Source organism: Kribbella sp. NPDC020701, from assembly GCF_055562215.1.
Genome location: NZ_JBVHFT010000011.1, coordinates 110,396 through 164,956, shown reverse-complemented (window position 1 = coordinate 164,956; position 54,561 = coordinate 110,396). Strand labels below are relative to the sequence as shown.

The 54,561-nt window shown below is 68.4% G+C and carries 57 protein-coding genes (2 of these 57 only partly in view); 34 read left to right on the top strand and 23 right to left on the bottom strand.

Going from position 1 to position 54,561, the window contains the following annotated elements; all coding sequences use genetic code 11:
• The 3 genes from ACZ3HV_RS26245 to ACZ3HV_RS26235 form a co-directional block, all read left to right on the top strand.
• A protein-coding gene (locus tag ACZ3HV_RS26245) for a M15 family metallopeptidase (RefSeq protein WP_465687625.1) crosses the window boundary here: on the top strand, positions 1-168 show its final stretch. Its footprint begins 489 nt before the window's first position; the window shows 168 of its 657 coding nt (coding positions 490-657); its start codon lies off the left edge, out of view; it ends in the stop codon at positions 166-168.
• A gap of 18 nt (positions 169-186) precedes the next feature.
• Positions 187-558, top strand: coding sequence for a hypothetical protein (locus tag ACZ3HV_RS26240; RefSeq protein ID WP_465687623.1), 372 nt, complete (start codon positions 187-189; stop codon positions 556-558).
• Positions 559-623: 65 nt separating this feature from the next.
• Positions 624-1,010 (top strand): pilus assembly protein CpaE, encoded by a 387-nt coding sequence (locus ACZ3HV_RS26235; protein WP_465687621.1) that lies wholly within the window; start codon positions 624-626, stop codon positions 1,008-1,010.
• Here ACZ3HV_RS26235 and ACZ3HV_RS26230 read toward each other — a convergent pair.
• Entirely contained in the window at positions 1,007-1,720 is a 714-nt protein-coding gene (locus ACZ3HV_RS26230; protein WP_465687619.1) for a YqeB family protein, read from the bottom strand. The genes ACZ3HV_RS26235 and ACZ3HV_RS26230 overlap by 4 nt on opposite strands.
• 195 nt (positions 1,721-1,915) lie before the next feature.
• Between ACZ3HV_RS26230 and ACZ3HV_RS26225 the strand changes: the two genes are divergently transcribed.
• The 6 genes from ACZ3HV_RS26225 (at position 1,916) to ACZ3HV_RS26200 (ending at position 6,902) form a co-directional block, all read left to right on the top strand.
• Entirely contained in the window at positions 1,916-2,920 is a 1,005-nt protein-coding gene (locus ACZ3HV_RS26225) for an ornithine cyclodeaminase family protein (protein WP_465687617.1), read from the top strand.
• The gene (locus ACZ3HV_RS26220) at positions 2,920-4,404 is read left to right on the top strand and encodes an aromatic amino acid lyase (protein ID WP_465687615.1); all 1,485 of its coding nucleotides are present in this window, start codon (positions 2,920-2,922) and stop codon (positions 4,402-4,404) included. The genes ACZ3HV_RS26225 and ACZ3HV_RS26220 overlap by 1 nt, the downstream gene beginning before the upstream one ends.
• A gap of 198 nt (positions 4,405-4,602) precedes the next feature.
• The gene (locus ACZ3HV_RS26215; RefSeq protein WP_465687613.1) at positions 4,603-5,268 is read left to right on the top strand and encodes a hypothetical protein; all 666 of its coding nucleotides are present in this window, start codon (positions 4,603-4,605) and stop codon (positions 5,266-5,268) included.
• 82 nt (positions 5,269-5,350) lie between these two features.
• Positions 5,351-5,665, top strand: a complete 315-nt coding sequence (locus tag ACZ3HV_RS26210; protein WP_465687611.1) for an ArsR/SmtB family transcription factor — start codon at positions 5,351-5,353, stop codon at positions 5,663-5,665.
• Positions 5,662-6,150: an SRPBCC family protein gene (locus ACZ3HV_RS26205; protein ID WP_465687609.1), complete on the top strand. Its 489-nt coding sequence runs from the start codon at positions 5,662-5,664 to the stop codon at positions 6,148-6,150. Before ACZ3HV_RS26210 ends, ACZ3HV_RS26205 begins: the two co-directional genes overlap by 4 nt.
• Positions 6,147-6,902 carry an SDR family NAD(P)-dependent oxidoreductase gene (locus tag ACZ3HV_RS26200; protein ID WP_465687607.1) on the top strand — a complete coding sequence of 252 codons (756 nt, stop codon included), beginning with the start codon at positions 6,147-6,149 and terminating at the stop codon, positions 6,900-6,902. Before ACZ3HV_RS26205 ends, ACZ3HV_RS26200 begins: the two co-directional genes overlap by 4 nt.
• A gap of 66 nt (positions 6,903-6,968) precedes the next feature.
• Here ACZ3HV_RS26200 and ACZ3HV_RS26195 read toward each other — a convergent pair whose 3' ends face one another.
• From ACZ3HV_RS26195 to ACZ3HV_RS26185, 3 genes are read right to left on the bottom strand one after another with little or no spacing between them, the layout of a single operon-like run.
• Positions 6,969-8,126 carry an NAD(P)/FAD-dependent oxidoreductase gene (locus ACZ3HV_RS26195; RefSeq protein ID WP_465687605.1) on the bottom strand — a complete coding sequence of 386 codons (1,158 nt, stop codon included), beginning with the start codon at positions 8,124-8,126 and terminating at the stop codon, positions 6,969-6,971.
• Positions 8,127-8,151: 25 nt separating this feature from the next.
• Positions 8,152-9,696 (bottom strand): aldehyde dehydrogenase family protein, encoded by a 1,545-nt coding sequence (locus ACZ3HV_RS26190; RefSeq protein WP_465687603.1) that lies wholly within the window; start codon positions 9,694-9,696, stop codon positions 8,152-8,154.
• Positions 9,697-9,728: 32 nt separating this feature from the next.
• Positions 9,729-10,310 carry a hypothetical protein gene (locus tag ACZ3HV_RS26185; RefSeq protein WP_465687601.1) on the bottom strand — a complete coding sequence of 194 codons (582 nt, stop codon included), beginning with the start codon at positions 10,308-10,310 and terminating at the stop codon, positions 9,729-9,731.
• Between the two features lie 88 nt (positions 10,311-10,398).
• Here ACZ3HV_RS26185 and ACZ3HV_RS26180 point away from each other — a divergent pair, with 88 nt between their 5' ends.
• Positions 10,399-10,878 carry a DnaJ family domain-containing protein gene (locus ACZ3HV_RS26180; RefSeq protein WP_465687600.1) on the top strand — a complete coding sequence of 160 codons (480 nt, stop codon included), beginning with the start codon at positions 10,399-10,401 and terminating at the stop codon, positions 10,876-10,878.
• On the opposite strand, the gene ACZ3HV_RS26175 is transcribed toward ACZ3HV_RS26180, so the two are convergent.
• On the bottom strand, positions 10,871-12,973 hold the full coding sequence (locus tag ACZ3HV_RS26175; RefSeq protein WP_465687599.1) for a thiamine pyrophosphate-dependent enzyme: 2,103 nt from the start codon (positions 12,971-12,973) through the stop codon (positions 10,871-10,873). The two genes, ACZ3HV_RS26180 and ACZ3HV_RS26175, sit on opposite strands and share 8 nt — an antisense overlap.
• Before the next feature lie 308 nt (positions 12,974-13,281).
• On the opposite strand from ACZ3HV_RS26175, the gene ACZ3HV_RS26170 reads away from it, so the two are divergent.
• Positions 13,282-13,902, top strand: a complete 621-nt coding sequence (locus tag ACZ3HV_RS26170) for a hypothetical protein (protein ID WP_465687598.1) — start codon at positions 13,282-13,284, stop codon at positions 13,900-13,902.
• Between the two features lie 85 nt (positions 13,903-13,987).
• On the opposite strand, the gene ACZ3HV_RS26165 is transcribed toward ACZ3HV_RS26170, so the two are convergent.
• Positions 13,988-14,854: a hypothetical protein gene (locus tag ACZ3HV_RS26165; RefSeq protein ID WP_465687597.1), complete on the bottom strand. Its 867-nt coding sequence runs from the start codon at positions 14,852-14,854 to the stop codon at positions 13,988-13,990.
• A 98-nt stretch (positions 14,855-14,952) separates the two neighbouring features.
• Entirely contained in the window at positions 14,953-15,756 is an 804-nt protein-coding gene (locus ACZ3HV_RS26160) for a sigma-70 family RNA polymerase sigma factor (RefSeq protein ID WP_465687596.1), read from the bottom strand.
• 193 nt (positions 15,757-15,949) lie between these two features.
• Here ACZ3HV_RS26160 and ACZ3HV_RS26155 point away from each other — a divergent pair, with 193 nt between their 5' ends.
• Entirely contained in the window at positions 15,950-16,675 is a 726-nt protein-coding gene (locus tag ACZ3HV_RS26155) for an NIPSNAP family protein (RefSeq protein WP_465687595.1), read from the top strand.
• 149 nt (positions 16,676-16,824) lie between these two features.
• Positions 16,825-17,766 carry a serine protein kinase RIO gene (locus ACZ3HV_RS26150; protein WP_465687594.1) on the top strand — a complete coding sequence of 314 codons (942 nt, stop codon included), beginning with the start codon at positions 16,825-16,827 and terminating at the stop codon, positions 17,764-17,766.
• Here the strand turns inward: ACZ3HV_RS26150 and ACZ3HV_RS26145 are convergent.
• Both ACZ3HV_RS26145 and ACZ3HV_RS26140 read right to left on the bottom strand, forming a co-directional pair.
• A complete protein-coding gene (locus ACZ3HV_RS26145; protein ID WP_465687593.1) occupies positions 17,750-18,928 on the bottom strand; it encodes a tannase/feruloyl esterase family alpha/beta hydrolase in 1,179 nt (392 codons plus the stop codon). The genes ACZ3HV_RS26150 and ACZ3HV_RS26145 overlap by 17 nt on opposite strands.
• 75 nt (positions 18,929-19,003) lie before the next feature.
• A complete protein-coding gene (locus ACZ3HV_RS26140; protein ID WP_465687592.1) occupies positions 19,004-20,659 on the bottom strand; it encodes an FAD-binding dehydrogenase in 1,656 nt (551 codons plus the stop codon).
• Positions 20,660-20,687: 28 nt separating this feature from the next.
• Between ACZ3HV_RS26140 and ACZ3HV_RS26135 the strand changes: the two genes are divergently transcribed.
• The gene (locus ACZ3HV_RS26135) at positions 20,688-22,598 is read left to right on the top strand and encodes a DUF5107 domain-containing protein (protein ID WP_465687591.1); all 1,911 of its coding nucleotides are present in this window, start codon (positions 20,688-20,690) and stop codon (positions 22,596-22,598) included.
• 192 nt (positions 22,599-22,790) lie between these two features.
• Positions 22,791-23,207 (top strand): DUF3592 domain-containing protein, encoded by a 417-nt coding sequence (locus ACZ3HV_RS26130; RefSeq protein WP_465687590.1) that lies wholly within the window; start codon positions 22,791-22,793, stop codon positions 23,205-23,207.
• A gap of 122 nt (positions 23,208-23,329) precedes the next feature.
• Here ACZ3HV_RS26130 and ACZ3HV_RS26125 read toward each other — a convergent pair whose 3' ends face one another.
• On the bottom strand, positions 23,330-23,947 hold the full coding sequence (locus ACZ3HV_RS26125; protein WP_465687589.1) for a TetR/AcrR family transcriptional regulator: 618 nt from the start codon (positions 23,945-23,947) through the stop codon (positions 23,330-23,332).
• Positions 23,948-24,040: 93 nt separating this feature from the next.
• On the opposite strand from ACZ3HV_RS26125, the gene ACZ3HV_RS26120 reads away from it, so the two are divergent.
• Both ACZ3HV_RS26120 and ACZ3HV_RS26115 read left to right on the top strand, forming a co-directional pair.
• Positions 24,041-25,192: a phosphatidylinositol-specific phospholipase C1-like protein gene (locus tag ACZ3HV_RS26120; RefSeq protein WP_465687588.1), complete on the top strand. Its 1,152-nt coding sequence runs from the start codon at positions 24,041-24,043 to the stop codon at positions 25,190-25,192.
• Positions 25,193-25,199: 7 nt separating this feature from the next.
• Positions 25,200-25,643 carry an OsmC family protein gene (locus ACZ3HV_RS26115; RefSeq protein WP_465687587.1) on the top strand — a complete coding sequence of 148 codons (444 nt, stop codon included), beginning with the start codon at positions 25,200-25,202 and terminating at the stop codon, positions 25,641-25,643.
• 215 nt (positions 25,644-25,858) lie between these two features.
• Here the strand turns inward: ACZ3HV_RS26115 and ACZ3HV_RS26110 are convergent, their stop codons facing one another.
• Complete coding sequence (locus ACZ3HV_RS26110; RefSeq protein ID WP_360366445.1) at positions 25,859-25,981, bottom strand: hypothetical protein; 123 nt, start codon at positions 25,979-25,981, stop codon at positions 25,859-25,861.
• A gap of 61 nt (positions 25,982-26,042) precedes the next feature.
• The gene (locus tag ACZ3HV_RS26105; RefSeq protein WP_465687586.1) at positions 26,043-27,206 is read right to left on the bottom strand and encodes an FUSC family protein; all 1,164 of its coding nucleotides are present in this window, start codon (positions 27,204-27,206) and stop codon (positions 26,043-26,045) included.
• Positions 27,207-27,263: 57 nt separating this feature from the next.
• On the opposite strand from ACZ3HV_RS26105, the gene ACZ3HV_RS26100 reads away from it, so the two are divergent.
• Positions 27,264-27,767: a DUF5709 domain-containing protein gene (locus ACZ3HV_RS26100; protein WP_465687585.1), complete on the top strand. Its 504-nt coding sequence runs from the start codon at positions 27,264-27,266 to the stop codon at positions 27,765-27,767.
• 59 nt (positions 27,768-27,826) lie between these two features.
• Here the strand turns inward: ACZ3HV_RS26100 and ACZ3HV_RS26095 are convergent, their stop codons facing one another.
• Together ACZ3HV_RS26095 and ACZ3HV_RS26090 are read right to left on the bottom strand one after the other, a co-directional pair.
• Positions 27,827-29,152 carry a cytochrome P450 gene (locus tag ACZ3HV_RS26095; RefSeq protein WP_465687584.1) on the bottom strand — a complete coding sequence of 442 codons (1,326 nt, stop codon included), beginning with the start codon at positions 29,150-29,152 and terminating at the stop codon, positions 27,827-27,829.
• Positions 29,153-29,402: 250 nt separating this feature from the next.
• Positions 29,403-32,423, bottom strand: a complete 3,021-nt coding sequence (locus ACZ3HV_RS26090; RefSeq protein WP_465687583.1) for an alpha-mannosidase — start codon at positions 32,421-32,423, stop codon at positions 29,403-29,405.
• 191 nt (positions 32,424-32,614) lie between these two features.
• On the opposite strand from ACZ3HV_RS26090, the gene ACZ3HV_RS26085 reads away from it, so the two are divergent.
• The gene (locus tag ACZ3HV_RS26085; protein ID WP_465687582.1) at positions 32,615-33,652 is read left to right on the top strand and encodes a TAXI family TRAP transporter solute-binding subunit; all 1,038 of its coding nucleotides are present in this window, start codon (positions 32,615-32,617) and stop codon (positions 33,650-33,652) included.
• Positions 33,653-33,805: 153 nt separating this feature from the next.
• Here the strand turns inward: ACZ3HV_RS26085 and ACZ3HV_RS26080 are convergent, their stop codons facing one another.
• Together ACZ3HV_RS26080 and ACZ3HV_RS26075 are read right to left on the bottom strand one after the other, a co-directional pair.
• The gene (locus ACZ3HV_RS26080; protein WP_465687581.1) at positions 33,806-35,146 is read right to left on the bottom strand and encodes a sensor histidine kinase; all 1,341 of its coding nucleotides are present in this window, start codon (positions 35,144-35,146) and stop codon (positions 33,806-33,808) included.
• 36 nt (positions 35,147-35,182) lie between these two features.
• Positions 35,183-35,848, bottom strand: a complete 666-nt coding sequence (locus tag ACZ3HV_RS26075; RefSeq protein ID WP_012918592.1) for a response regulator transcription factor — start codon at positions 35,846-35,848, stop codon at positions 35,183-35,185.
• 315 nt (positions 35,849-36,163) lie between these two features.
• Here ACZ3HV_RS26075 and ACZ3HV_RS26070 point away from each other — a divergent pair, with 315 nt between their 5' ends.
• Entirely contained in the window at positions 36,164-37,993 is a 1,830-nt protein-coding gene (locus ACZ3HV_RS26070) for a TRAP transporter permease (protein WP_465687580.1), read from the top strand.
• Complete coding sequence (locus tag ACZ3HV_RS26065) at positions 37,990-38,967, top strand: TAXI family TRAP transporter solute-binding subunit (RefSeq protein WP_465687579.1); 978 nt, start codon at positions 37,990-37,992, stop codon at positions 38,965-38,967. The genes ACZ3HV_RS26070 and ACZ3HV_RS26065 overlap by 4 nt, the downstream gene beginning before the upstream one ends.
• 175 nt (positions 38,968-39,142) lie before the next feature.
• On the opposite strand, the gene ACZ3HV_RS26060 is transcribed toward ACZ3HV_RS26065, so the two are convergent.
• The 3 genes from ACZ3HV_RS26060 to ACZ3HV_RS26050 form a co-directional block, all read right to left on the bottom strand.
• Positions 39,143-39,790, bottom strand: a complete 648-nt coding sequence (locus ACZ3HV_RS26060; RefSeq protein WP_465687578.1) for a hypothetical protein — start codon at positions 39,788-39,790, stop codon at positions 39,143-39,145.
• Positions 39,791-39,923: 133 nt separating this feature from the next.
• Positions 39,924-40,958 carry an L-glyceraldehyde 3-phosphate reductase gene (gene mgrA / locus ACZ3HV_RS26055; protein WP_465687577.1) on the bottom strand — a complete coding sequence of 345 codons (1,035 nt, stop codon included), beginning with the start codon at positions 40,956-40,958 and terminating at the stop codon, positions 39,924-39,926.
• A 95-nt stretch (positions 40,959-41,053) separates the two neighbouring features.
• A complete protein-coding gene (locus tag ACZ3HV_RS26050; RefSeq protein WP_465687576.1) occupies positions 41,054-41,911 on the bottom strand; it encodes an aminoglycoside phosphotransferase family protein in 858 nt (285 codons plus the stop codon).
• 278 nt (positions 41,912-42,189) lie between these two features.
• Here ACZ3HV_RS26050 and ACZ3HV_RS26045 point away from each other — a divergent pair, with 278 nt between their 5' ends.
• A complete protein-coding gene (locus ACZ3HV_RS26045; protein ID WP_465687575.1) occupies positions 42,190-42,813 on the top strand; it encodes a flavin reductase family protein in 624 nt (207 codons plus the stop codon).
• A 162-nt stretch (positions 42,814-42,975) separates the two neighbouring features.
• On the opposite strand, the gene ACZ3HV_RS26040 is transcribed toward ACZ3HV_RS26045, so the two are convergent.
• Positions 42,976-44,010, bottom strand: a complete 1,035-nt coding sequence (locus tag ACZ3HV_RS26040) for a hypothetical protein (RefSeq protein WP_465687574.1) — start codon at positions 44,008-44,010, stop codon at positions 42,976-42,978.
• A gap of 127 nt (positions 44,011-44,137) precedes the next feature.
• Between ACZ3HV_RS26040 and ACZ3HV_RS26035 the strand changes: the two genes are divergently transcribed.
• Entirely contained in the window at positions 44,138-44,701 is a 564-nt protein-coding gene (locus ACZ3HV_RS26035; RefSeq protein ID WP_465687573.1) for an acyl-CoA thioesterase, read from the top strand.
• Positions 44,698-45,360: a potassium channel family protein gene (locus ACZ3HV_RS26030; RefSeq protein ID WP_465687572.1), complete on the top strand. Its 663-nt coding sequence runs from the start codon at positions 44,698-44,700 to the stop codon at positions 45,358-45,360. Before ACZ3HV_RS26035 ends, ACZ3HV_RS26030 begins: the two co-directional genes overlap by 4 nt.
• On the opposite strand, the gene ACZ3HV_RS26025 is transcribed toward ACZ3HV_RS26030, so the two are convergent.
• A complete protein-coding gene (locus ACZ3HV_RS26025; RefSeq protein WP_465687571.1) occupies positions 45,357-45,962 on the bottom strand; it encodes a TetR/AcrR family transcriptional regulator in 606 nt (201 codons plus the stop codon). The genes ACZ3HV_RS26030 and ACZ3HV_RS26025 overlap by 4 nt on opposite strands.
• A gap of 54 nt (positions 45,963-46,016) precedes the next feature.
• Here ACZ3HV_RS26025 and ACZ3HV_RS26020 point away from each other — a divergent pair, with 54 nt between their 5' ends.
• The 9 genes from ACZ3HV_RS26020 (at position 46,017) to ACZ3HV_RS25980 (ending at position 52,502) form a co-directional block, all read left to right on the top strand.
• On the top strand, positions 46,017-47,081 hold the full coding sequence (locus ACZ3HV_RS26020; protein ID WP_465687570.1) for a DMT family transporter: 1,065 nt from the start codon (positions 46,017-46,019) through the stop codon (positions 47,079-47,081).
• A complete protein-coding gene (locus ACZ3HV_RS26015) occupies positions 46,969-47,382 on the top strand; it encodes a MarR family winged helix-turn-helix transcriptional regulator (RefSeq protein ID WP_360366411.1) in 414 nt (137 codons plus the stop codon). The genes ACZ3HV_RS26020 and ACZ3HV_RS26015 overlap by 113 nt, the downstream gene beginning before the upstream one ends.
• A gap of 1 nt (position 47,383) precedes the next feature.
• Entirely contained in the window at positions 47,384-48,616 is a 1,233-nt protein-coding gene (locus ACZ3HV_RS26010) for a glycoside hydrolase family 3 N-terminal domain-containing protein (RefSeq protein ID WP_465687569.1), read from the top strand.
• Positions 48,613-48,948: a YidH family protein gene (locus ACZ3HV_RS26005; protein ID WP_360366407.1), complete on the top strand. Its 336-nt coding sequence runs from the start codon at positions 48,613-48,615 to the stop codon at positions 48,946-48,948. Before ACZ3HV_RS26010 ends, ACZ3HV_RS26005 begins: the two co-directional genes overlap by 4 nt.
• On the top strand, positions 48,945-49,253 hold the full coding sequence (locus ACZ3HV_RS26000; RefSeq protein ID WP_465687568.1) for a DUF202 domain-containing protein: 309 nt from the start codon (positions 48,945-48,947) through the stop codon (positions 49,251-49,253). The genes ACZ3HV_RS26005 and ACZ3HV_RS26000 overlap by 4 nt, the downstream gene beginning before the upstream one ends.
• 139 nt (positions 49,254-49,392) lie before the next feature.
• Positions 49,393-50,025, top strand: a complete 633-nt coding sequence (locus tag ACZ3HV_RS25995; RefSeq protein WP_465687567.1) for a DUF47 domain-containing protein — start codon at positions 49,393-49,395, stop codon at positions 50,023-50,025.
• A 2-nt stretch (positions 50,026-50,027) separates the two neighbouring features.
• Positions 50,028-51,026, top strand: a complete 999-nt coding sequence (locus ACZ3HV_RS25990) for an inorganic phosphate transporter (RefSeq protein WP_465687566.1) — start codon at positions 50,028-50,030, stop codon at positions 51,024-51,026.
• Between the two features lie 89 nt (positions 51,027-51,115).
• Complete coding sequence (locus tag ACZ3HV_RS25985) at positions 51,116-52,255, top strand: inorganic phosphate transporter (RefSeq protein WP_465687565.1); 1,140 nt, start codon at positions 51,116-51,118, stop codon at positions 52,253-52,255.
• A gap of 13 nt (positions 52,256-52,268) precedes the next feature.
• The gene (locus tag ACZ3HV_RS25980; RefSeq protein WP_465687564.1) at positions 52,269-52,502 is read left to right on the top strand and encodes a hypothetical protein; all 234 of its coding nucleotides are present in this window, start codon (positions 52,269-52,271) and stop codon (positions 52,500-52,502) included.
• 3 nt (positions 52,503-52,505) lie between these two features.
• Here ACZ3HV_RS25980 and ACZ3HV_RS25975 read toward each other — a convergent pair whose 3' ends face one another.
• Positions 52,506-52,988: a hypothetical protein gene (locus tag ACZ3HV_RS25975; protein WP_465687563.1), complete on the bottom strand. Its 483-nt coding sequence runs from the start codon at positions 52,986-52,988 to the stop codon at positions 52,506-52,508.
• Between the two features lie 186 nt (positions 52,989-53,174).
• Positions 53,175-53,933: a lysophospholipid acyltransferase family protein gene (locus ACZ3HV_RS25970; RefSeq protein ID WP_465687562.1), complete on the bottom strand. Its 759-nt coding sequence runs from the start codon at positions 53,931-53,933 to the stop codon at positions 53,175-53,177.
• A 275-nt stretch (positions 53,934-54,208) separates the two neighbouring features.
• On the opposite strand from ACZ3HV_RS25970, the gene thiC reads away from it, so the two are divergent.
• Positions 54,209-54,561, top strand: partial view of a phosphomethylpyrimidine synthase ThiC gene (thiC, locus tag ACZ3HV_RS25965; RefSeq protein WP_465687561.1) — the 5' portion only. Its footprint extends 1,195 nt past the window's final position; 353 of the gene's 1,548 nt are visible here — the first part of the coding sequence; its start codon is at positions 54,209-54,211; its stop codon lies beyond the right edge, outside the window.

Below are 54,561 nucleotides of genomic sequence, written 5' to 3'. Positions count from 1 at the left end.
GCCGTGGACATCGGTCCGACGGCGGCCATGACCTGGCTCAACCAGAACGGCTGGCGGTACGGCGTGTGCCGCCGCTACGACAACGAACCGTGGCACTTCGAGGCGCTCACCGCACCCGGTACGAAGTGCCCGCCGCGTGAACCACACGCGGTCGCCAAGGCCGATTGAATCCAGGGGGAACTCACGATGACCATGACCTACGCGCAGCCCATGCCCCGGCGCTACACCCGTGCCCGGCTCGCCGTCCCGGCGCTCTGGCGGCAGGTGATCCGTGCCAGTGAGAAGGGAGACGAGACGATCGTGCCCGAGCCGGACCGGTCCGCGTACACGCAGCTGGAGATCTACGACGGCTTCCTGGCCGCCTTCGAGCACCGCACCGAGGTGGCCGACGTGCTGCGGACCTCCGTCGACCGGACCATCGCCGTACGCCGGTTGCGCGAGGAGTTCTCGCTCAACCACCTGCAGGCGACCGCTCTGCTCGATCTGCCGCTGACCACGGAGTGCCGCGACCGGATCGCGCACCGTGCGGAGGAGCTGCGGTCTGCGCTGAATCGCTGACCCGCAGCCGTCTCACGGCACGCGCAGAACCTGCGAGGTTTGCGTCGCGTGGGGAGGATGGAAGGGTGATCACGATCGAGCAGGCTGGGCGACTGCGCAAGGCCGGGGTGCTGTGGGCGCCCGCGGCAGGGGATCGTTTCGTCGTACCGGACCGGGAGATGGACGACGACGTGTTCGTGGTGAGCGACATGACCGTCGAGGTGCACGACTACCAGGGCAGCAAGGTGATCGGCTTCAACGGCACCACCGAGTGGGCCCTGGACAGCATCGAGCAACGCGAGGTCATCTGGCTCCCCCGCGAGGAGCAGCTCCGCGCCCTCCTCGGCGAGCACTTCCACAAACTCGAAGCAGTCCCCGGCGGCTACCAGGTAGATCTCACCGACTCCACCCACACCGCCGAAGACGCCGAACAGGCCTATGCCCAGGCGGTCATTCACCTCCTGGGCGCTTAGCCCGTGGTCGGCCGCCAGTACTGCTTCTTTTCCTTGTCTTTCACGGTGTAGCCGAGGTTGGCGAGCTCGTCGCGGAGTTCGCGGAGATCGGCCTTGCCCTTGTCGCCGTCGTCGAAGGCTTTCGAGCGGGACCTGAGGATGGCGTTGGCGGTGGGAGACAGGTCAGGGTCGTCCTGGACCCAGCGACGGAAGCGGGCTGCGTGGGGGTCGCCGGCGTCGGACCACGGGTAGCCGTGGGTGCGGAACGCAGCCGGGATCTCCTTCGTGTCCGACGTCAGCTGGTCGTGCTTCTCCCGCGCCAGCTCCCGTGACGTCGCGTCCTGCAGCACGATCTCCTTGCCGTCCAGGAACGCGACCGACACCTTCTCCCGCGGCACCGTCACCGTCTTCTGGTTCTTCAGGAACTCCACCGACTGATCGGTGACCGTCACCTTGAGCGTGTCGTCGAGCGCCATCCCCGCGAGCAGTACCCCGGCCAGCAGCCCGAGCACGATGCAGATCGCGACCACCCACCAGCCGTCCCAGCCGGAGATCAGCCTCAGCGGTCCCTGGAACGGCACCCAGTCCTTCGAGGCTGCCCAGTCCGCGATCCGCGGCAGGAAGAACCCGAGCACCAGCCCGATCAACGGCAACCCACCGAACAGCAGGACCTTGTCCGTCGTCGAGTGCCCGATCACGGTGCGTCGCGGTGCCTGTGTCGTCGACCCCATGACCTGAACGTAGCGTGGCGGCGCGCAACTTAAGTATCGAACAACAACGACAGAAGAACCCCTCTCTTCGCTCGGGGAAGAGTAGTGCCGAAGGACAGGACGTAGAGGTCTACGCAGACGCCTCCGCCACGCTCAGCCGGTCCAGCCGTCGGGCCGCTCGGACCACCACCTCCTGTCCGTAGGTACGGTCTCAGGGTGATCTGGTTGCGATTTCTGAGCGGACCCGACATCGACGAGCTGGGGCTGACCCGGCTGGAGATCGTGGATGCGGTCGAGGAGGCGGTCCGGGAGCACGGCGAGGGGCGGACCAGCTTCGAGCCGCGGGTGCACCTGATGCCGGACAACGGCGGCATCGGTCACTTCAACGTCTTGCGTGGCCACCTCGACGGCCTGGGTGAGCACGGCATCAGCGGGGTCAAGGTGGTCGGCGACTTCGTCCCGAACTACCAGAAGGGCCTGCCGAGCGAGCTGGCGATGGCGACCCTGTTCGACCCGACCACCGGCGTACCGCTCGCGGTGCTGGACGCGACCATGATCACCGCGGCCCGGACCGGCGCGATGACGACGGTCGGAGCCCGCCACCTGGCCCGGCGGGACAGCACGATCCTCGCCCACGCGGGAGCCCGCGGGACGGCGTGGTGGAACGTCACCATGCTCGACGATCGCTTCGACCTCGACGAGATCCGGGTGACGTCACGACGGCCAGAGTCCCGGGAGAAGTTCGCCGCCGAACTGTCGGCCGAGTTGTCCACGCCGGTGCGGGTGGTGACGACGGCGGAGGAGGCGTTCGACGGTGCCGACGTACTGGTCGAGGCCACCCGGTTGACGTCGCCCGAGCCGTTGTTGCGGACGGCCGTGGTGAAGCCGGGTGCGTTCGTCGTACCGTACGGGACGATCAGCGCGGTCGAGCTCGACCTGCTCGACGTGATGGACAAGGTGGTCGTGGACGACTGGCGGGAAGCCCAGTCCGGGCGATTCGGCTCGCTACGGCGGCACGTGGACACCGGCCGCCTGTCGCCGGAGACCTTGTACGCCGAACTCGGTGAGATCGTCGCGGGACGCAAACCCGGGCGCGAGAATGATGCCGAGCGCAACCTTTTCTGGCATCGCGGACTGTCGTTGCTGGACGTCGCGATCGCGCACCTGATCCTCCGCAAAGCCGAGGCCGCCGACATCGGCACGATGCTCCGCTTCCACTGATGATCAACGAACCGTCGGACCTCGACCCGGCCTCCACCGAGCCCATCACGATCGCTCAACCCCTCCTCGATCATCTGGCCGCGATCCGCGCCGCCGCGCTCCACACCCTCGACTCCGGCCGGCCCGTCTACGGTGTGAACACCGGGATGGGGAACCTGAGCAAAGTCCGCCTCACCGAGGACGAGCAACGCGTCCATCAACGCAATCTCCTGCTGGGGCGAGCGGTAGGCGGACCGCCCTGGCTCCCGCCCGACGAAGCGCGAGCCGTCCTGATCGGCCGCCTGAGGACCTTCCTCACCGGTGACGCAGCAGTCTCGGTCGAACTCATCCTGCAGCTGGTCAGCTACATCAACAGCGGGGTGCGGCCGGCCGTCCCGGCCGAGGGTGCAGGCTCAGCGGGGGAGATCATCCCGCTGGCGCACGCGCTCGGGCCGCTCGTCGGAATCGGCTCGGTGCTCGGCCCGGGCACCGACGGCATCCGGCCCGCAGCAGAGCTCCTGCCCGCAGCCGGGCTCCTGCCCGCAGCCGGGCTCCTGCCCGCCGCGGGGGTCCGGCCGGCAGCGGGGGGCCTGCCCCGCTTCGAGCTCGGGCCCAAGGAGGGCATCGCCTTGCTCGCCGGGATTCCCGGCGCCAGTGGGCGGGCCGCCCTGCACGCCAAGCGGACGCACAGCCTCGCGGATCACCTCAGCTCGGTCGCCTCCGGGGCGATCGCGGTGATCGGCGCCAACCGATCGCCGTACAACCCGGCAGCCGCGCGCAGCGATGACTTCCTGGCGGCCGAGTTCGGCCGGATCCGCGCACTGGCAGGCCCCGAGGACGAGCCGCGGAGCCTCCAAGCGCCCGTGTCCTTCCGGGTCGCGGGACACGTGCATGCGCATCTTCGGCGGACTCTGAACGCCCTGGATGACGCCGTCGAGCGGGCGTTCGCCGGCGTCACCGACTCACCGGCGTACCTGGACGGTGAGTTCATCGGTACGGCCGGCTTTCACGGGATCGACCTGGCCGCGCACTGCGATCACCTGACCGCGGCCCTCGCCCATGCCGCTGAGGTCTCGACCGCCCGGCTGCATCGCCTGCTCGACCCGGCCGTCACCGGCCTGCCCGCTCAGCTGGCCCACGAACCCGGCCCGCAGGCCGGGCTCGTCGCCGTCCACAAGCGCGCCGTCGCCACCACGCACCAGCTCCGCCGCCTGACGTTGCCCACGGCAATCAGTACGGCGGAGACCTCGAACGGCCAGGAGGATGTCCAGACCTTCTCCTGGGAGGCCGTCGGCGTCCTCGCCGAAGCGATCCGGCTAACCCGCGAGACGACCGCCTGCGAACTCCTGGCCGTCCGCCAGGCCTTCGCCCTGTCGAAACGCCCGATCCCCACCGGCCTGAGCGACCTGATGCGGGCGGTCGACGCCGTCGTACCTCCAATCGACGCTGACCGCCCGTTCGGTGAAGACCTGACCCGATTGCTGGAGCTGGTTCTCCAGCACTAGCCAGGGCCACGGGTTGATCGAAAAAGCCAGCGCGACACGCGGAGGTGGGCAAGCCGCAAGTAGCTTGCGCGGGGTCTGTGTCGTTGGCCTGGATACGGGCGCGTGAAATCTGGGCCAAAGCTGCTCCGGCGGGGGCTGCCACCGGTCCAGACCATCGACTAGCCTGACCAAGGTTCGAGGCGGAGTTGGAGGAGATTCTTGAAGCGGTTCGTGGTCCCGCCGACCTGGCCGTCGCCGCCCCGCCGTAGTTGGGTCCCGCCGAAGACCTGGCGTCCGGATCCGTCCTGGCCGCCGCCACCCGAGGACTGGAAGTTCTGGGTCGACGGCAGGGGCAAACCGGTCCGCGGCCCGGTCGGCCTGTACGCCGGCCCCTCCCGCCGGGTCATGTACGCCGGTGCCGCCGCTCTCGTGCTCTTCCTCGGCGTCAACGTCTGGGCGCTGACCGCGATCGGCCTGTTCGGTGGCGACCCCGGTGATTCGAAGGCCGTCCAGGTCGTCGACGACCGTTCGTCGACCCCCTCGGCGACGCCGAGCCCGACTCCCGTCGTGCCGCAACTGACCACCCCGCCGCCGGTGCCGACGACGGCGACGCCGACTCAGAAGCCCACGACGCGGCCGACCCAGCAGCCGACGAAGACCCGGACGACCGTTCGTCAGACCGAAGAGCGACCCGACCCGACGCCGACCAAGACGACCACCACGGCGAAGACCCCGAAGCCACGGCGCCCGAGCACCAGCCCGCCGCCGACCCGCGAAGAGATCCTCCGCCAGTACTGCATCCAGCGCGGCTGGGACCCCGAGTGGTGCGACCCGGACAACTGGCCCGAAGACCCCGCCGACGATCCTCGCAACGAGCAGCCCTGAGTTCCACGAGCGGTTGACAGCAGCAGAGCCCTCGCGCATCCTTAACCGTATGGTTTCAAAACCAAGCGGTTATGAAGATACCTTGAACGGCATCTTCGCCGCGCTGGCCGATCCGACCCGGCGCGCGATCCTCGGTGAGCTGCGGCGCGGTGACGCGACCGTGGCACAGCTGGCGGCGCCGTTCAGCATGTCGCAGCCGGCTGTCTCCAAGCACCTGAAGGTGCTGGAGCAGGCGGGCCTGATCAGCCGGTCCCGGCAGGCGACCGCACGATTCAGCCACCTGGAGGCAGCGCCGCTGCGGGAGGCTGTCGGCTGGTTGATGGACTATCGGTCCTACTGGGCCGAGAGCTTCGACCGTCTCGACGACGTGCTCGACGAGCTGCGGGCCGAGTCATGACCGAGATGCGGGTGATCGCGGAGCCCGGCGTACCGCAGGTCGTCATCATCCGGGAGTTCAACGCTCCGCGGAAGCTGCTGTTCCGCGCGTACACCGAGCCGGAACTGGTGGCGCGCTGGCTCGGACCGGCCGGTCTCGAGTTGGTCGTGAACCAGCTGGACCCACAGCACGGCGGGCGCTGGCGCTGGACGCACTACGACGCCGACGGCAAGGGGTACGCCTTCCACGGGCTTTATCACGGGACGCCGTCGCCGGACCGGATCGTGCAGACGTACGAGTTCGACCAGCAGCCCGGGACCGTCTACCTGAACCTGATCACCTTCGACGAGGCCGACGGCGTCACCACCCTCACACAGAACACGGTGTTCTTCGCCGTCGAGGATCGCGATCTGTACGTCGACGGCGGCATGGAGCGCGGCATCCGCGCGTCGATGCAGCAATTGGACGACCTCGTCACCCAACTGGCCAAGGAGGGCCACCAATGATGCTCACCGGAAAGAACGCGATCGTGTACGGCGCGGCCGGACCGATCGGCTCCGCAGTCGCCAAGGCCTTCGCGGCAGACGGCGCGACGGTGTACCTCGCCGGGCGTACGGCGAAGACGCTCGATGAGGTCGCGGACGAGATCCGCGCCGCCGGCGGGACCGCCGAGACGGCCGTCGTCGACGCCCTCGACGAGCGCTCGGTCGACGACCACGCCGACGCCGTAGCGGCCGCGGCCGGCAGTATCGACATCTCCTTCAACCTGATCGGCCACGAGCAGTCCTTCGGTACGCCGCTCGTCGAGATGTCGGTCGCGGACGTCGCGGCACCGGTGCGGGCGATGCTCCGCACCTTCTACCTGACCTCGCGGGCGGCCGCCCGGCACATGATCAACCAGGGCTCCGGCGTGATCCTGACGTTCGGCGGGTACGGCCAGCCGACTGCGAACCTCGGCGGTTTCCAGGCCGGCTTCGGTGCTGTCGAGGCGCTGCGGCGCAGTCTGGCTCTCGAGCTCGGAACGCACGGCATCCGCGTACTCACGTTGCAGACCGGCGGGATCCCCGAAGCCATTCCGAAGGACTTCCCCGAGAAGGCGGCCCGAGCGATCGCCGAGGACACCGCGCGCCGCACGATGCTGAAACGCGCCGCGACCTTGTCCGACGTCGGCGCCGTCGCCGTCTTCGCCGCCTCCGACCGCGCCGCCTCCATGACCGGCACCGCCCTCAACCTGAGCGCCGGCGCAGTCGTCGACTAGGGCGTGTCTGACGGTCCCGCGCCTACTGCGCGGCACTCGGTACGGCGCGGAACCGTCAGACACGCCCTAAACCACGTTCCACTCGGCGCGCGGACCGTGGCGCTGGAACCGGCGCGCGTCGAGTGGGGTGATGTCGACGAAGGGCTCGCGGTCCAGGTAGAGGTCGCGGATGATCTCGCCGACGGCCGGGCCCTGGAGGAAGCCATGGCCGGAAAACCCTGTGGCATAAAGGAATCGGGACACTCCGGCTGATTCCCCGATCAGTGCGTTGTGGTCCGGCGTCACCTCGTACAACCCCGCCCAGCCGCCGGTCAGGCCGACGTCGAGCAAGGACGGTGCACGGCGTTGCATCGCGGTCGTCAGTCCCGGGAGCCAGGTATCGGTCCGGTTCAGGTGGAAGCCGGGCTGCTCGTCCGGGTCCGACATTCCGACCAGCAGTCCGGGACCTTCGCGGTGGAAGTAGAACGTGCTGCTGAAGTCGATCGTCATCGGGAGGCTCGGCGGTAGACCATCGATCGCCTCGGTCACCACGATCTGCCGGCGGAGTGGTGTCACCGGCAGTTCGACCCCGATCATCGCGGCGAGCTCCGCCGACCACGCGCCCGCCGCGCAGATCACGGTGCCGGTCCGGACGTCGCCCAGGCTGGTCCGGACCGTGGTGATGTTGTTGCCGGCAGCATCGATATCGAGCACCTCGCAGCCGGTGACCAAGGTAGCGCCGAGCCGGCGGGCCGCGGTCGCGTAGCCGAGTACGACGGACTCCGGCGTGCAGTGCCCGTCCGCAGGGGAGAAGCAGGCGCCGACGAGTCCGTCCGGAGCGACGATCGGTGCGAGGCCGATGGCTTCGTCGACGTCGATCATCCGGGTCGGCTGGCCGGCCGCGTTCTGCAGGCGGGTGCTCTCACGGAACAGTTCGAGCTGGTCGGCCGTCTCCAGGAGGAACAGGTAGCCCACGCGATGCAGGTCGATCTCCTGCCCGGGCCGTTCGTCGAACCGCGCGAACGCCTCCAGGCTGCGAGCGCCCAGCGCGATGTTCAGCTCGTCGGAGAAGTTGGCTCGCACGCCGCCGGCCGCCTTGGAGGTGGACCCGGAGCCGAGTTGGTTCTTCTCCAACAGCAGGATCCGTTGCACCCCGGCTTCGGCGAGGTGGAAGGCGACACTGGTGCCCATCACACCGCCACCGACAATCACAACGTCGGCGGAGTGGGGAAGGTGAGTCGTCATCGGCGCGCGGTGGCGGTCCGGCCGGTCAGGGCAGTTGGTAGCCGAGGTCGGCCTCGACCGTCTCCGTATCCATCTGTGCCTTCTGCAGCTTGCCCGAGTAGTCCCAGTTCATCGACTGCCAGCGGGTGAACTGGTCGAGCACCCAGACCCCGCTCTGCCGGGACCCGTTGCCCGACTTGCCGTTGCCGCCGAACGGCAGGTGTGCCTCGGCCCCGGAGGTCGAGTTGTTCACACTCACCATCCCGGCCGAGATCCCCTGCGCGAACCGGAACGCCTTGTTCGGGTCGGTGGTGTAGATCGAGCTGGACAGGCCGTAGCCCGACTTGTTGCCCAGCGCAATCGCTTCGTCCAGCGTCGTGTACGTCGTGACGCTCACCACCGGACCGAACGTCTCGTTCAGGAACAGCTCGTCGTCCGGCCGCACCCCGGCCACGATCAGCGGGTGGTAGAACAACCCCGCCGCCGGATCCCCGACGAACCCGGTCCGCGGGTTGTCCGCGGTGACCCGCCCGGTCCTCCCGATCACCCGGTGATGAGCCGCGATCCAGCCGAGCGACTTCTCGAACCCGGCCGCGAACTTCTCGTCCAGCAACGGACCGAACAACACGTCCTGCGCCGGATCGCCCATCGCCGCGTCCGCGACCGCCCGTCCGAACCGGTCGAGGAACTCGTCGTACACCGACGTGTGGACGATCGCCGTACCGAGTGAGGTGCACCGCTGTCCCGCCGTACCGAAGCCGGAGAAGAGGGCGCCTTCGACGGCCAGGTCGAGGTCGGCGTCCTCGGTGATCACCATCGGGTTCTTGCCGCCGAGCTCCAGGCACGGGGTCTGCAGGTGCCGGCCGCAGAGCTCGCCGATCCGGGTGCCGACCGCACTCGACCCGGTGAAGCCGACCTTGTTGATCAGCCCGGCCTGCAGGGCCTGCTCGAGTCCGGTGAACGTGTCCGGGCCATCGGCGTACACGACGTTGAAGACCCCGGCGGGTACGCCGGAATGCGCGAAGATCTCGTAGAACGCGTCGGAGACGACCGCCGAGTACTCGGCCGGTTTCCAGACGACCGTGTTGCCGCACAGGAGCGCGGGCACGATGTACCAGGACGGTACGGCGACCGGGAAGTTGCCGGCCGTGATCACGGCGACCGTGCCGACCGGGCGGCGGAACGTGAACAGCTGCTTGTCTGGCATCTCGGACGGGACCGTCTGCCCGTACAGCCGGCGGCCCTCGCCGACGAAGAAGTCGCAGGTGTCGATGATCTCCTGCACCTCACCGCGCGCCTCCGCGATCGGCTTGCCGATCTCGCGGGTGACGAGCGCTGCCAGCCGTTCCTTGTTGGCGGTCATCAGCCGGCCGACGTTCGCGATCACCTGCCCACGCTGCGGCGCCGGTGTCGCGGCCCGCGCACCCTGCGCTGCTCGGGCCGCCTCGGCCGCGCGGACGAACACCTCGGGTCCCGCGCTGCCGACCGTCCCCACGACATCGCTCAGCTGAGCCGGGTTGGTCGACGGGGTACGGCGTACCGCGTCCGCCACTCGCTCGCCACCGACAACGGACAGCACCTCAACGGCCATGCGGCATCCCTTCCTCGTCGTGGGGCTCCACCTTAAGCACGCGGCGGCACCTTGCGATCGGGATAGAGATCCGGGATCGGGATCGGCATCCGCCACAGGCGAGACTGCGGGTGGATCATGCCGTGCCGGATGGCGACGTACCGGAGCAGGCGGAGCGGGCCGGCGATCAGGATGAAGGCCAGCGGGAGCTCGACCAGGAGCGCGCTGAGCAGGGCCTGGGTGAGGTCGCCGCCGCGTTGACTGGTCATCACGTCGAACCAGGCGTCACAGATCAGCAGCACACCGGAGGCGAACGCGGTCGGGAAGACGAGCTGTTTGCGCTTCCAGCCCGCCATCGCGGTCAGCGCCAGCATGGTGAGCAGCAGGATGTCGAAGCCGACCCACGTCGCGACCCAGTTCCTGGCGACGTAGTGGCTGGGCAGCGTGTTCGCCAGGTACACGGTCCACGGGATCAGGGCAGCCACGCAGACCACGATCAGCGCGGTCCGCCACTTGCGGATCCGCTCGATCGTTCGCCTGGACGGTAGCCCGGCCGGGCGGGGCGCCAGCCGCAGGATCAGGTCCTGCCGCTCGGCCGCCGTCATCGCCGCGATCTCTTCGTCGGTCAGAGGCACCCCTCCAGTATGTCTTGTGAATGCAATCACAAGCCGGTAGGCTGGGATCAGCAGAGCAACTGTCGATGAAGACAGATGAGGTGTCGCCATGACCAAGCGCAGACCGCCCGGCATGAGCACCCAGGAATGGGTCGAGGCGCAGATCAAGCGGGCCCAGAACGCGGGCGAGTTCGACGATCTGCCCGGTGCCGGCAAGCCACTCAAGCTGGCCAATCAGCATGACCCCGACTGGTGGGTCAAGGATTTCATCCGCCGCGAGGACGTCGAGACCGAGGCGCTGCTGCCACCCGCCATGCAGTTGCGCAAGGAGAAGCAGCAGGTCCACGAGAAGGTTCGGGGGATGCGGCGGGAGTCCGAGGTCCGCGAGTACCTGGCCGATCTGAACCAGCGGATCCGGATCAGCATCCGCGACACCACTGGCCCGGTCGTGCCGACCGGCCCGGTGGACGAGAACGTGGTCATCGCCCAGTGGCGGATGGATCGGCCCGCGCCGGAACCTCGTCAGCGGCCCGCGGAGGAAGAGCGGCCGCCGGCGAAGAAGTCCCTCTGGCAGCGTTTGTTCAGCTGAGCAGTTCGCGGGCTGCGGCCTCGACGGTCTGTTCGCTGAGCAGAACGTGATGTGCGGCCGCACCGAGCGGCACGTAGGAGTCGTGGCTCGTCACCCGGGCCAGCCGACCGGTGTAGCCGTGGTCGATCAGGGTGGCCAGGATGCCTTCGGAGACACCGCCGGTACGCCGGGTCTCGTCGACGACCAGCACCCGGCCGGTACTGGTTGCCTCGCGCAACAGATCGTCGATCGGCAGCGGAGCCAGCCAGCGCAGGTCGAGGACCCGGATGCCGGGAACCCGTGCGGCCACCCGCAGGCTCATCGGCAGGCCGTTGCCGAACGTCACGATGGTGAGGTCCGTCCCGTCGCCGTACGTCCGGCCGCGCCCGATCGGCACCGGTTGGTCCGGGTACGACGCCAGCCACTGGTCGTCGCCGTCGTCGTACAGATCCCGCCGGTGGTAGAGCGCGATCGGCTCGAGGAACACGCTGACCGTGCCGGCGGAGCGCGCGGCCGCCGCGCACGCGTGCAGCATCGCGGCCGCGTCGTCGGGACGCGATGGTGACGCGATCACGAGACCCGGGATGTCCCGGAGGACGCCGATCGCGTCGTCGTTGTGGAAGTGGCCACCGAAACCCTTCTGGTAGCCGTACCCGGCGATCCGCAGGACCATCGGGTTCGCGTACTGCTCCTGGGAGAAGAACTTCAGCGACGCCGCTTCACCGCGGAGTTGATCCTCGGCGTTGTGCAGGTACGCCAGGTACTGGATCTCCGGGATCGGCAGGAGTCCAGAGACTCCCGCGCCCAGGCCCAGTCCCAGAATCGACTGCTCGTCGAGCAACGTGTCGAACACGCGGGCGGGTCCGAAGGCCTTCTGCAGCCCGCGGGTCACGCCGTAGACGCCGCCTTTGCGGCCGACGTCCTCGCCGAAGACCATCGCCTCCGGGTAGGCCGCGAGTACGTCACTCAGAGCTCGATTGATCGACTGGCACAGGGTCAGACGTTCGGCGCTCGGCGTGCGCTCAGGCAGCGCTTCGGCAACGGTCGTGGGATCGGGGTAGCGGAGCGGCGCGGCGACGGCTTCGGCCGAGGACAGCTGCGGCAGGCCCGCGACCTCGGCCGCGATCCGCATCGCCTCGGAACGCTTGTCCTCGTACAGCTCGATGATGTCGTCCGCACTGAATCCGGCGCCGAGCAGCAATCGCGCCGTACCGAGCAGTGGGTCGAGCTCCTCGTCCGCGGCCAGCTCGGCCGGACTCCGGTACGCCGCCTCGACGTCGGAGCCGGCGTGGCCGAGCAGGCGGACGGTGCGCAGGCGCAGGAAGGCCGGGCGATGGTTGCGACGGACGAAAGTGGCCGCCTCGGTCGCGATCGACAGGGCCGAGGCGAGATCGGTGCCGTCGGCATCGAAGTACCGCAGGCCGGGCCGCTGCCCGTACGCCTGCCGGATCCAGCCGTCCGGAGTGCGCACGCTGATCCCGATGCCGTTGTCCTCGCAGACCAGAAGCAGCGGCATCGGCAGCCCCTGGTACGACGCGTGCAGGGCGGCGTTGATCGCGCCGGTCGCGGTCGAGTGGTTCGCCGACGCGTCGCCGAAGCTGGTCACCACGATGGCGTCCGCCGGCCACGGCGAGGGTACGCCGAGCTTCGCCGAGCGGGAGATCGAGAACGCGACGCCCATCGCCCGCGGCAGGTGCGACGCGATCGTCGACGTCTGCGGGATGATCGCCAGGTCGTGCCGGCCGAACACCTTGTGCCGGCCGCCGGCGATCGGCTCGCTGGTCGCGGCGGCGACGCCGAGCAGGATGTCGCGCAGCCCCTCCTTCGAGCCGCACTGGTCGGCGCGGGTGAGGTAGAAGGCACCGGAGCGATAGTGCAGCAGCGCGGGGTCGGTCGGTTCGAGGGCCGCGGCGACCGCGGCGTTCCCCTCGTGGCCGGCGGATCCGATCGTGTAGAAGCCCTTGCCCTCCGACTGCATCCAGCGAGCCGCGAGATCCGCGTGCCGGCTCCCGAGCTGAGCGTCGTACAGCCTCCGCAGCAGCTCCGTGGGCTGATCCCACGGTGTCGGCTTGAGGGCGCGCACCCGCCCGGCGAACTGCTCGTCGACGCTGCTCACCACAGGGGCTCCAAGGTCCTCATCTCATCCATGATCGGTGAAGAACGCCGTAAGCACAGCTTCGCCCACGGATTGAACGGCCGCGTTGCGCCCGGATCGAATGCCGGATGCTGTCCGACGAGATCGCCTACCCGCTCGATCACCCGGTGGAGTCGGCGCCGACCCCCGCGTGAGGTGGGTTGGGGCCGATGACCTTGGGGAACGGTGACGAGGGGTAGTTCGTTCTTCGGGGGTAGGGGGTGCTGTGAGGTGTTCGTGGCGACGGTGAGTGAGTTGCGGTGATGCGTTCTTCCCCGATGGTCCGGCGGATGGCGATCGCGGCTGGCCTCGGGGTGGGAACCACCGGGGTGCTGGCGGGCGTACTGCTCCTGGGTCCGCTCGCCGCGTCGATCCTGCTGGCCGTGGTGTTCGCGCTGGTCTGGCCGCTCGCCGCGGTGATCCGGTATGTGACTGACGAAGCGCCGTACGAATCGGCATGGACGGTCGCGGCAACGGCGGCGGCCGCTGTGCTGTGCCTGCCGGGGCTGGTGCGGTTGCTCGCGTGGGGTGCGCTCGGGCTGGCCGTGGCGCTGGTCTTCGCGGCGTTGTTCGTGCTGATCGACCTGGTCATGCCCGAGCGGCGGCCGCGGCGGTCGCGGCACCATCGGAAGCTCGCGCGGCTGAGCGACGCGCAGTTCGTCGAGGACGAGCAGCTGATCGCCTCACTGCAGTGCCCACTCAGCATCGAGGAGCTCTGCGGCGTCTGGTCCGAGACCGCCACTCAGCTCGCGCAGGGCGCGGGACCCCGTGATCGCCAAGCGGTCGCCGAAGTACGCCGAATCTGCCTGGACGAATTCGAACGCCGCAACCCCGACGGCTTCCACCGCTGGCTCGACGCCGGAGCCCCCGCCAACCCAAGCACCTACCTCCTGCCGACGCCGGACGAGTGAGCCCGGCCGTCCGCGAAGCTCAGGCCGCCTTCGTGGCCTTCTTCGCGGTGGGCTTCTGGTGTCGACCAGCTTCTGCACCCGCTGGTCAGAGCCGGTTGTAGCGTTTCCGCGCCTCGCGACTTTCCTTCTGGGCGTCGCGAGCGGCCCTGCGAGCGTCGTCGAGCTCCGCGCCGAGACGTCGTACCAGCTCTTGGGCGGCGGTCAGGGCGTCGCGGGCGTCGTCGAGCTGGTTGTCGAGGTCCTCGACCGTCGCCTCGGCCTCCTGCGCGGCCGTGACCGCGTCCTCGAAGGCCTGCTTGGCCTTCGCCTTCTCGGCGGCCTCCCGCTCCTCCTCTTCGCGCTCCGCCGCCTCGCGCTTCTTGCGTGCAGCCGCCGACTCCTCGTCGGCCTCCGTCTGCTGGGCCTTGCGCCGGTCCCGGGCGGCCTGGCGGCGTTCGTCGGTGAGCGGGGTGACGTTGGACGGTTCGCCGTTCTCGTCGACGACGCCGAAGCCGACGTGCCGCAGCGCGCTGCTCAACCGGCCCTCGCGTACGGCGTCACCCGCGGCCGGGTCGACCAGCGCGGCGTCGAGGGTCTCCCGCAGCTTCTGACCGACGTCGGCGCTGACCTTCTGGCCCTCCTCGCCGGCCAGCTTGGTGGCCTCCTTGGACAGCTTGTCCAGCAGTTGGTGGCGTCTCGGTGTCAGCTCGCGCAGCCGGTCACCGTCGAGATCGGCGGTCGCCTGGCGGAACTCGTCGCCGAGCGCGAGCAGGTCGTCCAGGTCGTCGGGCCGCGCGCGGGCCACCAGGTTCGTCACCCAGGCGGCGACGGTCGGCTTGCGCATCGCCTTCAGCCGCGTCGATCCGACCTGGTCGCCGTCCGCCTTCAGCTGTTTGGCCAGCTCGTTGCGAGTAGCAATGAAGTCGGCAGTCGGCGCCGCATACAGCGCATCCGCCGCCTCTTCGAAGTCCACGAAGGCGACGCTACCGTACCGATGAACGGGTAGTACTGGCCTTCAGCCCGTCCGACGACCCTCTCCTCCCGCTCGGGGCAGCCGAGCCGGGCCGACCACTACCCGTTCTTCGGTACGCCGTCCAGGGCGGCGAGGTCGGTGCGGAGGCGGTCGAGGATGCCGCGGAGCAGGCGGGAGACCTGCATCTGGCTGACCCCCAGCTCCTGGCCGATCTCTTCCTGGGTGAAGCCGTTGCGGAACCGGAGCTCGAGGATCCGCTTGTCCCGGTCGCCGAGGCTCGCGACCGCCGGCGTCAGGGTGTGCACGTTCTCGACCAGGTCATAGCCGTCCTCGTCGTCGGCGACCGTGTCGAGCAGGCTGGTCCCACCCTCGACCGAGCCGGGCGCGTCCAGGGACAGCGTGGTGAAACAGCCGCGCACCGAGCTGGCCTCGGCGACCTCAGCCGCATCGGTACCCAGCGCCGCCGCAGTCTCCGCGTCGGTGGGAACGTGGCCGAGGCGCTGGATCAGCTCAGGCTCGGCGGCAGCGATACTGCCCTGGACCTCCTGGACCCGGCGCGGTGGCCGCACGGTCCACGCACAGTCGCGAAAGTACCGTTTCAGCTCGCCTCGGATCGTCGGTACGGCGTACGACAGGAAGGCCGTGGACGCGTCGACCCGGTAGCCGTTGGCGGCTTTGACCAGGCCGAGATAGGCGACCTGTTCGAGGTCGTCCGAATCCACACCTTTGCTGCGGTAGCGGGATGCGATCGATCGGGCGACCGGGGCGTTCAGGATGACGACCTCGTCCAGGAGTTCCTGGTGGCGTGGATCCGGGGTTCCATCGGCCTCGAGCAGAAGTTCATGGGTTGAATCAGCAATGCGCTGTTTGGAGTCGTTGGCGCTGACAGCTGCGATCGTCACGGGAGGAACCTCGTCGTGTCGTCGTGCAGGTCGGTGGCATCACGGCTGAACCACTTGTCTCCACCAGATCAAACTCAGCCGCCGCTTTCAAGTACCCAGCTGTTACAGGTGTTTGAAACGTGTGCGTCGGCGGTGCGAGAGTTGCTCTGAACACTGACAGCTTCTGTCAGGGATAGCTGCTTCACTACGATCCATGGACGAGTGCTGCGCGGTAGTCGACCTGCGCCAATACACGCTGCATCCCGGGCAGCGCGACACCCTGATCGATGTCTTCGACGAACACTTCGTCGAAGGACAGGAAGCGGCCGGCATGCACATCGTCGGCCAGTTCCGCGATCTCGACGACCCGGACCGCTTCGTCTGGCTCCGCGGCTTCGCCGACCTGCCGGCCAGGGCCGCCGCGCTGAACGCGTTCTACTACGGCCCGATCTGGCGCGAGCATGCCGCGACCGCCAACAAGACGATGATCGACTCCGACAACGCACTCTTGCTCAAGCCCTTGAACCTCGGCGCCGGCTATCCCGGCTTGGACTCACCCCGCCCAGCGCGAGGTACGACGGAAGTCCCGGACTCGATCGTGGCCGGAGCCGTGTACCACCGCGGCTCGCCCGATGACGGGTTCGTCGAATTCTTCACCGATCACGTCGTCCCGGCGTTGGCCGGCGCCGGGGCCGAGCCGGTCGCGGTCTTCGAGACTTTGGTTGCCGAGAACAACTTTCCGGCGTTGCCGCTGCGGGACGAGGTCGTGCTGGTGTGGTTCGCTCGCTTCGCCGACGACGCGGCGTACGACGACCATCGCCGGCGGCTCGCGGCCTCGGCGGTGTGGCAGCGGCAGGTGCTGCCCGAACTCGTCTGCCGGACGGTCGCGCCGGCCCAGGAGTTGCGCCTCCGGCCGACCGGGCGTTCTCAGCTGCGATAAATACGTTGCGCGCTCCGAGAGGGGCGTGCATGCTGGTTCGACCGAGTAGCGGCGAGCGCTGCCTGGACCTAAGGAGGGCTGACGGATGGCCATCACTGTGCTGCGGCATGTCCGCGTCAGTCTCACCTCACTGTTCAGGAGCACTCCAGATGTCTTCAGACGTCTTCCGCAGTACCGAGCACGACTTCACTGATCAGAACCTCTCAGACCTCGACTCCCGCTGGGCGGACTTCACCAGCGACGAGTCCCAACCAGATCCGGCCGATGCCTTCGTCTTCCGCTTCACCGAAGTCGACGAGCACCTGGGACCGGATCAGCGGTGGTCCACCTGGCTGGACGTCGAGCGCGGTTCTCGCGGCCCGGAACCACGACCCGATTGGGTTGTGACGGAACAGGCTGCGATCGACACCGAGCTCGGCGTCCTCAAAACCGGCAAGGAAGCCGACGTCTTCCTGGTCGAGCGGGCCGTCGAAGCCATCGGTGACAACCCGGCGCGTTCCTCGCTGCTCGCCGCGAAGCGGTACCGCACCGAGGAACACCGGTCCTTCCATCGCAGTACGTCGTACGTCGAAGGGCGCCGTACCCGCAACAGCCGCGACACCCGGGCGATGGCGAAGAAGACCTCACACGGTCGCAGCGTCGCCGCCGGGCAGTGGGCCGGCGCCGAGTGGGGTGCGTTGTGCGCCCTGTGGAAGGCCGGCGTCCCGGTGCCGTACCCGGTCCAGGTGGACGGTACCGAGTTGCTGATGGAGTTCATCGACGACGGTGAGGGCGGCGCCGCGCCACGGCTCGCCCAGGTCCGCCCGTCGAAGGAGTTGCTCGGTCAGTACTTCGAGCAGGTGCGGCACGGGATGCGCGAGTTGGCCAGGGCGGGGTTGGCCCATGGCGACCTGTCGCCGTACAACGTCCTCGCCCAGGGGGATCGGATCGTGATGATCGACCTGCCGCAGGTGGTCGACATCGTCGGCAATCCGAAGGGCATGGACTTCCTCCTGCGGGACTGCCACAACATGGCGACCTGGTTCACCAACCGCGGGCTCGAGATCGACGAACAGGAACTGTTCGCCGACCTGCTCACGATGGTGTTCTGATCGCTTCCCGCAACAAGGGAACCAGCGGAGTCAGCCGGTCGGGGTAGGTGTCGACGAGACCGTCGACGTGGTTGCCTGCCTCGACCCGCTGGTACGTGTGCAGCCCGGTGCTCCGAGCCATTTCGGCGTACACGTCGGAGTCCTGGGTGATCGGGAGCAGGCTGTCGTAGGTCCCGTGAATCGTGACGAGCGGCTTGCCGATCTTCCCGGTCAACGCGATCCGCTTGACCGCCTTGTGTGCTTCGGGCCGGTGCGCGTAGTCGTAGTCGGCCTCGGTGCCGGTGTACGTCGGGTCGAGCTCGGCGGCGTAGATCCGTTGGGTCAGCTTCCAATAGATCGCGTAGTGGTAGTCCCAGAGGAAGTCCGACCGCGGATCGAACCCGGCGCCGGTGATCAGCTCGGGAGAATGTTGCTCGTAGCCCCTGATCGCCGGCGGGAGGAACGTGAACAGATTGGGTCCGTTCACGGTCCACAGCGTCCCTTCGAGGTCGACGCCCCGGGTGTAGAGCTCGGGGTGGTTCTCGAGCTGCCAACGGACCAGATAGCCGCCGTTCGAGATCCCCGCGGCAACCACGTCGCGGGCCGGGCGGCCGTAGTACTGCGCGATCGTGGCCCGCGCGGCCCGGGCCAGCTGCGTCGTACGGACGTTCCACTCGACGATCGCGTCGCCGGGACGCAGCCCGTCGGTGTAGAACTCCGCGCCTGTGTTGCCCTTGTCGGTGCCGGCGTACGCATAACCCAGGGAGAGCACGTAGTCCGAGATCGCCTTGTCGTTCGCGTACTGCGCTCGCACACCAGGCGACCCGGAGACGACCAGTCCGCCGTTCCACCGCCGCGGCAGCCGGATCACGAACTGGGAGTCGTGGTTCCAGCCGTGGTTGGTGTTCAGGTGCGAGTTGTCCGGGAAGTAGCCGTCGATCTGGATCCCCGGCACTCCGGACGGCGACGGCAGACCCGCCTGGGTGAGCCCCGCGTAGTCGGCGGGGTTGGTATGACCGGAGGCTACGGTCCCGGCCGTGGTCAGATCGTCCAGGTGCGCGAGTTCTTGGTACTCGGCACCCGGCACGCGGATCAGTCGATGAGCGTCGGCCGGCACGGTCACACCCGTGAGCAGCAGGACGGCGGAGAACAGCGTGGAAGACAGGGCGAGGAGGCGGCGCATGGCGTCACGCTAGGAGTCGCCTCCTTCGCCAGACAGAGGGTCGGACCACACAACCCGCTGCGTTCGGATGGTGTCTTAGGACACCGCCTTCGCGGCCGCGCGGCCCGCCGTACGTCCGGTGAAGAGGCAGCCGCCGACGAAGGTGCCTTCCAGGGAACGGTAGCCGTGGATGCCGCCGCCGCCGAAGCCGGCGACCTCGCCGGCCGCGTAGACCCCGGGCAGCGGCGTACCGTCGGCGCGCAGCACGCGGGAGTCCAGGTCGGTCTGCAGACCGCCGAGGGACTTGCGGGTGAGGATGTTCAGCCGTACGGCGATCAGCGGGCCGGCCTTGGGATCGAGGATGCGGTGTGGTGACGCGACCCGGATCAGCTTGTCGCCGCGGTAGTTCCGGGCGCCGCGCAGCGCAGTGATCTGCAGGTCCTTGGTGAACGTGTTGGTCAGCTCGCGGTCGCGGGCGACGATCTGGCGCTCCAGGTCGTCCAGGTCGATCAGCTTGTCGCCGGTCAGGTCGTTCATCGCGCGGACCAGGTCGGGCAGGTTGCCGCGGACGATGAAGTCGGCGCCCTTGTCCATGAACGCCTGCACCGGCGCTGTCGCCCCGCCCCGCGCGCGGCCGAGCACACCCTTGATGTCCTTGCCGGTCAGGTCCGGGTTCTGCTCCGAGCCCGAGAGGGCGAATTCCTTCTCGATGATCTTCTGGGTGAGCACGAACCAGGTGTAGTCGTACCCGGTCCGCATGATGTGCTCGAGCGTGCCGAGGGTGTCGAACCCGGGGAACAGCGGCACGGGCAGTCGCTTGCCGGTGGCATCGAACCAGAGCGAGGACGGGCCGGGGAGGATCCGGATGCCGTGCATCGGCCAGATCGGGTCCCAGTTCTGGATGCCCTCGGTGTAGTGCCACATCCGGTCGCGGTTCACGTACCGGCCGCCGGCCTGCTCGGTGATCGCGAGCATCCGGCCGTCCACGTGCGCCGGGACGCCGGAGATCATCCGCTTCGGCGGCTCACCCATCCGCTTCGGCCACTGCGCGCGTACGAGGTCGTGGTTGCCGCCGATGCCGCCGGACGTGACGATCACGGCCTGTGCGGTCAGGCTGAAGTCACCGACCTCGACGCGTGAACTCGACACCCCGCGGGCGACGGTGCTCGGCTCCAGCACCTTGCCCGCCACGCCGTCGACCACTCCGCCGGTGAGGGTCAGCTCGTCGACGCGATGCCGGAAGCGGAATTCGACCAAGCCCTTCGCGACCGCCTCGCGAACGCGCCGCTCGAACGGCGCCACCAGACCTGGCCCGGTGCCCCACGTGATGTGGAAGCGCGGGACCGAGTTGCCGTGACCGTCGGCGTTGTACCCACCGCGCTCGGCCCAGCCGACCACGGGGAAGAACCGCACGCCCTGGCCATGCAGCCACGGACGCTTCTCACCGGCGGCGAAGTCGACGTACGCCTCGGCCCATTGCCGGGCCCACTTGTCCTCGTCGTCCAGCCGGTCGAACCCGGCCGAGCCGAGCCAGTCCTGCATCGCGAGGTCGCGTGAGTCCTTGATCCCCATCCGGCGCTGCTCGGGGGAGTTGACGAACATCAGTCCACCGAACGACCAGAACGCCTGGCCGCCCAGTGACGCCTCGGGTTCCTGGTCGAGCAGCAGTACCTTCCGGCCGGCGTCGGCCAGCTCGGCGGTCGCGGCCAGCCCGGCCAGCCCCGCCCCGACCACGATCACATCGGCGTCCATGGTGTCCATATATAGCGCAATTGAAAGGATGGCGGTTGTGACGATTCTTTCCGCGCATCAGTTCGTCCTGCCCGCCGCCTCCCTCGGACCGGAGAATCCGCTCGCTCCGCTGCACAGCCACCAAGAGCTCAAGTCCGTCGAGAACCTCGCCGACCTCCCTGAGGACCTGCGCGACAACATCCAGTACGGGCGTCTGCACAGCACACTGCCGTGCCTCAACCAGGACGGCTACGACCGCTCGCTGGTCGACACCGCCTTCCCCGCGCTCGTCCTGGAGAACGATCACCTGCGTGCGACCGTAGTGCCCAGCCTGGGCGGACGGCTCTACTCGCTCGTCCACAAGAGCAGCGGACAGGAACTCCTCTACCGCAATCCCGTCTTCCAGCCGGCGAACCTTGCTCTGCGCAACGCCTGGTTCGCCGGCGGCGTCGAGTGGAACGTCGGCAGCACCGGCCACTGGACCGGCACCTGCGCTCCCATGCACGCCGCCCGTGTCGAAGGCCCGGACGGTACGCCGGTGCTCCGGCTCTGGGAGCTCGAACGGACCCGGAACCTCGTCACCCAGCTCGACTTCTGGCTGCCGGACTCCTCGGAGTTCCTGTACGTCGGGGTGCGGCTGCAGAACCTGTCCGACACCGAGGTCCCGGCGTACTGGTGGTCGAACATCGCGGTCGAGCAGTCGCCGGAGACGCGGGTGCTGGTGCCGGCGGACCAGGCCTGGCGGTTCGGGTACGCCGGTGCGGACCGCCCGGACGCGACCGGCCGATGGCTCGACCTGATCGGCGTACCCGACTTCGACGGCATCGACCTGACCTACCCGATGCGGCATCCGCGGGCGGTCGACTTCTTCTTCGAACCGAAGGCCGACGAGCGGCCGTGGATCGCGTCGGTGGATGCGTCCGGTCACGGGTTGGCGCAGGCGTCGACCGAGCGGTTGCGCGGGCGGAAGCTCTTCGTCTGGGGTGAGGGCGACGGCGGTCGGCGCTGGCAGGACTGGCTGGCGCCGGGCCTCGAGGGCGGTGGGTACGCCGAGATCCAGGCCGGGTTGGCGCGGACCCAGCTGGAGCACTTGAAGTTGCCCGCAGCAACCTCCTGGCATTGGCTGGAAGCCTACGGCCGGATGTCGGTGGATCCCGCTCTTGCGCACTCGGAAGACTGGCAAACGGCCCGTCATGCAGGGGCTTCGGCACTCCGTCCGCTGCTCGATGACCTGGCAGCGCGGGAGCAGGAGTGGCTCGCGGTCGTCGATGCCGCACCGGTCGAGCAGTTGGCGGTCGGGTCCGGGTGGGGTGCGTTGGAGCTGGCACGGACCGGGTGGACGATCTCACCCGGTACGCCGTTCGCCGACGACACGATGACCTCGCGGGAACGCGCATGGTTGCCACTGCTGGACGGGCGGTTGCCCGCGGTTGACGGCGTACCCGATGGGACGTTGGTGGCGTGGCGGGAGTTGCTGGAGAGAGCCGAGGACAACTGGCTGGTCTGGTATCACCGGGGTGTCGCGCGGCACTATGCCGGCGAGGTGGAGAGCGCGGCCGACGCGTGGCGGCGGTCCGGCGACAATCCGTGGGCGCTGCGCAACCTCGGGCTGGTGACCGGCGACCTGTCGTACTACGAACGCGCGGTCGAACTCCGGCCCGACCTCGTGCCGCTGGTCGCGGAGGGTGTCACCGCTGCCCTCGACACGGACGTCGCGCGAGCCGAGCGCATGCTCGACCACGCTCCGGACGACCCGCGGATCCGGCTGCTGCGCGTCCGCCACGCACTGCAGACCGGCAACCCCCAGACCGCCCACGAGCTACTCGCCGAAGGCATCCAGCTCGCGACTGTCCGCGAGGGTGCGAATCCGCTCACGGACTACTGGCGTGCCGCCGAGGAGGCCCTCGGAACCAACCGTCCGGTGCCCTCGCAGTACCAGTTCGGCATGGGCGGAAACTGACCGCGCCCCCTCCCACCACGCTCCGTCTGCCCCGACCACAGCCGCCACTGTCTGCTCTGTCAAAGATCTTTGTACTGACCTGGAACCGACTGGTCGCCGGCGGCGTCTCACCGGTGTGCGGCAAGGGCCGCGCAAGGCAGTTCGACTACGACGACCGCGCTGCTCGCGGGCGGCGCGTCGGGGGTGAGTGCCATGTTGACGATCGTTGTGCTCGGTGGGTTCGGCCTGGTGCTGCTGGTCACGGCATGCATCGCTGCAGACGTGATCGGCGGCCTGCGCCGGAACGAAACCCCGTCGGGTACGGAGGAGAAGACCGCGGGGCAGGTGATCCGGGTCCGTGGCCCGGTCCGCGGTCAGCTGGACGGCGGGATCCCGGCCGAATACACCGAGGTCACCGTCGAGTACTGCACCCGCCGGGGTGAGGGACCGTTCGAGGTGTCCCGGAAGTTCCCGACCGGGAGCCGGATGACCTACGCCAAGGGTGACCGGGTCATCGTCAGCTACGACGTACGGACGCCCCGCCGGGCCCGCATCGCCGGCCGGGTCAGCCACTGGCCCCAGCTGGGGCCACGGTCCGGACAGTCCGCGGATCCAGTTCCACAGCCATGAAGAGCTGACCGCGACAGCGGTCGGCAACCGGAGTGATCCGCAATCCCTCGCCTTCGAGGCGGGGGCCTTTCAGTTTTGGATTCCTTCCCCGCCCCACCACCCCGGTCTTTCCGCACCTGCCGTCAGGACGGCAGGTGCGGGGCCAGCAGGTTGTACAGCACCGGACGTCCCTGCGACAGAACGAACTCCGCTTCTGCGGCCGGCAGCCGATCGGCCAGATGCGCCAGGGATTCACCCATCGCGATGCTCAGCGTGACCGCCAGGCGAAACTCTCGGGTGTCGTCCGCGCCGAAGCGAACCGCCAGCAGCTCCGCGAACTCACCGGCATGCTGGTCGTCGTACTCACCAGGCTGGGTTTCCAGGTCCGGGTCACCCAGCCCGCTCAGCACCACCGCGCGGAAGCCCGGATCGGTGCGATGCATCTCCCGGAACGTGTCGAGCGTGACGTCGACAGCACCACGCCAGCTGGTCACCGTCGCCAGCCGTTCGCGGACCGCCTCGGTGTAGCGCGCCTGGTTCCGGCGTTCGATCGCCTGGATCAGGCTTCGCTTGTCCGGGAAGTACCGGTACACGCTGCCGACCGCGATCTCGGCCCGCTTGGCGATCCCGCTCGTCGACGCGGCGTCGTACCCGCGCTCGACCACCTCGGCGCAGGCCGCGTCCAGGATCCGCTCGACCTGCCGGCTCGCGCGGTCCTGGGTGGGCGTCCGGCGGAGCGGATAGGCCCCCGATGTCACCATGTCGCTCATTGTCCATCCTGTAGGGGGACAACGTTGGCACCTTACTGTGACAGATTGCCGTCAATCGTTGTCCACAGGAGGGGAACTCTTCGCATGCGCATCAGCAGAACGATGGTCGCCGGCCTGGCCTCCGCCGCGATCGCCGCCTCCGGTCTCGCCGGTACCGCGCTCAGCGGCCGGCACGACCCACAGGGCGCGGGAGCGGGCCTGCGACTTAACCAGCTCCAGGTGGTCGGATCACACAACTCCTACCACCGCGAGCTGAGCCCGAACGAGCAGAAGGTCCAGCAGCAGCAGAACCCCGGCTCGGTCGACCTCTGGTACTCGCACGCCCCGATCACCCAGCAGCTGGAGGACCAGAACGTCCGGTCCCTCGAGCTCGACCTGTTCCCGGACCCGCAGGGCGGGCTGTACACGTACCCGTTGATCCGGAAGCTGACCGGCCAAGGACCGCTGACCGACCCGGCGATGGCCCAGCCCGGGATCAAGGTCATGCACGTCCCCGACTTCGACTACAACACCAACTGCGACACCTTCGTGCTGTGCCTGCAGCAGGTGAAGACCTGGTCCGACGCGCACCCCAACCACGTGCCGATCGCGATCAACCTCGAGCTGAAGCAGTCCGACCCGAACGTGGTCGCCGCCGGTGGTGTGAAGGCGCCACCATGGAACGCGGTGAACCTGGACTCTGTCGACACCGAGATCCGCTCGGTGTTCACCGAGAAGGAGCTCCTCACGCCGGACGACGTACGCAAGCCGGGCCTGACGCTCGAGCAGTCGGTGCTGACCAAGGGCTGGCCGAAGCTGAGCAGCGCCCACGGCCAGGTGATGTTCTACTTCGACAACGGCGGTCCTGGTGAGATCCGCGACCTCTACACCGCCGGCAAGCCGAACCTGGAAGGCCGGGCGGTCTTCACGCGCGGTCCGGAGGGCGCGGCCGACGCCGCTGTCACCGAGGTGAACGACCCGCGTGGTGCGAATCAGGCCGAGATCCAGCGCCTGGTGAAGAAGGGCTACCTGGTCCGGACCAGGTCGGACGAGCCGATGGCGACGATCCGGGACAAGGACTACAGCCGGCTCGGGATCGCGCTGGCCAGTGGTGCGCAGTGGGTGACCACCGACTTCCCGGTCGCCGGGATGGCCGCCCGCTACGACAGTGACTTCGTCGCCAAGCTGCCCGGGCACACTCCCGTACGATCGAATCCCGTCACCGCAACCGCGAGGACGGCTGTCTCGGAAGGATGAGCTGAGCATGTCGGAGCACGTGGTCGATGTCAGTTGGAGCCGTGGTGAGCACGAGTTCGGCTACGACACGTACAACCGCGACCACGAGTGGCGCTTCGACGGCGGGATCACCGTGCCCGGGTCGGCGAACCCGAAGTACCTCGGCAACCCGGGCCCGGTCGATCCGGAGGAGGCGTTCGTGGCGGCGCTGTCGTCCTGCCATATGCTCACGTTCCTGGCGATCGCGGCCCGCAAGCGACTGGTCGTCGACGCGTACGACGACCACGCGGTCGGGGTGATGGCGCCGAACGAGGCGGGTCGGCTCGCGATCACGCAGGTGACGCTGAACCCGAAGATCGTCTGGGGCGGTCCGGAGCCGGACGCCGAGGTGCTGGAGCGGATGCACCACCTGGCCCACCAGGAGTGCTTCATCGCCAACTCGGTCACCACCGAGATCACCGTGGCCAGCTAGACAAACCACCCGCCGGTCCGGCCTGAGCCTCGCGCAAGCGGCGTCAGGACAGCCGGCGGGTGGTTTGCGGTGCACCTCTGTGGTGATGCACCAGACGGATCCGGCGGCGCCTCGCACTGGGCGCCTCTGCGTTGGTGCGACCTCCGTGCGGTCTAGCTCGGTGGGCAAGACCGTCCGGGTGCGCCGCCTGGATCCGTTCGTCCGGTTCGCGCCACTTACTGCTCGGCGGCGGCGTCGCTCCGGTCGTCTGTGGTCACGGTCGTGTCGATCGCCAGCAGATCCTCGAGCCGGCGAACCTGCTCGGTGGCCATCGAGGTCATCAGTCGGTGGATCGTCATGCCAGTGAGACGCACGCGGTCCCGGGGTATGACGGGAATCCGGAACATCTTTTGATGTGACCTACTTCTCATCCAGCCCGTCGGGGCGGAGCGGGACCAGGTCGCGGGCTTCGTCGTACGTCGTCCCGGTCAGCTCGAGCAGGTCGACCACGGTGGAGCGAATCTGGCCGAGGACCACGATCGCCGACAGGCCGGCGGGCAGCGGCATCTTCGCCGTACGGCGGCCGAGTTCGCCCAGCACGCGGTGGGCGGCGACATCGGCGGCCGGTTCGAACAGCGACTCGCCGATCAGCCGGGTGCCGTCGGCGAGGCGGTCGAGCAGCAGCGGGTACTCGTCGGGCATCGCCTCGTCACGCCAGACGGACACCGCGCAGCGTCGTACCAGGACGCGGATGTTCCGGATCGCGCGGTCCAGCGGTACGACGAGGTCGGCGATCTCCTGGACCCGGCCGCGGTGCCGGCGCCGGAACGGCGACAGCCGGACGACCGCGACCCCCTCGTTGGCGGCGCTCCGCAGGTCGTCCAGCAATGACTCGCTGGCGCGGGCCCGGCGCAGCGCGTCGGTGACTGCCACCTCGTCCCAGGCCCGGAGGCCGTCGGCGGTCTCGACCAGAATCTCGGCCAGCTCGGTCAGGACCCCGTTGGCCTGTTGCCGGGGACGGCGGATCGCCGTGACCGGGGCGATCGTGGCGGCGGCCAGCGCGACCAGGCCGCCCAGGACCGCGTCCAGCCAGCGGCTGAAGCCGGCGCCCGGGTTCGGCAGCAGGGTGGTGACGATCGCGGCCTGGACGCCTGCCTGCGTGGACATCAGCGTGCCGGCGCCGAGGAGGACGGCGATGCTCATCGCGAGCGCGATCACGAAGATGATCTGCGCGACCCCGGTGCCGAAGACGCGGACGAACAGGTCGCCGACGCCGACCCCGACGGCGACGCCGACCATCACCTCGACGACCCGGCTCAGCCGCTGGCCGAAGCTGAAGCCGAGGCACACCATCGCCGCGACCGGCGCGAAGAACGGTGTCTTGTGGCCGACGACGTACCGGGCCAAGGCCCACGCCACCCCGGCCGCGATGGCGCATTGGGCGATGAAGAAGACCCGGCTCTGCCAGCGTTCCACCCGGCGACGGATCGAGGCGCGCGAACGGCGGGCTGCCTGCGGCGCGATGTCGTCGCGCAGCTCCCGCAGTTGGTCCAACGTCAACCTGACCGGATCCACGCGCCCCATTCTGCGGTACGAGCACTGCGGCTTGCTTCGCCCGCTCCCGGGCGTCAGGGTTGGGGCATGACGGAGAACAACCGCGAGGACTACGGCAGCTACAGCGTCGACGACGAGGACCAGCTGCAGGCCGAGGACACCCTGAACGACCGTGGGGTGGAGGACCTGCTCGACGAGGGGTACTCGCCGCCGGAGAAGTGGTCCGCGGGCGAAGGATTCGGTACGACGGCCGAGGAGGCGCTGGAGGGCGAGACGCTGGACCAGCGGATCGCCCAGGAGGAGCCGGACGTCGACCCGTACGCCGAGGACGGCGAGGACGTCGGCGGTCCCGAGATCGGGGTCGAGCGCTCCGGCCGCCTGGTCGCACCCGACGAGGGCGCCCACAGCGACGACGACCAGGAACTGGTCGCCGAAGACGTCGGCTTCGACGGGGCCGCGGCGTCCGCCGAGGAAGCCGCCGTCCATGTCGTCGACGACGAGGAGAACTTCGAACTCGAGGACGACGACGAGGAAGACCTCGAGTCCTACGAGAACGTCGACCTGGGCGACGTCGGCGACCCCGAAGACTAGGAAGTGGGGAGGATCCCGGCCCGTATCGGGCGCAGGATCCTCCCCGCACTACTTGAGAATCAACGGCGGGTGACGACCACTTCGGAGCCTCGGCGGGGGACCAGGGTGACGTTCTTGGCTTGAGCCGGCTCGGGCTTGGGGTTCGGGGCGGTGAAGTTGTAGGCGGCGAGCGCGGCACGGAGGATCTCCGTGCCTTCCATCAGTGAGAAGCCGGCCCCGATGCACCGCCGCGCCCCGCCGCCGAACGGCATCCACGTGCCGGGCGCAGGCGGATCGTCCGAGAGGAACCGCTGCGGGCGGAACTCCTTCGGCTGCGGGAAGTGCTCGGCGTCCCGGTGGACCAGTCCGATCGCGGCCATGATCGTCGTACCCCGTGGCAGCCGGTAGCCGGCGATGTCCGTGGTCTCGGTGACTCGCCGGCCGACCTGGTACACGACCGGGTGCAGTCGCATGGCCTCCTTGAGGATCGCCTCCAGCTCGTCGTCGGCACCGGCATCCGAAGCCCGCTGACCGAAAGCCAGATCCTCCGGACTTCGGGCCAGCTCATGGAACGTCCAGGCCAGTGCGGTCGCGGTTGTCTCGTGCCCGGCCAGTAGCAGCGTGACCAGCTGGTCCCGCAGCTCCTCGTCCGTCCAGTTGCCGGCAGCAAGCAACCGCGAGAGTACGTCGGTGCGTCCGGCAAGATCCCCGCGGCGCTTGGCGATCTCGTCGTACAGGATCTCGTCGACCTGCTGCTGGGTTTCCAGGTACGTGCGCCACGGCCGGATCCGGAGCAGCGCCGGGTAGAACCCGCCGAGCATGATCACCGGCGACACCGAGACGATCTTGTCCATCAGCGGCCGTAGCAGGGCCAGCCGGTCGGAGTCCGTCACGCCGAAGATGACCTGAAGGATGATCTCGAGGGTCAGGTTCCGCATCCGCTGGTGCACTTTGAACGGCGTGCCGGTCGTCCAGGTCTCGACTTCCGTGCGGGCGAGTTCGTGCACCATCTCGGCGTACCCACGCAGGGCCTGGCCGGAGAAGGCCGGCATCAGCTGCCGGCGCATCCGGACGTGGTCCTCGTCATCGAGGAGCAGCAGGGAGTGCGAGCCCATGATCGGCTCGAGCACGGTGTTGCCCTCGCCCGCGTGCATCACCGACGGCGGGCTGCCGAACACCTCGCGGATGTGGTCCGGCCGGCTCAGTACGACGCACACGCGGCTGGACGGAACCAGTCGGATCGTGAACACATCGCCGTACTTCTCCCGCATCCGTGGGAAGAACGTCCGGCGGTGACTGGCGAACAGGACGGTCTGGGCCAGCGTGGGCAAGCGGGGACCTGGCGGGAGCGTGCGCGCCGTCTGCCGGTCGAGCGTCCGGGCACCGAGCAAGGGTGTCGAGGCCATACCTTCACGCTACGTCAGACGTGTGAACACCGGGCGTCGTCCGCGACAAGCGCCGCCACCCGCCAGCCAGCCAGAAGCCGGGGACAAGAACCGGGGGCCGGGGACAAGAACCGGGGGCTGCGGACAGGAAGCGGGGGCCGGGGGCGTGGACAGGAAGTGGGGGTGGGGACAGGAACCGGGGGCCTGGGACAGGTTATTGCCTGTCTCAGGCCCCCGGTGGGGGTTCACGCCCCCGGCTTGTGGCCGGTGGTCAGGAGCGCTTGAAGCGGAGGGTGAGGATCTGGAACGGGCGGAGCTCGAAGGAGACGCCGCCTTCCGTCAGCTCGCGGTCCGCCAGGTGGCGCTCGAGCAGGTCGACCTCGGTCACCGACGCCGCGCCGAACGACGGCGTGACGGTCGCGCGGGAGCGGCCGCCGGAGGACTCGTACAGCCGGACGACGACGTCGCCGGACTGGTCGTCGGCCAGCTTCAGCGCCTCGACGATCACGTTGTCGTTGTCAACGGCAACGAGCGGCTCGGCACCCTCGGCTCCGGTCACGACCCGCTCGGGCAGGTTGATCCGGTAGCCCTCCTCGATCGCGTCCGGGATCCCGGCGCCGACCACCAGCGCGTGGTTCACGGTGTGCACGCCCTGGTCGGTCTGCGGGTCGGGGAACCGCGGCGCCCGGATCAGCGAGGTCCGGATCGTGGTCGTGGTCCCGCCGTCCTCACGGGCGGTCCGGTTGATGTCGTGGCCGTACGTCGAGTCGTTCACGACGGCAACGCCGTACCCGGCCTCGCCCACGTGCACCCAGCGGTGCGCCGCGATCTCGAACTTCGCCGCGTCCCACGAGGTGTTCTGGTGGGTCGGCCGGAAGATGTGCCCGAACTGGGTCTCCGACGCTGACCGGTCGGCGTGCACGTCGACCGGGTACGCCGCCTTGAGGAACTTCTCCGCCTCGTGCCAGTCGATCGTGGTCTCGATGTCGACCCGCTTCGCGCCCGGACGCAGCCGCAGCGTCTGGGTCACCGACGACCGGCCGAACGACCGCGTCACGACCACGGTCGCGACACCCTCGACGGTGCTGAAGTCGACGCTGTCGACCTCGGTGACGTCCCGGACGTTGTTCTTGTAGAACGAGTCGACGTCCCACGCGTCCCAGTTGTTCGGGGTGTCCACGTGCAGCTGCAGAAGGTTGCCTGCGGCACCTGGTGCGATCACCTCACGCTGGGCCTCGACGTCGTACAGCGACGTGATCAGACCGCGCTCGTCGATGGTGACCCGGATCAGCCCGTTGTCCAGTACGCCGTTCTCGACCGACACGGACTGGCCTTCGCCGGCCGCGATACCGGCGCCGAGTCCGGCGACACCGTTGCGCCCGTGCGGTGCGGCGTTGAACACGATCTGCGCGTCACCGGAGCCGGCCAGCGCCTGCTGCGCCGTCGCGATGATCGCCTCCAACTCGGAAGCCAACCGAGCGTACGTCTCCTCGGCCTCGCGGTGCACCCACGAGATCGACGAGCCGGGCAGGATGTCGTGGAACTGGTTCAGCAGCACGGCCTTCCAGATCCGGTCCAGGTCCTCGTAGGGGTAGGCGTCCAGCTTGCCCGCGACCACGGCCGCGGCCGACCACAGCTCGGCCTCGCGGAGCAGGTGCTCGCTGCGCCGGTTGCCCTGCTTGGTCTTGGCCTGCGAGGTGTAGGTCGCCCGGTGGATCTCCAGGTAGAGCTCACCGGACCAGACCGGCGCGTGGCCGGCGTACTCGTCCTCGGCGGCGCTGAAGAACTCGGTCGGGGACTCGATCGTCACCCGCGGCGAGGACTCCAGGTTCGCCACCCGGCGAGCGGTCGCGACGAACTCACGGGTGGGGCCGCCACCGCCGTCGCCGTACCCGAACGGGACGAGCGAGCGGGTCGCTGCGCCGTTCTCGGCGAAGTTGCGCTGGGCGTGCGCGAGCTCACGACCCGACAGGTCGGAGTTGTAGGTGTCGATCGGCGGGAAGTGGGTGAACACCCGGGTGCCGTCGAGGCCCTCCCACCAGAAGGTGTGGTGCGGGAAGCGGTTCTCCTTGTTCCAGGAGATCTTCTGGGTCAGGAACCACTTCGACCCGGACAGCTTCACCAGCTGCGGCAGCGCCGCGGTGTAGCCGAACGAGTCCGGCAGCCAGACCTCCTGGGTGTCGATCCCGTACTCGTCCAGGAAGAACTTCTTGCCGTGCACGAACTGCCGGGCCAGCGCCTCGCCACCGGGCAGGTTGGTGTCGGACTCGACCCACATGCCGCCCACCGGAACGATGGTGCCGTCGGCAACGGCCTTCTTCAGCCGCTCCCAGACCGCCGGGTAGTTGTCCTTCACCCAGGCGTGCTGCTGGGCCTGCGAGAACGCGAAGACGAGCTCCGGGTACTCCTCGGCCAGAGTGGCGACGTTGGAGACCGTCCGGGCCACCTTGCGCCGGGTCTCGCGCAGCGGCCAGAGCCAGGCCGAGTCGATGTGCGCGTGCCCGACCGCGGACAGCTGGTGCGCGCTGGCGTGCGCCGGCCGGCTCAGTACGTCGGTCAGCTGTGCGCGGGCGTCCGCGGCGGTGCCGGCCACGTTCTCGTAGTCCAGTGCGTCCAGCGCGCGACTCAGCGCCCGCAGGATCTCCCGGCGGCGCGGCTCCTGCAGGGACAGCTGCTCCTGCAGGCCGTTGAGGGCCTCCAGGTCGAGGATCAGGTCCCAGACCTCGGCGTTGAACACGGCCACGTCGGCGCGGGTCAGCCGGTAGATCGGCGTGCCGCCCGGCTCGGGCTTGCTGCCGACGTCGGTCGGCGCGAACGCGTTCGACCCGAGCACCTCGGGGTTCGCGGCCGCCTCGACGTAGAACTCGATCCGGTCGCCGGCGTGGGCCGGCGTACCGTCGGGGCCGAGGATCGACAGCGGGGCATAGGTCTGGCGCGGGTGCAGACCCTTCAGCGGTACGCCGGAGGTCGTGTGGACCAGGCCCTCCGCGGAGAACCCGGGGCCGCCGCTGAAGCCGAGGTCGATGACCGCCTCGATCTCGCTGCCGCTCCACTCGGCCGGCACCTGGCCGCTGAACTTGAACCACGCGGTACCCCAGGCTGCTCCCCAGGGCAGACCGATCGCGGCCGGCTCGTAGGTCTGGGCGAGCGCCTCGGCGGGGGACACGGGCTCACCAGGGGCGTGCCACACCTCGATGTCCAGCGGAACCGCCGCGCCGTAGATCGCGGGGCGGATCCGTTCCCGCAGGGCGCGCTGAAGCCGCTCCTCGATGAGTTGACGGTCGTCGTGCACGAAATCATCCTCCGGGGAAGGGGTCCTCACGCGGCCCACGCAGGCCGCACGGATGACAACGCTGTCACACCTACCCCTGACACGTCCAGACATAGTTTCATCGCGGTCGTCGCCGTACCTGCGGGTAGCGGTTCGGTTGCGGCCGGGGACGCGGCTACCCCGGAGGCCCCGTTGTTGTCTAGGTTGTCTGCATGGATCGCCCCCGCCTGCTGACCCCTGCCCGGCCGACTGGGATGACCCGACGCAGTGTGCTCGGCCTAGGTGCCGCCGCTGCCTCGGCTCTGATGGTGCCCGGCTGCTCCCGCGGCCGGGCCGACGAGCCGGCTCCGGCCGGACCGGCCACGTTCGCGACCGGTAACGCCGGTGGTGTCTACGCGGTCTTCGGCAGTGCGCTGAGCGGACTGGTCAGCGAGGTCACCGGCATGGAGCTCAAGCCGGTGCTCACCAACGGTTCGATCGACAACCTGATGAAGGTGGCCAGCGGCAAGGCCGACCTCGGCTTCGCTACGTCGGACACCGCGCTGGCGGCGTACGAGGGGAGTGGGCAGTTCGACACCGGCCGGCTGAAGTTCTCCGCGCTGGCCCGGGTGTACGACAACTATGTCCACGTCGTCGTACCGATGGCCTCGAATGCGTCGAAACTCGAGGACCTGAACCAGAAGGACCCGAAGAAGCCGCCCCTGGTCGTCAGCGTCGGCCCGACCACCTCCGGCACCAGGGTCGTCGCGGATCTCATCCTGGACGCGGCGGGCGTCACGGTGACGAAGAAGTACCTGACGCTGGAAGACGCGGTCAAGCAGTTGGCGGACAAGGCCAACGGCAAGAACCCGAAGGGGATCGACGCGCTGATCTGGAGTGGTGGTGTACCGACCGACCCGATCAAGGAACTGCAGAAGAGCATCGGGTTCCGGCTGCTCGACATCGGCCCGGTGGCCGAGACGATCGCGCTCAAGCGGTTCGGCGGCTATGTGGTGTCGTCGATCCCGCCCTCGCAGTACGGGCTGGCCACTTCGGTGGCGACGCTGGCGATCCCGAACTACCTGGTGACCAAGCCGACCCTGTCCGACTCGTGGGCCTGGTGGACGGTCAACACGTTGTTCCGCCGGCAGAACGACCTCGTCAAGAACCACCCCGAGGCCGGCGCCCTGGACCCGCGCTCAGCGATCGCGACGATGCCGATCCCGCTGCACGCCGCCGCCGAACGCTGGTACCGCAACAACCACATCTGAGCCGTACACATTGCCGCGCCTCCGGCGCGGGGGTCGTGGGGCCTCGACTCCCGGCCTTCCCTCGTCGCTTCAGTCGCTTCGCTCCCTACGCTCCTCAGTCCAGGCCGGGAGGCCCCACGACGGCGCGCCGGACTTTTGCCTGGAGCCGCACGCTCAGGCGTCGTAGTCGTCGATCAGGGGGACGCGGACCTCGATCACCAGGCCGCCGCCGATCGGCGGGCGGGCGACCACGCGGCCGCCGACCCGGGCCGCCTCGGAGCGGACGATCGCCAGCCCCAGGCCGGTGCCCGGCATCTCCCGGTGGTGTGCGCTGCGCCAGAACCGCTCGCCGACCTTCTTCAGGTCGCGCGATCCGAGCCCGAGCCCGTGGTCGCGGACCGACATGACGACCTCGGTGCCGTCCCGGGTCACCGAGACCTCGACCGGCGGAGCGCCGTACTTGGACGCGTTGTCGAGCAGTACGTCGAGGATGTCGTCCACCTCGAGCTCGGGCGCGACCCCGCCCGGCACCATCTCGCCGGTGATCAGTTCCAGGTCGTCGGCGGCGTACACGGCCTTCCAGCCGACCAGCCGCTCCTTCACCGCCTGCGCGAGGTCCAGCGGCTCTTCGTTGCCCTCGACATCGGCTCCCGGGCGGTCCGAGCCGGCCAGCCGGGACAGCCGCTGGACGATCCGGCCGAGCCGGTCGATGTCGCTGAGCGCGAACCGTGCGGTCGGCGACAGCCGGGACAGACCCTCGATGTGGATCCGGGCCGAGGTCAGTGGCGTCCGCAGCTGGTGCGACGCGTCCGCGACGAACTCCCGCTCACGCTGGCGGGCCTGGTGCAGGCTGAGCGCCATCGAGTTGAAGCTGTCACCGAGCCGGCGCAGCTCCGGGGCACGCCCGTCGGTCGACACCCGGGTGTCGAGTGCGCCGCGGGTGATCTGGTGGGTCGCGTTGTCCAGGTCCTTCAGCGGCCGCAGCACCCAGCGGGTGATCGGCCGGACGATACCGATGATGATCGCGCCGATGCTGATCAGCAGGCCGCCGAGCAGCAGCAGCAGACCGCTCTGCACCGTGTCGCGGGACTTCTCGGTCGGCACCCGCAGTACGGCGGCACCGAGCACGCTGCCGTTGTTGACGACCGGGCGGGACACGATCATCTCGCCGGAACGCCACGGCCACAGGGCCGGCGGCTCGGCCGGCAACCGACCGGCCAGTGTGCTGTGCAGTGCGGCCTCGATGTCCGGTTCCTTCACGTTCACACCGGACACGGAGGTCGCGACCACCCGGGAGTCGACGTCGACCACGAAGACCGGGGTGTTGTAGAGCTCCTGGTACCGAACGGTCAGCTCACGAAGGTTGGCGATGTCGCCGGTCTGCAGCGGAGACTCCGCCATCGCGGCGAACCAGTCCGCGTCGTTGCTGCGGGACAGGAAGAGGGTGCGCGACGCACTCGTGGCGATGTAGTTGGCCAGCGGTACGACGGCCACGATGGCGAGCGCGATCACCATCGGAACGAGGGACTGCAGCAGGCGACGGCGCAAGGGTCAGTCCGAACCCAGGCGGTAGCCGACACCGCGGATCGTCTGCACCAGCTCCGGTCGGCCGAGTTTGGCGCGCAGGCTGGCCACGTGCACGTCCATGGTGCGCGAGGAGGCCTCGAACACGGACTGCCAGGCATACAGCGCGACCTGTTCGCGGGGGACCACCCGGCCGTGATGAGCGGCCAGCACAGCTAGCACGTCGAACTCCTTGCGGGTGAGGCTGATGGGCTTGTCCGCGACCTGCACGGTCCGGGCCTCGATGTCCACGGTCAGGTCGCCGACAGTCACCCGGGGGCGGGGCTGCAAGAGGCCGGTACGACGAAGTACAGCATCGATGCGGGCCAGTAGCTCGGAAATCGCGAACGGTTTCACCACATAGTCGTCCGCACCGCTGCGCAACCCGCGCACCCGGTCGGCCGCCTCGCCCCGCGCGGTCACCGCGATCACCGGGACGTCGGAGACCGTCCTGATCTGCCGGCACACGTTGATACCGTCCCCGTCCGGCAGACCGAGGTCCAGCAGGACCAGGTCGCCGGGGTCCGCCGCGAGGGCGTCCGCGGCAGTCCGGACATGCGTGACCATCAAGCCGTAGCGCCGCAACGCGGGTATCAGGGCATTCGCGATATCGAGATCGTCTTCGACCAACAGAATCCTGACCGCGCCACTCATGCGGTGATCGTAGGCCAGGAGGCGCTCATATGTGTCAGATCTTGGTAAAGACGTAATCACGTGACTCCACCCAGTGTTCGGCAACATTAGCCTTCCGGACACAGGAGGGAACCGATCGATGACTGTCGGTATCGGCACGGGGCCGGCTTGACCGCGCCCTCCGACGAAGAGCTCGCCGAGTACGAACAAGAACGACCGGCTCGGCGGCTTCGGCCTGTCCTGGACCTGGGGATCTCGGTCTGGTGCGCAATCATCAGCATCGGCGTGCTCGCGCAGGTGTTCTTCCCATTACCACAGGGCACGCAGTTTTACTTGGTGATCTTTCTCGCAGCGGTTCTGCCGATCACGCTGCTGTGTTACCGCGGTTGGAGGGTTCCGGCGTTCCTGAATCCGTTGCGTCGGAGGGCTGGTGACGACCCCGGGACCACCGACTGGATCCTGGCCGTCGTCGCGTTCGCGGTCTGTATCTACCCGCTCTTTGACTTCGACGCCTATCTCGAACGGCGGCAGGCGCCGACCACGTTGGACCTGGTGGCGGGTGCTCTGCTGCTGATCCTGTTGCTCGAGGCATGCCGTCGTACCACTGGCTGGGTGCTGCCGGTGTTCAGCCTGCTGTTTATCGCGTACGCGTACTACGGCGGCTATCTGCCCTACACATGGTCGCTGGCGCACCAGGGCTTCAACTTCGACGCGATCATCGCCCAGTTCACCATGGGTACGGCGGGGTTCTACGGGACGCCGTTGAGTGTCGCGGCCGGCTACATCGTGCTGTTCACGATCTACGGCGCGGTGCTCGACTACTCCGGCGCCGGCAAGTTCTTCATCGACCTGTCGTTCGCCGCCTTCAAGCGCAGCCGTACGGCGCCCGGCCGCACGGTGACCCTGGCCGGCTTCCTGCTCGGCAGCGTGTCGGGTTCGGGTACGGCGACCGCCGTCTCGCTCGGCACGGTCTCGTGGCCGATCCTGCGCCGGGCCGGCTACCCGGCCGAACCGGCAGGCGGAATGCTCGCCGCGTCCGGCATCGGCGCGATCCTGTCACCACCCACGCTCGGCGCGGCCGCGTTCATCATCGCGGAGTTCCTGCAGGTCTCCTACCTGACGGTCCTCGGGTACGCCGTGATCCCGACGATCCTGTATTACCTGGGCATCCTGCTCGCGATCGAGATCGACGCCCGCCGGCACGGGACCACGTCGGCCGAGACCTTTGATCAGTCCGCGTGGCGGTTGCTGCTGCGGTTCGGGTACCACTTCCTCTCGCTGTTCGTGATCATCGGCTTCATGGCGGTCGACGTACCGCCGTTCAAGGCCGTGGTCTACGCGGTGATCATCCAGTTCGCGCTGTCGTTCCTGGACCGCGAGCACCGGCTCACCGCCGAGCGGCTGTTCAAAGCGCTTGCCCAGGGCACCCGTTCGGTGCTGCCGGTGGCCGCGACCTGTGCGACCGCCGGCGTGATCGTCGCAGTCACCACGCAGACCGGTCTCGGGCTGAACCTCGCCGAGATCATCGTCGGGGCGGCCCGCGGACTGACCGACAACCACACCGTCGTCCTGATCCTGACCGTGGTGCTGTCGGGGTTCGCCGTCCTGATTCTCGGACTCGCGGTGCCGGTGACCGCGTCCTTCATCATCGCCGCGGTGATCATCGCGCCGGCGCTGGTGCAGCTCGGGGTGACGCAGCCCGAGGCGTACATGTTCATCTTCTACTACGCCGTACTCTCCGAGGTCTCGCCGCCGACCGCGCTGGCCGCGGTGGCGACGGCCGCGATCACCGGCGGCAAGGTGATGCCGACGATGTGGCAGGCGTGGAAGTACACGCTGCCGGCGTTCCTGGTGCCGTTCGCGTTCGTGCTCACCGACAACGGCGCACACCTGCTCGGTCAGGGATCGTTCGTCGGCATGGTGTGGACGCTGCTGGTGTCGATGCTGGCCGTCGCCGCGCTGGCCGTGGTGACCGGTGGCTGGATCTTCGTGGCGGCCAGTTGGATCGAGCGTGCGGTCTGCGTGCCGGCCTCGCTGCTGCTGCTCTACCTCGCGCCCGTAACCATCACGGCCGGAATCTGTTTGCTACTTGTTGCCGTCGCCATCAACCTGGTCCGGCGGCAACGCCAGGCCGCCGCCCCGAAGGAAGGACCCGTCACTTCATGAGACTCCGTCGCCTCCCCACCGCCGCGGTGGCGCTCGCCGCCGTGGTCTCGCTCGTCGCCTGTGGTGGCCAGCGCGAACCCGCTGGAACCGGTACGGCGGAAGGTGGCCGGCTGACCATTGCCACCGGCAACACCACCGGCGTGTACTACCAGCTCGGCGGTGCGTTGGCCTCGGTGATCTCGCAGAAGGTCTCCGGCTACCGGGCGACCGCAAGCGAGACGGGTGCCTCGGTGCAGAACGTGCAGGGTCTGGTGGCGGGGAACTACGACATCGCCTTCTCCCTCGGTGACACCGCGGCCGACGCGGTCAAGGGCGTGAACAGTTTCAAGGTGCCGCAGGACGTGGTCGCGCTGACCCGGCTGTACAACAACTACACGCAGGTCGCCGTCCGTACGTCGGCCGGGATCAACTCGATCGCCGACCTGAAGGGCAAGCGGGTCTCCACCGGCTCGCCGAACTCCGGCACCGAGGTGATCGCCCGCCGGCTGCTCGAGGCGGCCGGTCTGGACCCGATGCGCGACGTCACTGCCCAGCGGCTCGGGCTGCCGGAGTCGGTGGACGCGATGAAGTCCGGCTCGATCGACGCGCTGGTCTGGTCCGGCGGACTGCCGACCGGTGGCATCACCGACCTGACCACCAGCCTGGGCAAGAACGTGAAGCTCTTGCCGATCGTGGATCTGCTGCCGAAAATGCAGGAGAAGTACGGCACGATCTACACCCAGGCGCCGATCCCGGCAGCGACGTACAAGCAGCCGGCCGACGTGGCGACGATCATCGTGCCGAACGTGCTGCTGGTCCGCAAGAACATGAAGGACGAGCTGGCCGAGCAGTTGACCAAGGTCATCTACGACAACAAGGACGCACTCGTCGCGGTCAACGCGGCGGCCAAGGGCATCACCGTGGAGAACGCCGGCAAGACGGATCCGGTGCCGTTGCACCCCGGCGCGAAGAAGGCGATCGACGGACTGAAGTGACACACTGACCGTCCTCCCCCGCACACCAGGCGCAGCGGGGGAGGACGCACAGGGACCCACCTCCGCACACCAGGCGCAGCGGGGGCGGGACCCAGCCGGCCCCACAACCAGGCGCAGTGAGTGCCGGCAGACCGGGCCGGCCCATCGGAGGCATCCGAAGGGCCGGCCCGGTCACCTACTTCTGGTCGTCCTCCATCGGGGTGCCGTAGAGGTAGTGCGAGAGTGCGGAGTCGCGCTTCGGGTGGGCGTGGTACCTGGTCGGTACGACGCGGCCCTCGGCGCTGTCCCACGCGTTGTCGGCCATCCGCCACATGCGGTGCACCATCCGGCCGGCCATCCCGGTGTGCGGCGAGACTGGATGTGCGCGGGTCGGCGCGATCTCCTCCGCCTCGAGCAGCTGTTCGGTCAGCGTGTTCACGTCCGAGCCGTCGAGTTGCTCGGAGATCCGCCGGCTGTACTCCGTCTCCATCGTCTCGTGCCGCATCAGGAGCCGGTCGATCTGCTGCCAGAGCTCGTCGTGATGCAGGTGCAGGAACCGGCTGTCGCCGTACTGGCGTCCCTTCAGGAACCGCAACGAGCGTTCCAGTTCCTTCGCGTTGTCGACGTACTTGGTGACCAGGTCGTCGCCGTCGGGCAGGCGTCGTACGTGCGGGAGGAGGACATCCTCGGCGGCGGCCAGGTGCTGGGCCGCGATCGCGTAGAACCAGTCGGTCTGGTGCCTGCGCTCAGGATGTGCGGCGGCCGGGTGGTGAGCCGGCTCGGCCAGCTCCCGGATCCGGGCATGTTCGTACGTCAGGGCCATTTCGAGCGTCGAAGCGGTCATGACAACCACCTCCTGGAGGGTCTCCTTCCAGCCTGTGCCCATCGCCGGAGGACTGCAACCACCCGACCCCGCTCCGTGACCCAAACACAACAACTGCCCCGCAGCCAGGGCTGCGGGGCAGTTGTGTTCGAGGTCAGCTGTCCGAGCTCTTCTTCCAGAGGTTGATACCGGCCTCGACGGCGTCGGCGTCGATGGCTTCGAGCTCGTCGGCGGAGAACTTCAGGTTGCGGACGGCGGCCAGGTTGTCCTCGAGCTGGGCGACGCTGGAGGCGCCGATCAGGGCGCTGGTGACCCGGTCGTCGCGCAGGGTCCAGGCGAGCGCGAGCTGGGCGACGGACTGGCCGCGCTCCTTGGCGATCTCATTCAGCGCGCGGACGTGCTTCAGCGTGTCCTCGGTCAGCGAGTCCGGGTTCAGCGACTTGCCCTGCGCCGCGCGGGAGTCCGCGGGCACGCCGTCCAGGTAGCGGTCCGTGAGGACACCCTGCGCGAGCGGCGAGAACGCGATCACGCCGACGCCCAGCTCACCGACGGCCTCCAGCAGATCCTCCTCGATCCAGCGGTTCAGCATCGAGTACGACGGCTGGTGGATCAACAGCGGCGTCCCCAGCTCCTGCAGGATCCGCGCCGCCTCCCGGGTCCGATCCGCCGAGTACGACGAGATTCCGGCGTACAGCGCCTTCCCCGAGCGCACCGCGGTGTCGAGCGCGCCCATCGTCTCCTCGAGCGGTGTGTCCGGGTCGAAGCGGTGCGAGTAGAAGATGTCGACGTATTCGACACCCATCCGGCTCAGCGACTGGTCCAGCGACGCGAGCAGGTACTTGCGCGAGCCGCCGCCCTGACCGTAGGGACCCGGCCACATGTCGTAGCCGGCCTTGGTCGAGAGGATCAGCTCGTCGCGGTACTGCTTGAAGTCGCGGGCGAAGTGCGTCCCGAAGTTCGTCTCGGCCGAGCCGTACGGCGGGCCGTAGTTGTTCGCCAGGTCGAAGTGCGTGACGCCGAGGTCGAACGCCCGCCGCAGGATGTCGCGCTGCGTGGTGAACGGCTTGTCGTCGCCGAAGTTGTGCCACAGCCCCAGCGAGATCGCGGGCAGCTGCAGCCCGCTCCGTCCCGTCCGCCGATAAGCCATCTGGTCGTCATACCGGCCCTCAGCCGCCACATAATCAGTCACGGAACCCCAGTCTGCCCCATGTCGCGACAAGTACGAAACCCCTTGTTTTCAAGCAGAAATCCGAGCACTGACTCCTAGAACCCGGCCTTCTTGATCTAGGTCAGGCCCGACCAGGCCTCGGGTGGGTCGGCGGCCAAGAACCGGAGGATGCCGAGGAGCCGGCTGGCAAGTGGAGCAGTCCAGTGCCGTTGCCCCGGCCAGGGCTCGGCTGTGAGCTTGCCGAGGCCCCATTCGAGGTGCAACCACAATGCCCCCGCGGCGAGCTGGTCCTCTCGTACGTCGCCCTGCGTGTGGCGGACGTACTCGGGGAGGATCGCCGCGACCTGGTCCAGCGGGAGCTTGGCGAAGTCGACCTCGCGCGGGGCGTAGGCGGCGTCGCCCCAGTCGATCAGGGCGGCCAGTTCACCGTCCGGGCCGGCCAGAAGGTTGTGAGCGGCAACATCTCCGTGAATCAGCACCCTCGGCTCGTCCCGGTCGAACCGGCCGGCCAGCCGGGTGAACCAGTCGCTGAGCCATTTCGCCGTACCGAGGTCGACGTACCCACGTTCCGCCAGATCGTCGACGGTTCGCCACGGATCACCCCAGCCGTCCTGCGGTAGGTCGTAGGTTCCCTCAGCCTGATGCAAGCGCGCGAGTTGCTTCGCCAAGCCTGCCGGTACGCCGGTCGGCTCGGTGCCGTGAACTCGCTCCATCACGACGTACGGCGCGTCGATCAGGGTGCGGCTCCCGTCGTACTCAACGATGGCCGGCGTCAGCACGCCCGCCGACCGCGCCACCGGAATGACCGTGGTCTCCTTCCGCAGATCCGCCTCGAATCCCGGCCGCGCCACCCGCACAAACAAGCCCTCGCCAACCACAAACCCCCGATTGGCAACCCCACCCACGACCTCCCGCACCAGCCCAGCCGCCACCCCATGCCGCCCAGCGACCACCCACCTGCCCCAACACCACATCCACCCCCTGCCCCACAGCCCCGTGCGCCACCTGCTCCGCAGCCCTGTCCGCCACCTGCTCCGTGAGCCGATCCGCCTGCTCCGTGAGCCGATCCGCCTGCTCAGTGAGCCGATCCGCCTGCTCAGTGAGCCGATCCGCCTGCTCAGTGAGCCGATCCGCCGTCTGCTCCGTGGGCCTGTCGTGCTCCAACCTGTGCCTCCATCGTTCTGGACGATCCGCCTGCTCGATCCTGATGCCGGGGTGCGGTGCCGTCTACAAGATTTGATGTACTGCGGACGTGCGTGTCGACGTGGATCCAGACGTAGTGAGCCGGCGAGAGTTCTACGCCTTGCTGAACTCCGTGGTCGTGCCACGGCCGATCGCCTGGGTGTCGAGCCGATCAGCCGACGGCGTACTGAACCTCGCACCACATTCGTTCTTCACGGTGTCATGCGTCCAGCCACCGATGGTGCAGTTCACCTCGGTCGGCCGAAAGGACAGCCTGAACAACGTCGAGGCCACCGGCGAGTTCGTCGTGAACTTCGCCGCGGAGCCCCTGTACGAACAGGTGAACGCCTCGGCCACGAACTTCCCACCGGAAATCTCCGAGTTCGAGGCAATCGGCGTACACCCCGAGCCCTCCCGAACCATCGCCGTACCCAGGGTCGCGGAGTCCCCGGTCGCCATCGAATGCACCCTCCACACCACCCTCGAACTAGGCGACTCCACCGTCGTCATCGGCCGAGTCCGCCACCTAGCCCTGGACCCATCAGTCATGGACGGCGACCACCCCGAAATCCAGCTCCTCCGCCCCCTGGCCCGCCTAGGCAAAGACGAGTGGTCCACCATCGGCGAAGTCCGCTCCATCACCAGAATCCGCCACTCCAACTGGCCCGACCACTTCACCCCACCAGCGCCCTGACCCCCGCATTATCCGGCCACCGCCCGCAGACCAGTCCCTTCAGGTTTGAGCGTCGTGCTGCCGATTGTGGGCATCTCCTGCGAACACCCTGCCCACCGACGAGCTAGTTGCCGAGAGCCCCTTCCCGCCGGTCAGCACCTGCCCGCGCCACGAGATCGTGGGCTAGCGCGGGGGTGGTGGGGGTTCTTGGGTGGCTAGGAGTTTGGTAAGGGACTCGAGTTCAGGGGAGAGGCGCAGTGGGGTGTGGTCGAGGGAGGCGGTGGTGGCTGGGTGCCAGGTGTATTGGGTGGAGATGGGGTTGGGCTCGGCGGCGGGGGTGGTGCAGGCGCCGGTGGTGAGGGTGGTTGCGGGGTGGGTTGGGGTAGTGGGGAGGGCTAGGTGGACTTCGGGGGATAGGGGGCTGGGGTCGTGGGTGTGGGAGCGGGCGGTGAGGTTGAGGAGGAGGCCCAGGGCTGGGATGAGGGAGAGGTTCTGGATTACGTGGATGAGGAGGATGTCTCGGGTGGGGAAGGAGACCAGGAGGCCGTGGGGTGGGGTTTCCAGCTGGAGGGACTCGCGGAGGACGGTGTCCAGGACCAGGGCTCGCGAGGCGGTGAACGAGGTGCCGGTGACGAGGGCTAGGCGAATGTCGTCGTGTTCGACGTACTCGACGTGGTCGGTGAGGCGGCGGAGGTTGGTCAGGCCGAAGTGTTCGGCGGTGGACCAGGTCAGGCCGAAGTCTGGTGGGTTGAGGTACATAGTGACGACGTCCTCGTTGACGGTGGCGGGGACTGACACCAGGCCGGGGACGAAGTCGGGGCGGTCTGCTGTCCAGTTGTCGGGGAGTGCGTGGCGGGGGACGAGGCGCTGGATCAGCTGTCGCTCGGGGTCGGTGGGTGGATCGGGCGGACCGTGGCGGAGTTGCTGCAGGATTTGCGTGAAGTGGTGTTTGATCAGGGCGGGCCAGTCGTGTTCGTCGTACCTCGAGAGGGTTCGGGCGAGGTTGCTCAGGCCGAGGATTGGGCTGGAGGGTGTCGGGGTGACCGGGACGAGGGCTGCGCCGCCTTTGTAGGTGACCTCGAGGCCGAGCTCGGCGGTGGTGGTCAGGCAGAGGCGGACGAGCCGGGCGGATTGGGTGCGGGTGAGGGGAGTCAGGGCCGGGTCGGGCCGGTCGGAGTGGTTGCCGTGGGCATGTTCGGTGAAGCTGTCGATGGTCATCGGGGCCACCTCCTCGCCAGAGAAAGTACGAGGCTCGGCACCCCGCGAGACCCGCGATTTCGTCCCTGTGGATAACTGGGCCGGGATAGTCTGCGCTGGCCCGGGTTGGTGAGTTGGAGGAGTCTGTATGTCCAGCAGTCCGTTGTCGCGGCCGACTTCTGAGACGCGGCTGTCGTTGTCGCATATCACTGCGCAGAGCGAGGCCAATCTGCTGGGGACTGTGCATGGTGGCGTGATCATGACGTTGGTGGACTCGGTTGCTGGGGTGGTGGCGGCGCGGCACTCGGGTGGGGCGGCGGTGACGGCGTCGATGGACGAGATGGTCTTTCTGGTGCCGGTGCGGGTTGGGGATGTCGTGCACTTCAGCAGCCAGGTGAACTGGACCGGTCGGAGTTCGATGGAGGTCGGCGTACGGATCACTGCCGATCGGTGGGACTCGGTCGGGCCGCAGGTTCATGTGGCGTCGGCGTATCTGGTGTTCGTCGCGGTGGATGCGGATGGCAAGCCTCGGGAGGTGCCGCAGGTCGTTCCGCAGACGGATGAGGAACGGCGGCGCTTGCGGGAGGCCGAGATCCGCAGGAGCCACCGGCTCGCCCGGCGCGCGGCGATCATCGCCTCCCGCGAGGAAGCAGCACGCGAGGACGCGGCACGCGAGGAAGCAGCACGCGGCGGTGGGGAGGACAGTCCGTGAGTGTGGTGGGGAGTGCGCGGCGGCATCCTTCGGCGGTGTTGCTGGTGGTGCAGTTGCTGGGCGTGTTGGTCTACCCGGCGATGGAAGGGTCCCGGGGCGGGCGGGTTGCGTTCGAGATTCTCGGGATCGTCGTGCTCGTGCTGGCCGTCTTCTCCGTGCGGGCTACGCCGGGACTCACCTGGGTCAGCATCTGCCTCGGCATTCCAGCAGTGGCACTGTCCCTGGTCGACGCGTTCAACCCGACGGAACCGGTCGTCGCCATCTCCGGCGCGCTCCACGCCGCGTTTTACTTCTACGCGGCATACAGCCTGCTCCGCTACATGCTGTCCGACCACGACGTCAGTGCAGACGAGCTCTACGCCACCGGCGCGACTTTCACGTTGGTGGCTTGGGGTTTCGCCTACGTGTACGTGTTCGTGCAGGTCCTGGTCCCCGGCAGCTTCACTGCGGCTGTTGACCCAGGCAACGATCGCACCTGGATGGAGTTGCTGTTCCTCAGCTTCACCACCCTGTCCAGTACCGGCCTGAGCGACATCATCCCCATCACGTCATGGGGCAGGTCGGTGGTCATGCTGGAGCAGCTGGCAGGTCTTGGGTACGTCGCCATGGTCGTGTCCCGCCTGGTCGGCCTGACCATCATGCGGCGCGGCAACTCCTAGACCCGCGGCCACCCGGCCAGTAGATCGGCGGCGGCCCGCGCGGCCACCTCGGGCGCTCGCTCCATCGCAGCGACGCGATAGCTGACCAGCGCGCCTTCGTGCAGCAAGAGCAACCGGTCGGCGAGCTCGTCCGGGTCGGCGAGGCCGGCCAGCGTGGCCTGTGCCTTGAACTCCGACCGCATCCACTGCTTCTGCCCCACGATCACCGGCATCGCCGGATGGTCCGGCGCAGCCAACTCGACGCTCGCGTTGATGAACCCGCACCCGTTCCGCGACCCGGCCAACCAGTCCGTCAGCGCAGCGAACAGCGCGAGGATCACCTGTTCCGGCGTCTCCGGCCGTCGCGCGGCCAGTTGCTCGTCGAGGAACGCGTGCCACTCCCGGTTCCGCCGCTCTAGATACGCCGCGATCAGCCGGTCCTTCGACCCGAACCGGTCGTACAGCGTCTTCTTCGTCACGCCGGCCTCATGCGCGATCGTGTCCACACCGACGGCCCGGATCCCCTGCTCGTAGAACAGCGTCGAGGCCGCCGTGAGGATGCGCTCGCCGGCCGGCGTCAGCGGGGTCGCGGCGGATACTCCGCGATCGACAAGCAGTCTCATCTGCTGATCCAGCATACTGACAGTATACCGACCGGTGTGGTTACTGTCGTGGCTATGACCACTCAGCAGGCAAGAGCCGTGGCAGCCGGAGCCGGGTTCGTCGTGTTCTGGAGCTGTGGATTCATCGGCGCCCGGTGGGGAACGCAGTACACGTCCGCCTTCGACCTGCTCGCCTGGCGCTTCCTCCTCGCCGGCGTACTCGCGGCAGTCGTCCTACTGATCAGACGGCCGACGATCTCCCGCAGGGACCTGGTGACTCAGGTGTGGATGGCGTTCCTCACCCAGTTCGTCTACCTGGGCCTCATCTTCACCGGCATCGACCACGGCATCACGGCCGGAGTCACGGCACTCATCGGCTCGCTCCAACCCCTCCTGATCGCCACAGTGGCCGGACCGCTGCTCGGAGAACGCGTCGGCCAACGCCAATGGATCGGACTGGTTCTGGGTGTCGCCGGAGTCGGCCTGGTCGTCGCCGACGACCTCAACGCTGGTTATGGCTCGGCACTGCTCTTCCTGGTACCTCTCGGCGGTCTACTCGGCCTAGTGATCGGCACTTGCCTGGACCGGCGCCGAAAGCCCAGCACCAACTCCCTTGACGCATTGGCGGTGCAGAGCATCGTCTCGGCCGTTCTGTTCACCGCACTGGCCGCGTCTACACACCAGTTCACTGTTCCGGAGGAGCCAGCCTTCTATGGCGCAGTCGTCTGGCTGGTGCTCCTGGCAACCGGCGGTGGCTGGGGTCTTTACTTGGTCAACCTCAAGCTTTCCGGCGCAACCCGGATCAGCTCACTGCTGTACCTCGTACCGCCGACCACGATGGTCTTCGCCTACCTGATGTTCGACGAGACCATCGGGGCGCTGGCGGTGATCGGCATGCTCGTCTGTGCCATCGCCGTACTCCTGATCCGGATCCGCGAACAAGTACGCTGCGGGGATGGCGGAACCCCGGTGGCTGGACCAGAGAGAAGCACAGGCCTGGCGCGCGTTCATCGCGGCACAGCGAGTAGTGAACAGCAGGATCGAGCAGCAACTGCAGCGCGACGCCGGAATCCCGCACACGTACTACGAAATCCTGGTCCGGCTCTCCGAAGCATCGGACGGCCGGCTCCGGATGAGTGAGCTCGCAGTGGCCACCCTGGGTTCACGCAGCCGGTTGTCGCACGCAGTGAACCGGCTCGAGCAGAACGGCTGGGTACGGCGGGAGGGTATCGAGTCAGACCGGCGTGGTCAGGTCGCGATCCTCACCGACCTGGGCCGGAAGAAGCTCGTGGAGACGGCGCCCGGTCACGTCGAGGAAGTACGGAAGTCGATCTTCGACGCACTCACCGAAGAACAGGTCGAGAACCTGTACGACGTCTGCGCGACGCTGGCCCGGCACTCCGGTGACACGGTCGACCGCGCCGCCTGGGAGCGTCGCTGAGATGAGTCGTCCGGTCGCATTGGTCGCGTTGACAGCACTTGTCCTCGCAGGCTGCAGCGACAGCCAGTCCCCGCCGGCCGCCGGCCCCAGCACAGTGCCGTCATCCTCTGTACCACTGCCGACGACCCAGCCACCCACGACCGAGCAGCCGAGCGCCACCCCGACCAACACGCCGACGCCGACAGCCACACCGGCAAGCTGCATCGACCAGAAGCTCAAGACCCTCACCCTCCGGGAGCAAGCCGCCCAGCTGATCATGACCGGCATCAGCGCCAACGGCATGACCTCGGCCCAGCGTCCCATCGTGCAGCAGGAGAAGCCCGGTGGCGTCCTCCTGCTCGGCACCGGCGGCAGCCTGTCCCACACGCGTACGGCGATGGCCGCGGCAAGCACCGCGGCCACGGTGAAGGGCGTCCGTCCGCTGGTCGCCGCGGACCAGGAAGGCGGTCAGATCCAGCGGCTGAAAGGCCCTGGGTTCGACCGCATCCCCGCTGCGACCGTGCAAGGCACCTGGTCCGCCGACAAGCTGACCGCCCGCGCGAAGCAGTGGGGCGGCCAGCTCAAGCAGGCCAACGTCAACGTGAACCTGGCGCCCGTCGCTGACGTCGTACCGAGCTCTCTGAAGTCTCAGAACGCGCCGATCGGCAGTCTGGACCGTGAGTACGGCAACACGCCGGAAGAGGTCGGCCCGTCGGTGCAGGCGTTCGTCGAGGGAATGAAGCAGGCCGGTGTGATGACCTCGGTCAAGCACTTCCCCGGACTCGGCCGGGTGCGTGGCAACACGGACTTCTCCTCCGGTGTGGTGGACACCGTCACCGTTCGCGGGGACGCCGACCTGCAGCCGTTCGCCGACGGGATCAAAGCGGGCGTCACCATGGTGATGATCTCCACCGTCACCTACACCAAGATCGACCCCAACAACCGTGCGGTGTTCTCGCCGACCGTCATCCAAGGCATGGTCCGGGGTGATCTGGGCTGGAGCGGCGTGGTGATCACCGACGACGTCGGGGCCGCCGCCGAGGTCGCCTCGGTGCCGGCGGGACAGCGGGCGACCCGGTTCGTCGCGGCGGGCGGCGACATCGTGATCAACGCCAAGGCCGCGCTGACCGCCACCATGGTGAACGCACTGGTCGTCAAAGCCCAGCAGGACAAGGCCTTCGCCGCGAAGCTGACGAGTAGCGTCAGGCGCGTGCTGACTCTGAAGCAGGACCACGGCCTGGTGAGCTGCGGATGACGGTAGAGCAGGAGCCCGACTATCGCTTCACCCTGGCGAACGAGCGGACCTATCTGGCCTATCTGCGGACCTCGCTGGCCTGCTACGCGGGCGGACTGTCCGCGGTGCAGTTCCTCGATCTCGGTCCGGACCGCTGGCCGGCCCGGATCATCGGTGTGGTCCTGGTCACCGTCGGCATCATCACTACTGCCGGCGCCTTCCGCCGCTGGCAGCAGAACCTGATCGCAATGCGCCGCGGCAGCCCGCTCCCGGTGACCCGCTTGCCCTTGATGCTCGGGGCAACGATCGCTGTCGTGGGTCTGATCGGCTTGCTCTTCTCACTGTGGCGATGAGCACACCGGATCCCGGGCTGCAGCCCGAGCGGACCTTGCTCGCCTGGCGCCGTACCGCGCTAGGCCTGATTGCCAACGGCATCCTCCTGATCGCATCCGGACACGGTTCGTCGGACGTCCGCACCGGCCTCGGCATCGTCGTACTGACGCTCGCCCTGGCCTGCTGGGCCGCAGTGAGCGCGGTGTACCGCCGTACGAACGGCTCGAAAGTCCAGGCGCTCGGCCACGAGCGGGTGCTCCGGGTCGCGGCCGGTCTGGTGCTGATCGTCGGCCTCTTCGACCTTTACGCCGTGATCACCCGGTGAAACCGATCGGTAACTCACTGTCCGTGTCGCCGCGAGCCAGTTCACTCCGACGCGCTACGTTGACAACGCGGATGCAACGTCAACCGCGTGTTCCCCCTAGCATGTTCACGGTTTGTCCCTCGTTCATCCGGAGCTTGAAGTGCCGTTACGTCTGCGTCCGAACGACCCGACGTTCTACGACCTTTTCACCGAGTCCGCCAACCACCTCGTGGACGGATCGAAGATCCTGGCCGAGCTGCTCGGCAGTACGGCCGGAACCGGACTCTCCTCGAGTCACCAGATCGCCGCCGAGATGAAGGACGCTGAACACGCGGCCGACGAGACCACCCACTCGATCATCCGCCGCGTCAACTCCACCTTCGTTACCCCGTTCGACCGCGAGGACATCTACCGGCTGGCCTCCGATCTGGACGACGTGATGGATTTCATGGAGGAAGCGGTCGACACCGTCCACCTCTTCAACCTGGAGAAGCTGCCGGAGGAAGTCGCCGAGCAGATCGAGGTGCTCCAGCGGATGGCGCAACTGACCGCCGAGACAATGCCCCGGCTGCGCACGATGAAGGACCTGGCCGAGTACTGGATCGAGATCAACCGGCTGGAGAACACCGGCGATGCGGTGCACCGCCGGATCGTCGCCAAGCTCTTCAGCGGCGAGTACGAAGCGCTGACCGTGATGAAGCTCAAGACCGTGGTCGACCTGCTGGAGGCCGCGATCGACGCCTTCGAGCACGTCGCCAACACGGTCGAGCAGATCGCCGTCAAGGAGAGCTGAGCGTGGAGCTCGCGCTCGTCATCGCCCTGATCGTCATCGCGCTCGGGTTCGACTACACCAACGGCTTCCACGACGCCGCCAACGCGATCGCGACCTCGGTCTCCACCCGCGCGCTCACGCCGCGAGTGGCGCTGGCGATGGCGGCGGTGTTCAACTTCCTCGGCGCGTTCCTCGGCACCGAGGTAGCCGAGACGGTCGGCAAGGGCATCATCAGTACGCCGTCCGGCACTCACGGCCTGGTGATCGTCATCTCGGCGCTGATCGGCGCGATCACCTGGAACCTGGTCACCTGGTACTTCGGCCTGCCGAGCTCCTCGTCGCACGCGCTGATCGGGGGACTGGTCGGCGCCGGCATCGCCTCGAGCAGTGTGGTGCTGTGGTCCGGCATCCTCGACAAGGTCGTCATCCCGATGGTGCTGTCGCCCGCGATCGGTTTCGCCGGCGCCTTCGTGCTGATGACCGGGATCCTCTGGCTGTTCCGGCACAGCAACCCCGGCAAGACGACGCGCGGCTTCCGGATGTCGCAGTCGCTGTCAGCCGCCGCGATGGCGCTCGGCCACGGTCTGCAGGACGCGCAGAAGACGATGGGCGTGATCTTCCTCGCCCTGCTCACCGTTGGCTATGTGAACGCGGGCGACGGTATCCCGCTGTGGGTGAAGCTCTCCGCCGCGACCGCGATCTCGCTCGGCACCTACTCCGGTGGCTGGCGGATCATGCGGACGCTGGGCCGCCGGATCATCCACCTGGACCCAGCCCGCGGGTTCGCTTCGGAGTCCATCGCGGCCGGAGTCCTGTACGTGATGGCGATCGGCCTGCATGCGCCGGTCTCCACCACCCACACGATCACGTCGGCGGTGATGGGTGCCGGTGCGACCAAGCGGCTGTCGGCGGTCCGCTGGGGCGTTGCCAGAGGCATCGTCACCGCGTGGGTCCTGACCATCCCCGCCGCCGGACTGGTGGCCGCGCTCGTTTACGGCCTTGCGCACCTGATCCTGGAGTAGGTTCGTAGCGAGAAGTTCATTTCGAATTCACCCACTAGGCCTACCGTCGTTCGACGGGCTCGTCTGTCCGTCTAGGGGGAGTGATTGCGATGGACCTCTCGTTTCTCGTCGTCGTGGTGATCATCACTGCGTTGGTGTTCGACTTCACCAACGGTTTCCACGACACCGCCAACGCGATGGCGACGTCGATCGCTACCGGCGCCCTCAGACCCAAGGTCGCTGTCGCCCTGTCCGCGGTGCTGAACCTGGCCGGCGCGTTCCTGTCCACCGCAGTGGCCAAGACGATTTCCAGCGGCCTCGTCGATGACTCGTTGGTGACGGTGCCGATCATCTTCGGCGGCTTGGTCGGCGCGATCCTCTGGAACCTGGTGACCTGGTACTTCGGCCTGCCGAGCTCATCGTCGCACGCACTGTTCGGCGGCCTGATCGGCGCCACCTGGATCGCGGCCGGCACTAGCGCGGTGAACTTCGGCACGGTGGTGCAGAAGATCATCATCCCCGCGGTCGCCGCGCCGATCATCGCCGGCATCGTCGCGCTGCTGGGCACCTTCCTGGCCTACAAGATCACCCAGCGGGCCCGGAAGAAGTCGGTCAACGACGGGTTCCGGACCGGTCAGATCGCGTCCGCGTCGCTCGTCTCGCTCGCCCACGGCACCGGTGACGCACAGAAGACGATGGGCGTCATCACGCTGGTCCTGATCACGTCAGGCAGCCTCGCGCAGGGTTCGGCCCCGCCGACCTGGGTGATTTTCGCGGCCGGCCTCGCGATCGCCCTCGGCACCTACTTCGGTGGCTGGCGGATCATCCGGACGATGGGCAAGGGCCTGACCGAGATCGAGTCGCCGCAGGGCTTCACCGCCGAGACCAGTTCGGCCACGGTCCTGCTGGCCTCGTCCCACCTGGGCTTCCCGCTGTCCACCACCCAGGTCTGCTCCGGCAGCATCCTCGGCGCCGGCCTCGGCAAGCGGCTCGCTCAGGTGCGCTGGACGATCGCCGGGCGGATGGCGATGGCCTGGCTGTTCACGCTGCCGTCCGCCGCGATCGTCGGCGCCCTCGCCGGCCGGGTGGCCGACACCGGCAACGCCGGCGTCGTCATCGTCGCGATCCTCGCGATCCTGGCCGGCGGCGGCATCTACGTGGCGTCGCGGCGCAGGCCGGTGACGGCGGAGAACGTCAACGAGTACCCGGGCAGCACGACCCCGGCCCCGGCCCCGGCCACGACCGTCTGAGAGGAGTACGGCGATGCACATCAACTGGAGTGCACTCGGTCAGGTGGCCCTGGTCAGCCTGATCTTCGGTGTCGGGCTGGCGGTCATGTTCGCGCTCGGCGTGACCGCGACGTCGCGGCGGGCGGTGGCGCTCGACGAGAAGAAGCCGCCGTCGATCGTCGACACCACAGTGGCCGGGCTCTGCTTCGCCGCGTGCCTGGCAGCGGTGCTCTACGGGCTCTACTTGATCATCCCGCAGTTCCACTGACAGCTAGCGGTTCCAGCGTCGTACTGACTTGGCCACGTCCTTGGAGCGGATGGAGCCGAGGTTGTACTCCCACGCGGCCGCGAGCTTGTCGCCCAGGATGCTCGCGTCGAGATAGGTCCGCGGCCGCACCGCCACCGCCCAGGTGGCGGCGGCCGCGTGGCCCTGCTGGTGGAGCAGGTGGTCGACGGTCGCCTCGATCCGGGTCCGGCTCTCGCCTCTGAGGCCGTCAGTGGCCCAGCGCTGCAGGATCGCCGTGTCGTCGGACGTCATCCGGGCCAGATAGGTCAGCGGACCGCGCCAGAAGCCCTTGCTGCCGATGCTGTCCAGGCTCTCGAGCGGGAACCAGCCGTTCTGGCAGCGGCGCCCGTTCACCGCGGACTCGATCTCGAGCGCCCGGTCCGCGGGCAGGCCGCGGGTCGCCCACTCGACGAAGAACGTGCCCGCGTCCGGGATCTGATCCGCCACGTGCGGCGCCGGAGTCATCATGCCCGGTTCGAACAGGTGAAGCTCTTCCGGTGAATCGAACAAAACCTTCCCCCGCCCACCTGAGTACCGCGGCCGCGCGTACCGCTGCCCGGCCCGCCACACAGGGACCCCCCAGGTTCCTGTTCCATCAACAACGACAAGTCTTCGTACCCTCGATTCGGCCCGAGGGTCAAGGTCCTGTCCGCGCTACCGGTCCTCCTTGGTCCGCCGTGCGGCCCGGCGGGCGAGCTCTTCCTGATCCAGGCGCTCGGCTTCGGCCGGAGTCGGCGCGGAACCGCCGTACGACGCCGGCAACCACCAGGCACCGGCCGGTTGCTCGGGGTAGGCGCGGATGGTCTGATCGAGCATCCCGGCCATCGTCGCGTGCAGCCGCGCGGTTGCCTCGGCCGCGTCGTCGGCCCGGGTGACGGTGATCGGCGCGCCGACGGTGATCGCGATCGTGCGGTGCCGGGAGAAGTCGCGCGGATGGTCCTTGGTCAGCATTCGCTGCGTGCCCCAGAGGATCATCGGAATGATCGGTACGCCGGCCGCGGCGGCCATCCGGACCGTGCCGGACTTGAACTCCTTGAGCTCGAACGACCGGCTGATGGTGGCCTCCGGGAACACGCCGACGACCTCGCCCTGGCCGAGATACCGCAGCGCTTCGCGGTACGACGCCATACCGGCCGCGCGGTCCACCGGGATGTGGTGCATGCCGCGCATCAGGGGGCCGGAGTACCGGTTGCGGAACAGCACCTCCTTGGCCATGAACCGCACCAGCCGCCTGCTCGGCACCGCGCCGTACCCACCGAGCACGAAGTCGACGTAGCTGATGTGGTTGAGCGCGATCACCGCGCCGCCGGTCCGCGGCACGTTCTCCGTCCCGGTCAGCTGGAACTTCACGTCCAGCACCTTGAACGCCGTCTTCGCGAAGCCGATCACCGGCGGGTACACGACATCTCGCATGCCCCGACGCTACAGGCTTCGTCCAGGGCATCGGTGATGGTTCCCCGCCTACTGCGCGGCACTCGGCACGGCACCTCGCCGCACGTGAGCACGCCGATGCACCGCGCCGAGCACCTGCTCGCTACGGCGCGGAACCATCACCGATGCCCTAGGGTGGCGGTCACAACTGGAGATCGCGGGAGCTCGCACCGTAGTGGGCTGAGAGGGCGGCTGGATCAACCGGCGCCGCCGACCGCCGAACCTGTCCGGGTAATTCCGGCGTAGGGAGCAGCAAGGTGAATGTCAGCACGATTCGACCGACTGTCACCACGGGCCCGATCTCGGGGTCCGAGAAGATCTACCGCGGCGAGCTGGGTGTTCCGGCCCGCCGTGTCCGGCTCACCAACGGCGAGCACTTCGACCTCTACGACACCTCGGGTCCGTACACCGACGTGTCCGCGCAGATCGACGTACAAGCGGGTCTCCCCGCATTGCGGCGGGACTGGATCGCCGGGCGCGCACCGCTGACCCAACTGGGGCACGCACGCGCCGGGACGATCACCGAGGAGATGAGGTACGTCGCCACCCGGGAGGGTGTCGACCCCGAGTTCGTCCGGTCAGAGGTCGCCCGGGGCCGGGCCGTGATCCC

Coding starts and splice junctions, on each gene's coding strand:
- ACZ3HV_RS26240 (WP_465687623.1), top strand. CDS start 187: ATGACCATGACCTACGCGCAGCCCATGCCCCGGCGCTACACCCGTGCC.
- ACZ3HV_RS26230 (WP_465687619.1), bottom strand. CDS start 1,720: ATGGGGTCGACGACACAGGCACCGCGACGCACCGTGATCGGGCACTCG.
- ACZ3HV_RS26220 (WP_465687615.1), top strand. CDS start 2,920: ATGATCAACGAACCGTCGGACCTCGACCCGGCCTCCACCGAGCCCATC.
- ACZ3HV_RS26205 (WP_465687609.1), top strand. CDS start 5,662: ATGACCGAGATGCGGGTGATCGCGGAGCCCGGCGTACCGCAGGTCGTC.
- ACZ3HV_RS26200 (WP_465687607.1), top strand. CDS start 6,147: ATGATGCTCACCGGAAAGAACGCGATCGTGTACGGCGCGGCCGGACCG.
- ACZ3HV_RS26195 (WP_465687605.1), bottom strand. CDS start 8,126: ATGACGACTCACCTTCCCCACTCCGCCGACGTTGTGATTGTCGGTGGC.
- ACZ3HV_RS26190 (WP_465687603.1), bottom strand. CDS start 9,696: ATGGCCGTTGAGGTGCTGTCCGTTGTCGGTGGCGAGCGAGTGGCGGAC.
- ACZ3HV_RS26180 (WP_465687600.1), top strand. CDS start 10,399: ATGACCAAGCGCAGACCGCCCGGCATGAGCACCCAGGAATGGGTCGAG.
- ACZ3HV_RS26170 (WP_465687598.1), top strand. CDS start 13,282: ATGGCGATCGCGGCTGGCCTCGGGGTGGGAACCACCGGGGTGCTGGCG.
- ACZ3HV_RS26155 (WP_465687595.1), top strand. CDS start 15,950: ATGGACGAGTGCTGCGCGGTAGTCGACCTGCGCCAATACACGCTGCAT.
- ACZ3HV_RS26150 (WP_465687594.1), top strand. CDS start 16,825: ATGTCTTCAGACGTCTTCCGCAGTACCGAGCACGACTTCACTGATCAG.
- ACZ3HV_RS26145 (WP_465687593.1), bottom strand. CDS start 18,928: ATGCGCCGCCTCCTCGCCCTGTCTTCCACGCTGTTCTCCGCCGTCCTG.
- ACZ3HV_RS26140 (WP_465687592.1), bottom strand. CDS start 20,659: ATGGACGCCGATGTGATCGTGGTCGGGGCGGGGCTGGCCGGGCTGGCC.
- ACZ3HV_RS26135 (WP_465687591.1), top strand. CDS start 20,688: ATGGCGGTTGTGACGATTCTTTCCGCGCATCAGTTCGTCCTGCCCGCC.
- ACZ3HV_RS26130 (WP_465687590.1), top strand. CDS start 22,791: ATGTTGACGATCGTTGTGCTCGGTGGGTTCGGCCTGGTGCTGCTGGTC.
- ACZ3HV_RS26125 (WP_465687589.1), bottom strand. CDS start 23,947: ATGGTGACATCGGGGGCCTATCCGCTCCGCCGGACGCCCACCCAGGAC.
- ACZ3HV_RS26120 (WP_465687588.1), top strand. CDS start 24,041: ATGCGCATCAGCAGAACGATGGTCGCCGGCCTGGCCTCCGCCGCGATC.
- ACZ3HV_RS26115 (WP_465687587.1), top strand. CDS start 25,200: ATGTCGGAGCACGTGGTCGATGTCAGTTGGAGCCGTGGTGAGCACGAG.
- ACZ3HV_RS26110 (WP_360366445.1), bottom strand. CDS start 25,981: ATGACGATCCACCGACTGATGACCTCGATGGCCACCGAGCAGGTTCGC.
- ACZ3HV_RS26105 (WP_465687586.1), bottom strand. CDS start 27,206: ATGGGGCGCGTGGATCCGGTCAGGTTGACGTTGGACCAACTGCGGGAG.
- ACZ3HV_RS26100 (WP_465687585.1), top strand. CDS start 27,264: ATGACGGAGAACAACCGCGAGGACTACGGCAGCTACAGCGTCGACGAC.
- ACZ3HV_RS26095 (WP_465687584.1), bottom strand. CDS start 29,152: ATGGCCTCGACACCCTTGCTCGGTGCCCGGACGCTCGACCGGCAGACG.
- ACZ3HV_RS26085 (WP_465687582.1), top strand. CDS start 32,615: ATGGATCGCCCCCGCCTGCTGACCCCTGCCCGGCCGACTGGGATGACC.
- ACZ3HV_RS26080 (WP_465687581.1), bottom strand. CDS start 35,146: ATGGTGATCGCGCTCGCCATCGTGGCCGTCGTACCGCTGGCCAACTAC.
- ACZ3HV_RS26075 (WP_012918592.1), bottom strand. CDS start 35,848: ATGAGTGGCGCGGTCAGGATTCTGTTGGTCGAAGACGATCTCGATATC.
- ACZ3HV_RS26065 (WP_465687579.1), top strand. CDS start 37,990: ATGAGACTCCGTCGCCTCCCCACCGCCGCGGTGGCGCTCGCCGCCGTG.
- ACZ3HV_RS26060 (WP_465687578.1), bottom strand. CDS start 39,790: ATGACCGCTTCGACGCTCGAAATGGCCCTGACGTACGAACATGCCCGG.
- ACZ3HV_RS26050 (WP_465687576.1), bottom strand. CDS start 41,911: ATGTGGTGTTGGGGCAGGTGGGTGGTCGCTGGGCGGCATGGGGTGGCG.
- ACZ3HV_RS26040 (WP_465687574.1), bottom strand. CDS start 44,010: ATGACCATCGACAGCTTCACCGAACATGCCCACGGCAACCACTCCGAC.
- ACZ3HV_RS26035 (WP_465687573.1), top strand. CDS start 44,138: ATGTCCAGCAGTCCGTTGTCGCGGCCGACTTCTGAGACGCGGCTGTCG.
- ACZ3HV_RS26025 (WP_465687571.1), bottom strand. CDS start 45,962: ATGAGACTGCTTGTCGATCGCGGAGTATCCGCCGCGACCCCGCTGACG.
- ACZ3HV_RS26020 (WP_465687570.1), top strand. CDS start 46,017: ATGACCACTCAGCAGGCAAGAGCCGTGGCAGCCGGAGCCGGGTTCGTC.
- ACZ3HV_RS26010 (WP_465687569.1), top strand. CDS start 47,384: ATGAGTCGTCCGGTCGCATTGGTCGCGTTGACAGCACTTGTCCTCGCA.
- ACZ3HV_RS26005 (WP_360366407.1), top strand. CDS start 48,613: ATGACGGTAGAGCAGGAGCCCGACTATCGCTTCACCCTGGCGAACGAG.
- ACZ3HV_RS26000 (WP_465687568.1), top strand. CDS start 48,945: ATGAGCACACCGGATCCCGGGCTGCAGCCCGAGCGGACCTTGCTCGCC.
- ACZ3HV_RS25985 (WP_465687565.1), top strand. CDS start 51,116: ATGGACCTCTCGTTTCTCGTCGTCGTGGTGATCATCACTGCGTTGGTG.
- ACZ3HV_RS25980 (WP_465687564.1), top strand. CDS start 52,269: ATGCACATCAACTGGAGTGCACTCGGTCAGGTGGCCCTGGTCAGCCTG.
- ACZ3HV_RS25975 (WP_465687563.1), bottom strand. CDS start 52,988: ATGATGACTCCGGCGCCGCACGTGGCGGATCAGATCCCGGACGCGGGC.
- ACZ3HV_RS25970 (WP_465687562.1), bottom strand. CDS start 53,933: ATGCGAGATGTCGTGTACCCGCCGGTGATCGGCTTCGCGAAGACGGCG.